A 57,671-nucleotide genomic window follows, 5' to 3' on the forward strand; every position below is an offset into this window, starting at 1 on the left:
TGGAACAACTAGACGGGGATATTTTGTAGAAATAGTTGTCCAGAAAAAGAACCGGAACAACTAAAAAGCATATTAGGACAGAAATAGTTGTCCCCAAAAAGGAACAGAACAACTAAACAGCATATAAGTGCAGAAATAGTTGTCCGGAAAAAAGAGCGGAACAACTAAGCAGCATATTAGTACAGAAATAGTTGTCCAGAAAAAAGAGCGGAACAACTAAACAGCATATAAGTGCAGAAATAGTTGTCCGGAAAAAGAACAGAACAACTAAACAGCATATAAGTACAGAAATAGTTGTCCGGGAAAAGAACAGAACAACTAAACAGCATATAAGTACAGAAATAGTTGTCCAAAAAAAGGAACAGAACAACTAAATGGCATATAAATGCAGAAACAGTTGTCCTGAAAAAGAAATCGGAACAACTAGAAGCTGATACTTATTAGAATTATTTCCACCACCCCAAGCTCCCCTCCAAATTTCCACCACTCCAAGCTCACCTCCAAATTCCCACCCCTCAAGCCCCATTTTCTCCCCGAATTTCTGCATTTAAGCGCGTTTTTATAATTGCGAAGACATAGACGTTGTAATAAAATATCAATATGAAACTAAGCGACGTGATGAAAGATTCAAAAATAAAAATTCATGCATCCATCAATGGGCACGGAATTCTCCTTATTACTAAGGCGGATATAGGTGTTCGTGATGGTCTTCTTGTGGACTCCCTTACTTACTTTGATGAGGACCTTACGTTTACGGAACCCTCCAAGGTTGTGGCTGTCAATAAGCGTGACGGCAGATCCTATGAGTTCAAGGCTACGAGGATCGGACCTGTGGAGACCAAGTATGGTAAGTTCCATCTGATAAGATGCACGGACGATGGCAAGATCGTCAATCGCAGACAGGCTGAGAGATATGATATCGACAGACTCGGCGTTATCAGGATTGGCGACAGCAAGGATATCAGGAATGCTCTCGTCTATGATATTTCAATGAAGGGCATAGCCTTTATTCTTGACACGGAAGCCTCCGTGAAGGTTGGGGATCACATTATCGCGTCATTTAGATACGATCCGACTTATTTCCATTTTTATGCATGCGAAGCAACTGTGGTTCGCGTATTTACGATGAATGGTCAGCCGGCAGTCGGCTGTACTCTTGATGCTATGGGAGCTGATCTTGTAACGCTCATAACCAGCAGGAAGAAGGAGAAGCTCGGCCTTAAGGTTGACGATATCCTTGATGTTGCGGGATCACCCGATGAAAAGATTGCATCAGGAGATAAGATTCCTGTGAATTACGTTCCGCAGCTGGCTGTTTCTAAGGAATACGAGAGCCAGAAGCATCAGGGCAAGTGGGAGCTTCACACACCTGAGAAAAAGCAAAAGAGTACACCTGCTCCCAAGTATGAAAAGCCGCAGCCAAGGCGTGAGCAGATTCCTGTGGAAGAAGAGGATCCTGAGCTTCAGCTCATGTCTCCCGACGAGGCAGCAGATCTTATTCCCGAGAGATCGGAGGAGGAGATCATGCGTAAAAGGGCAGAGCGCGTAGCCGATATGGACGATATGCCCGAGCTTCCAAACAGCATGCCGCTGGTGGATGCCGATGACCTTGAGGAGCTTGCTTCAATAGAGGATAGAACTCCTGCCAAGGCTAAGAAGCTTTTGCCGCAAAAGCCTGAGAATCCGCTTGATGATCTTAAGAAGACTAGGGGCGGTGCTACCAAGAAGTCCAAGCAGATGGTAGCTGACCTTGCTTCACTTGAAGGCGCTTCATTTAAGCCTTCAGAGAAGACTAAGAGGAAGCTGGATTTCATATCAAAAATAGTTGGGGATAAGAACGAGCTTAAGAAGATGATTGATACTTCCGATGAACCTGATTACAGGGCAGCGGAGGGAATGTCAGCCGCAAGGACAGGTCATCAGGTTAGATTTGTCGATGCGTATAATACTTCTATGAATACAAAGCCTGCACCCAGTTCGGAGAAAGCGGTAAATGCGGGGAGGACTCCGGCGGATGACAGGTATATGGCAGATGAGCCTGTAAGAACAAGGAAGCAGACCTCTGCACTTCCCGGTGGATTCCATGATGAATTCGACGGATACTTTAATCAGAATGGCAACGCTGTAGACGAAGGTCTCTTTGCTCCCAAGAGGGATGACGGATTCCTTACTCCTGAACAGATTGCAGATATTATAGAACTTGAGAGGATAAGTAAGAACGAGTAAAGACTAAAACTAATTACAAACGGGGGAGTTTGACTTATGGGGACAAATCACAGAATCCATTTCGGATTTCTTTTTCATGTAAATTTTTATCATGCTGATCTTGGGGATACCAACGACAACAAGGGCTTTGGAAGAGACCTTGCACGTATCCGCGAGATCCTTGATATCATGGCCAAGGCTAATAAGGAGGGGCAGCCTGTTCAGGCAGCGTGGGATTTTGAGAATGATTACACACTTGGAAGAATCCTCCCTTCATTGGGGCCCGATGTTGTTGACGGCGTCAAGGCACGGCTTCGTGAGAGAGGCGACGAGCTTTTATTCTCGGGAAGACATGCCAATCTTTTTGCCGGCATGACAGGAAAAGAGCTCAATTTTGCACTTCATTTTAAATCCAATGATCTTGGTGAAACTTCAGATGCACTTCGCGCAGAGGGTGATATTTTCACTCCGTCTATGATCGCCAGACTGAGAAAGTCAGGTATTAATACTGTGCTTTTGGGAAACAGTAATGTTGGTCCAAATGCGCTGTCCACGGTAAGTAAGGAGCTCAGGAAATCTCCTTATGAGACCTACAATCCATCAACCTACAGACATGGTAACAATTCAATAGTGGTGGTTCCTTACTACACTCCGGCTGACTGGATTGAAGAGGGTTCAATGACAAAGTTCCTGACAGGTCTTCATGAAAAGCAGCTGTCCGGTGAGATTGAGGGTGACCTTTTTGTGCTGGCAGGCGCTGATGTGAGAAGTCCCTGGTGGGAGCCTATGGAGATCAGAAGTCTTTTCAGAAAGGCAGCAGGTACCGAGGGTCTTGCAGGCTTCCTTAGAGCTCTGAGAAAACTGGACTTTGTTGCGTATAACACACCAAGCGGATATTTGAGAGATCATGCTCCTGTATCGGAGATCACCTTCGCAGGGGATGTGGCTGAGGGCAGAGGAAGTGACCTTTCATCCTACAGTGAGCTTCCCTATGACAGACTTATCTGGACCCGTATCGAGAGAGCGAGAATCGGCAGCAGGATTTACAACGCTGAGAGAGCATCCGATTCCCTGGCTGAGAGAATAAGACTTTTGTCAGCATCCGAGTTTGGACCGTTTTCACCGGCGCCGGAAAAGGACAGGTTCAGCGAGATTGAAAGGCTGTCTCTTGATATTCAGAATATCGAGAGAAAGGCTATTAATACAAAAGAGATGTCCATGAGAACCAGCGGACGTCAGAGACTTAACAACAGTGCGATCGGTAAGCATCTCTACTCAAGGAGAAAGGACGAGGAGGAGAGGAATTCCTTCATTATAATGAATGCCTCCGGTCAGAGAACTGTCTCCTTCCAGCTTGCTATCGACGGAGGTCAGTGTCCAAAAATCAGTACACTGGTTTTGGAGTGTGATGAGTGTCAGATCGACTCCTACACCGCAGTTGAGATGGGTAAGGAGAACGGATATGTAAACACCGCCTTTGTGGTTATGAAGTTCGCAGAGGCTCAGAATACTTACAAGATTTATTATCATTTTGACAGGTCGGATATTCCGAAGGAGCCCCATAAGCCGCTTATTGAGCTAAGACCCGAGGATCACCCTGTTTTCCATGCTGAGGGTGCCATGAAAAGGCTCCTTGAGGCACAGGGTAAGCTTAAGACAAAGCCGGAGCCTCCCAAGGAAGAACAGAATCCTGCAGTTGCAGAGCGCATAGCAGCCATGAACAATGCCAAGGGTGCAGGCAAGGCAGCCCGCATAGCAGGTGTGGAGAGAGAAAGCTATGTTATCACAAGCCCCGGACATAAGCTTAAGATTGTTGTGGGCGGAACAGGAGCTTCAAAGGGTAAGATCCGCGAGGTGTACTTCGGAGATGAGAGAATCGGAGATGAGCAGTTCCTTTCATCCTTTGTAAAAAGCGGTGATACCGTAAATGAGTTTACCTGTGAGGAGGTTGCTTCTGCTGAGCTTGCGGGAAGAGGAGACGGTGTGAAGATTACCGGAACGGTTCACGCAAAGGGCGAGGTAACTCCGGGTAAATTTACAATGCAGCTCATTAAGACATCTGCTCTTAAGGGAATAGACGGCGTTCTGGTTCATATGGATGTGACTTACCCCGATATGGAAAACGATGCGGGAGCACTTCAGGAGGTGGCACCGTTCCAGATATCACCTCAGTACCGCGCAGGTGTGGCTGTAATAAGGAAGAGCTTCACCGGGGATGTGAGCGATTTCCCTGTTTCTGTTTTCGGAAAAGCGGTGAGAGGAAACGAGAATATCTCTTCATTTAACCATCAGCTTACAGCAGGTATCGTAGGTGCCAAGGGCGCTCTGTCAGGCTTACTTCTTGGTATTCCGAGAACTGTTCTTGGAGGCCTTGCGGTTTGTCCCGGAAGACTTACAACGGACGGCGAGGGTCAGCACCTTTGCCTCAATCCCTACGGAACCTACGGCACCGGCAAGAGGGAGTATCCTTCCAAGAGCGCGGGACTTATGCAGAAATACGCAGACGCGGCTGTCAATGAAAAGCCTGCAAATATAGCTGCCGGCTACAGCGGAGTTCGTGAGAGATTCTGCATGTGCATGGCTGGCTTTGGCGGTGCAAGTCCCAGCGAGAATCTTATTGCCGAGCTTACAGCTTTTTGTGACGGAGCAATTATCTGCGGAGATGAGACCGGTGTTATCCATCCCTTCGAGGGCGATAATGTGAGACTTCCAAGGACCTACAAGGATGTTTCCATAAGACCTGTAAAGAGCGCAGATCCTGCTGAACTCAAGGCGATAAAGGCAGAGCTCTCCAAGTTTTTAAATCACCGTCGCAAATGATTTTCGGTGAAAAATCTGTTGACGCAGACATGCGTTTTTTGATATTGTAGACGCAAGGCAAAGGCGCCATTCCATAGGGAAAAGTGTCTTTGCCTTTTCTTTTTTTAGAGAAAAAATTCCGCGAGCGCGCAAGGGCTTTAGTGGTTTTAGAAATATTGCGGCAGCGCCTCCGCATAAGATGGCGCAGAAAGAGGATGAAATGGGCAAGCTAACCAAAAAGGACATTTTCAGAATTGTGAAGGAAGAAGACGTAGCTTTTATCAGGCTTCAGTTTTGCGATATTTTCGGCACACCGAAGAATATTGCCATAACTGCAGGTCAGCTTGAAACTGCACTTAACAATGACTGCATGTTTGACGGCTCAGCTATAGAGGGATTTACAGGACTTTCAGGTGATAAGTTTGAGGAGCTTGAGAGCGACATGTATCTGTACCCCGATCTTGACAGTTTTCAGATATATCCCTGGAGACCCCAGAGTGGTAAGGTTGCAAGAATGTTCTGCGACGTTTACACCGCTGACAGAAAGCCTTTTACATGTGATTCCAGACATATTCTTAAGAAGGTTCTTGAGGAGGCAAAGGAGATGGGCCTTATTTTCAAGGCAGATCCCCAGCTTGAGTTTTTCCTCTTTGATCTTGATGATGAGGGACAGCCTACGACACAGACTCATGAGAATGCCGGCTATTTTGACCTTGCTCCTGCAGATCAGGGTGAGAACGTGCGCCGTGATATCATCATGAACCTTGAGGAGCTGGATTTTAATATCACTTCCTCTCACCATGAGATTTCTCCTGCTCAGCACGAGATTGAGTTTACAGAAGATGACGCAGCCAGAATGGCTGATATGATAATGACCTTCAAGATGGCAGTTAAGACTATTGCTAAGCGCCACGGTCTCTATGCGACCTTCATGCCCAAGCCCAAGGAAGGCGTGAACGGTTCAGGTATGCACATCAATATCCTCTGTGAGGACGAGGAGGGAAGAGATGTTTTTGCAGGACAGGATGGCAAGCTCTCTGAGATCGCAAATCATTTCATCGCAGGTGTCCTTGAGCATATCTGTGGCATGACTCTTGTGACCAATCCTCTTGTTAATTCCTATAAGAGACTTGTTCCCGGCTATGATGCTCCTGTTAATGTGTCATGGTCTTCATCATCAACCAACAGAAGTGCGCTTATCAGAATTCCTACAATGGCAGGCAGAAATGCCAGAATCGAGCTTCGTAATCCTGATGCTGCATGCAACCCTTATCTTGCGCTGGCACTTATTCTTGCGGCAGGTATGGATGGAATCAAGAGAGAGCTTATGCCTCCGGCTGAGCTCAAGGTCAATCTTAAGAACAAGACCGATGAGGAGCTTAGAAAGACTAGATTCTCAACTCTTCCCGAGACTTTGGGAGAGGCCATCGACAGCTACAAGAAGGACAAGTTTGTAAAGGGCGTTCTTGGAGATGCTGTATTTAACAGATATCTTGATGCAAAGCGCAGCGAGTGGAAGAATTTCCGCACCTGTGTGACCCAGTGGGAGATCAACGAATATCTGAACAAGCAGTAATAGATTATTAAGTAAGGGAATGTGCCAGCTTGCAAAACATTATAGTTGCATTCGCTAAGCAGTCGGATGCGCAGAACTTCAAAAGCATATTGATGCGTGGCGGTTTTGAGATCGCCAACGTGTGCACAACCGGTGCCCAGGTTCTTTCAGCTATGGAGAACCTTGGTAGCGGCGTGGTCATTTGCGGCTCCAGGCTCGGTGATATGCAATGCATCGAGCTTGCAGGGGATATGCCGGACTATTTCACCATGCTTTTGGTTGCAAGCCCCGCAAAGGCAGATGAGTTACCGCTCCACGATCACAGCAATATCGTGTATCTGCCCACACCCCTTAAAAAGGACGACCTCTTTTCAACGGTGACCATGCTTGTGGAGGGCGTTCAGCTCCGCCGCAAGAAGCTCAAGGAAAAGAGGAGATTCAGAAGTATCGAGGATCAGAAGATCATCGACAGCGCCAAGGCGATCCTTATGGAGCGCCACAATATGACTGAGCCCGAGGCCCACAAATATCTGCAGAAATGTTCCATGGATTCCGGAACATCTCTTCTTGAAACCGCGGAGATGGTTCTGTCTATCAAGTGATTTTTGGAAACTCTCTATATTAAAATGTAGGGAGTTTTTTTATTAAGAAATTCTCAGGTGAAAATCTTTTTCTGTTGCCCCTTTGAACATCATATATATGGTATAATTTACTTATATTTTTTAGGAAAACGGAGGCTTGTTATGAACAACAGAGTTTTTCATGTAGATCACCAGATAGCAAGTAAAAATGTGGAGGATTCCGTCACAGAGTGGACCAGAGTCGTTAAGTTTGATGAGATCAACGGTTATGAGCGACTTTTCGGTGGAGAGCTGATGAGCTGGATAGATCAGGTAGCGGGCACAACTGCTCTAAGGCATGCCGGCACGCCGGTTACGACTGCTGCGATTGATAACATGCAGTTCAAGCAGGCGATCAAGCTCAATGATATCGTTGTTTTAATAGGAAGAATTACTCACGTTGGAAGGACTTCCATGGAGGTTCGCGTGGACACCTACGTTGAGGATCTTCGCACAGGCATGAGACATGTGGTTAACAGAGCTTACCTCACCGAGGTCTGCGTCGATGAAGACGGCAACCCGACTACGGTTCCTTATGGCCTGAATGTCCGCACTGAGACTGAGAGAGCTGAGTGGCAGGGCGCTGAAAAGAGAATAGAGCTGCGTGCGCAGAGGAGAAGAGAAGGATTTTAATTTAGGGCTTTTCCTTTGGTACTAAAGAGTGTAAAATAGTTTCCTACATACCTTTATTAAGTTATGTAGGAATTCTTGTTTGTATGAGAAATTTCTGTTTTGTCTGGGGGGGATAAGAAACGAGCATTAGTAGTAAAGAGGGAACAGAGACAAAGATGGATGATTTTGAAGTAAAATACCACCAGCAAAAAAGGCTTATAGATCAGCTTATGCACGCTCTTGCCAGAGTGGCTGATGAGAACGGAAGATATACCAAGGAGCACTCCGAGAGAGTTGCGCTCTATTCCATGGAGATCGCAAGACGCATGGGTAAGAGCCGCGGGGAGCAGTATGAGATCTATCAGATGGGTCTGCTTCACGATATTGGTAAGATCGGAATTCCGGACTACATCACAGCCAAGGCGGAAGGGCTTAAGGATAATGAGTACAATCTCATGAAGAAGCATCCCATGATAGGTGCCAAGATTCTTCAGGATATCACTGAGATTCCGGGACTTGCGGTTGGTGCCAGATGGCATCATGAGAGGTTCGACGGAAGCGGTTATCCAGACGGACTTGTGGGTATCGCCATTCCCGAGGAGGCCCGCATAATCGGTGTTGCAGATGCCTATGATGCCATGAGCTCCGAGAGAATTTATTCAGGAGTCATGAAGCAAAAGAAGGTAAGGGAAGAGATAGAGCGAGGCAAGGGAACCCAGTTCGATCCTGAGATTGCGGACATTCTTCTTCAGATGATAGATGATGACAAAAACTATGTCATGAATTCCGAAGTGCCTACTTATATTATAGAAGAGTATTTCACAAGATTAGAATAATAATGAAAATTTACGCCGGTAATGCGCTTTTAGGCATGCCGGTTCATTGAAAAGCGAGGCGCATCGTGGTAAAATTCTAACGGTGTGCCTCGTATTTTTTGCATATCTTTTGAAAAGTCATAAGACATATGAAAAATTCGAAGTACATATTATGTTGAATTATATTTTTTTGATAACCAGGAGGAACACAAATGAGTAAGAGTTTCGACGATATTCTCGCGAAGTTAAAGACAGCAAGCACTAAGAAGCTTGCAGTTGCATGCGCACAGGACGAGCCCGTTCTTGAGGCAGTTAAGCTTGCTAAGGAGCGCGGCATTGCTGATGCTATCCTTGTCGGCGATAAGGATGAGATCGAGAAGATCGCAGCAGGCATGGGAATGGATCTTTCCCAGTTTGAGATCATTGATGAGAAGGATACAGTTGAGGCAGCTACAAAGGCAGTTTCACTTGTTCACGATGGCAAGGCTGATATCTATATGAAGGGTCAGCTTGATTCCAAGACTTTCCTTAAGTCAGTTCTTAATAAGGAAGTTGGACTTCGTACAGGTCGTCCTCTTTCTCACGTATGTGTATTTGAGATTCCCGGCATTGATCGTCTTCTTTTCCTTACAGACGTTGCTTTCATGCCCTATCCCACTCTTGAAGACAAAAAGGTTATTATTGAGTATACAGTAAATGTTGCAAGAGCTTGCGGCGTTGAGTGCCCTAAGGTAGCTCCCCTTGCTGCAGTAGAAGTTGTTAACGACAAGATGCCTGTTACTGTAGAGGCAGCTGAGCTCACACGTCTCAACGAGGCTGGCGAGATCAAAAACTGCATCGTTGACGGACCTCTTTCAATGGATCTTGCTATCGATCCTTCAGCAGCTGAGCACAAGGCTGGCGCTAAGGACCGTAAGATCGTAGGTGACGCTGATATCCTTCTTTTCCCTGATATCCACGCTGGTAACCTTACTTACAAGACAATCGTTCGTCTTGCAACAGTTAAGAATGGTAACATCTTAACAGGAACCAAGGCTCCCGTTATTCTTACATCACGTTCAGATTCAGTTGAGGTTAAGCTCAACTCTATAGCACTTGCAGCAGTAGTAGCAGAAGAGAAAAACTTATAATCCGTAAAAATAAAGGAGAAAACCATGATCAAAAGTTTAATCATCAATCCCGGTTCCACATCAACAAAGCTTGGTATTTTCGAGGATGAGACACTTACAATGGAGGAGACTCTCCGTCATCCCACAGAGGAGATCGTTAAGTATGATCACATCATTGATCAGCTTGCTTGGAGAAAAGAACTCATTCTTAACTTCCTCAAGGAATCTAATCAGGATGTTAAGTCTTTCAATGTTATCGTAGGCCGTGGTGGTCTTGTAAAGCCTATCCCGGGCGGTACCTACGCAGTTAACGACGCACTCCTTAAGGATCTTAAGGCAGGCGTTCAGGGTGAGCACGCTTCTAACCTCGGCGGACTTCTTGCAAAAGAGATCGCTGATGAGATCGGTGTTCCTTCCTATATTGTAGATCCCGTTGTTGTTGATGAGCTTTGTGATGAGGCTAGAGTTTCAGGTCTTCCTCAGTGTCCCAGAGTTTCAATTTTCCACGCACTTAACCAGAAGGCAGTAGCAAGAAGATATGCTAAGGAGATCGGTAAGAAGTACGAGGATATCAACCTTGTAGTTGTTCACCTTGGTGGCGGTGTTTCTGTTGGTGCTCACAAGAACGGTCAGATCATCGATGTATTCAATGCTCTTGACGGTGACGGAGCTATGTCTCCCGAGCGTGCAGGCAGCCTTCCTACAGGCGGTCTTATCAAGCTTTGCTTCTCAGGTAAGTACTCTGAGGCAGAGGTTCGCAAGATGGCAGTTGGTAAGGGTGGTTTCAATGCTTGGCTTGGAACTAACGATATGAGAAACGTAATCAAGATGAGAGATGAGGGTAACGACACAGCTAAGCTCGTTATCGATGCATTCATCTTCCAGCTTGCTAAGAACATCGGCTCTATGGCAGCTGTACTTGATGGTAAGGTTGATCAGATCATCATCACAGGTGGTATCGCTTACAACGCTCCTCTTATGGACAGACTTACTGAGAAGGTTAAGTTCATCGCTCCTGTAACAGTTTATCCCGGTGAGGATGAGCTCCTTGCTCTTGCTCAGGGTGCACTTCGTGTTATGAACGGCGAAGAGGAAGCTAAGATTTACGAATAATTTTTTTGAAATAGGGTGGCCCTTCCAAGCGTTGGCTCGGGAGGGCTATTTTTAGAGGGTATGATGAAGGTATTTTTGGTTGAGGACGAATTTGTCGTCCGGGAAGGCATAAAGAACAATGTGGATTGGGAGTCGCACGGCTACGAGTTTTGTGGGGAAGCCGGTGATGGGGAAGTTGCGCTTCCAATGATACAGAAGCTTCAGCCTGATATTGTTATTACTGATATTAAGATGCCCTTTATGGACGGGCTCACACTTAGCCGCATGGTCAAGGAGAAGTTTCCCTGGATAGAGATTATACTTCTCACGGGCTATGAGGATTTTCAGTTTGCCCAGGAGGCCATAAGGATAGGCGTATCCTGCTATCTTTCAAAGCCGATAAGCGGCGATAATTTATTGAAGGAAGTGGATGCTCTCGCGGAGAAGACCAAAGAAAAAAGGCGCGAGCGAGAGATTAAAAAGCGCTATGAAGAGGAAATGAAGGAACGCACTGAATATGAGAAGCATGAGCTTTTCAGCGATATAGTCGCAGGGACCAAGGGGCTCTCTGAGATTATTGAGAGTGCCAAGAAGCTGTCTCTGGATCTTACAGCGATCAGGTACAACGTGATCCTGCTTAAGGTATGGTCCACGAGGCATGATGCTAACGAGTATTCACAGAGCGTTGTTGAGATAGAGAAAGGGATAAGGGAGATCGCCGAGAAAACCGGTGCGATTTTCTTTGACCTTGGCGTGGAAGGTATCGCGCTTTTATATGAAGGTGACGACGATAACACCATAGAAAAAAATATCGAAGAAGGCATTACTGAGATGAAGGCACTTTTCGATAACTATCACCACATCAGATATTTCGGCGGTGTGGGACAGAGTGTCGGAAGAATAAGCGATATAGGGGCTTCCTTTGGATGGGCAAGCAGAGCCTTCGCTCACATGTATCTTACTGAGGACAACGGCTTCCTTGTGGGATCGGAGGAGGGCCTCCATCCCGGGAAGGATGACGTGGTCTTATCTGAGATTGATCCCAAGCACATAGACAGAAGGCTTATAAAAGAGTTCCTTAGAAGAGGAGATGTGTCCGAGGCGGAATTTTTCATAGAGGAGTTCCTGAACGGTATGGGCAAGGGCGCCATCCGCTCAACGCTCCTTAGGCAGTACATCGCCATGGATATCTATTTCTGCGTGGCTGACTTTTTGGAGAACGAGCTTCACAAGGAGGAAAAACCGGAGATACCTACGCCGGAGGTTCTGGCGGATGAGGGTCGCACGATTCAGTACATGGCCAGGATTGTGGGTCAGGCTGCGGTTCTTAGAGAAGATGATTCCAAGGGTCATTACCGGGATGCGGTTAATGAGGTCATATCCTATATCGAGGAGCATTACACCGAGGAGGATCTGTCCCTTAATACTCTGGCAGCCCATGTGAACTTTTCACCTAATCATCTGAGTGCGGTTTTCAGACAGCAGACAGGTCAGCCCTTCATCAAGTATCTTACTGATTACAGGATGAATGCGGCAAAAGAGCTCCTTATCAGTACCTCCAAGAAGAGCAACGAGATCGGCCTTTTGGTGGGATATAAGGACCCGCACTATTTTTCATATTTGTTTAAGAAGACACAGGGGGTTACTCCTACGCAGTACAGAAGCGGCTCGCGCACGGAGGAAGGCTGATGGGAGATGAACAGGTAAAGAGCAAGAAGGTCAGGGAAGGTCAGAGTAAGCTCGCCAACCAGATTCGAATATCCTATCTGCTTCTGCTTTTGCCCAGTATTATTTTCATGGTGTATGCCTTCTATAATCTGTGGAAGGTGAACGAGAGATACGATGAGATGCTGGGGTCCGTTGTGGCAGCCAGTGAGTTCAGTCTGGATTTCAAGGAGGATTTCGACTACGAGACTTATCTTGTAATAGTAGGTAATGTCACCCTTGAGAATTCCAAGATTCCTACATATCTGTCTGCGGCAAGGAAGATCGTAACAAGGCTTGAGGACTACACTGACGACGGTGACAACAAGAAGCGTCTTGAGAGTGTTGCGAAGTACCTGGATAATCTGGAGGTCTATATCCAGAGAATCCAGAGCAATATGGAATATGACGACAGGTACGAGGATAACATCACAATATGGGAAAATGACGTTCAGATAGTTACGTCCCTTATTCAGGAGACCATAAACGAGTACGTCTATTATGAAAATAAGCAGATTCAGACTGCTCAGATCGAGGCGAAGAAATTCTACCTTGATATCGTGAAGATCATGGGTGTTATTTTTGTGTTCATGATTCTCTTTGTGGCTCTGCTTTCCTTCTGGGGTCCCTTGTGGATAACAAGGCCTATCGAGAAGCAGGTAAAGAGTGAGCAGAAGCAGCTGCGAAAGGCTGAGTTTGAGCTTTTGCAGGCACAGATAAATCCGCACTTTTTATACAATACTCTTGATGCTATCGTGTGGTCTGCTGAGGCGGGCAATCAGAAGCAGGTCGTGAGCATGGTTGGAAGTCTTTCGGACTTTTTCAGAAGCTCTCTTAATAAAGGTAAGGAAATCGTCACTATCAGGGAGGATCTTCAGCATGTGAGAAGTTATCTGGAGATCCAGCAGATAAGGTATCAGGATATTTTATCCTATGAGATCGATGTTCCCGAGGAGATTTTTGATTATACGATTCCGAAGATCACGGTGCAGCCTGTAGTTGAGAACGCGCTCTATCATGGCATTAAGAATAAGAGGGGCGGCGGTAAGATTATCGTAACAGGCGGTGATCTGGGCGAGTACATTCAGCTGACGGTGAAGGACGACGGAATAGGTATGTCCCAGGAGAGGCTTCAGAAGATAAGGGAGAGCCTTGCCATGGAGAAGCCGGAGGATAATACTATCTACGGTCTGTATAATATAAATGAGAGAATAAAGCTTTCCTTTGGTGAGGAATACGGTATCGGAATCGATTCAACGGAGGGTGTCGGAACGATAGTTAATATCAGACTTCCGAAAATCTTAACCGAAATCGTAAAAAAATGAACTTAAATAAAAAGAGTGTAAAAAAATTAACTTTATTGCATTTATTATTCAATGGCTTTTTTATCTGTAAAAATTAGAATAGTAATTGTTAAGGGAATGGTCCCTTAGCAATTACTTTTTTCAATTAGGAGGAAAAAAAGTTATGAAGAAGAAGGTATTGTCAATATTGATGGCATCTACAATGGCACTTGGCCTCGTAGCTTGTGGCGGTGGCGCTAAGCAGGAAGCTCCTGCAGAGCCTGCAGCAACTGAGGCACCTGCAGCTGAAGAGAAGGCTGAGGAGCCCGCAGCTGAGGAAAAGACCGAAGAGACAACTGAAGAGACCGCTACAGAGGATACATCCGCTGCATCAGGCGATCTTATCAAGGTTGGTATCATTAACAACGATCCTAACGAGTCCGGTTATCGTACAGCAAACGATGCTGACTTGAAGGCAATGTTTACAGAAGCTAACGGCTATGATGCAAAGTTTGCATACAGCTTAAAGAATGATGAGCAGATCACAGCAGCTCAGGGCTTTATCCAGGATGAAGTTGATTATCTTCTTCTTTCAGCAGCTGATACAGCAGGCTGGGATTCAGTTCTTAAGGATGCTCAGGACGCAGGCGTAAAGGTTATCCTTTTCGACCGTACAATCGATGCAGATCCTAGTCTCTATGAGGCTTCAATCGTATCTGATATGGCTAAGGAAGGTGAGATGGCAGTTGAGTGGCTCGCAGGTCAGGGACTTGATGAGTACAACATCATCCACATCCAGGGTGTTATGGGTAGTGCAGCTCAGCAGGGACGTAGTGGTGCCCTTTCCGATAAGGTAGCAGCTGAGTCAACATGGAACCTTGTTACACAGCAGACAGCTGAGTGGAACGCAGAGAAGGCTCAGCAGATCGTTCAGTCAGTTATCGATGCAGGTACACCTTTCAACGTAATCTATGCAGAGAACGACGATATGGCTAAGGGTGCTGTTGCAGCTCTTGATGCAGCTGGTATCAGCCACGGCGTAGGCAAAGACGTTATCGTTATGGGTTATGACTGCAACAAGTGGGCACTTGAAGAGCTCCTTGCTCAGAACTGGAACTATGATGGACAGTGCAATCCTTTCCAGGCTAGCTACATCGACGAGATCATCAAGACTCTTGAGAGTGGCGGCACACTTTCAGAGAAGACCATCATCATGGACGAGAAGGGCTTCGATGCTGAGACAATTACTCAGGACGACGTTGATAAATATGGTATCTAATTATTGATTTTCTGAGCGGTGCGGAATGTCCGCACCGCTCTTTTATGTAATATGAAAGAAAAGAGGTATAGCCGGTGGAAGAAAACAGAGTGCTCGAGATGCGAGGCATTAACAAAACCTTTCCGGGTGTAAAGGCGCTTCAAAATGTGGATTTTTCACTGAACAAGGGTGAGATCCATGCACTTATGGGGGAAAACGGAGCCGGAAAGTCAACTCTTATAAAGGTTCTCACAGGTGTTTACACCAAGGATACAGGTACTATCACTCTTGAAGGTCGTGGAGAGGTGGCAATAGGTTCACCTCAGGATGCGCAGAACTTCGGAATCAGTACTGTGTATCAGGAGATAACCCTCTGCCCCAACCTTACTGTGGCTGAGAACATGTTTATAGGACGTGGGGCAGGTAAGATAACAAATTGGAAAAAGATGAATGCGGACGCAGATAAGATTCTGCAGTCCTTAGAGATTCCTGCAAAGGCTAATCAGCAGCTTTCAAGCTGCTCACTGGCTGTTCAGCAGATGGTTGCCATTGCCAGAGCGGTGGACATGGAGTGTAAGGTTCTGATCCTTGACGAGCCTACATCATCTCTGGATGAGCAGGAGGTTGAAAAGCTTTTCGGTCTTATGAGAGATCTTAAAGCGAGAGGAGTTGGTATTATTTTCGTAACCCATTTCCTTGATCAGGTTTACGAGGTCTGCGACAAGATAACGGTTCTCAGAAACGGTACCCTTGTCGGAGAGTATGAGATCAAGGATCTTCCCAGAGTTCAGCTTGTTGCCAAGATGCTTGGTAAGCAGATGGATGATCTCTCTGATATCAAGGGAGAGGGAGGAACATACGAAGGCGCGGATGCGGATGAGAAGATTTTTGAAGCATCAGGTCTTCAGAGTAATGCAGGAATTAAGCCCTTCGATTTTTATATTAAGAAGGGAGAGGTCAACGGTTTCACCGGACTTCTGGGTTCCGGAAGAAGTGAATGTGTAAGAGCGATTTTCGGTGCGGACAGAGTTATAAACGGTTCTGTCAAGATGCACGGCAAAGAGGTTAAGATCAGTAAGCCTCTTGATGCTATGAAAAACGGTATCGCATATCTTCCTGAGAACAGAAGAGGAGACGGTATCATTGGAGATCTGTCTGTAAAGGAAAACATTATCCTGGCACTTCAGGTACTGACAGGATTTTTCAAGCCCTTCAGCAAGGCCCAGGTAAATGCATTTGCTGATGAGTACATAAAGAAGCTGAATATCAAAACCGCTTCAGCTGAAACACCGATCAAACAGCTTTCAGGTGGTAATCAGCAGAAGGTTATTCTGGCAAGATGGCTTCTTATGCATCCTGAATATCTAATTCTTGACGAGCCCACAAGAGGTATCGATATCGGAACAAAGGTAGATATTCAGAAGCTGGTGCTTGAGCTTGCAAAGGACGGTATGAGTGTTACCTTCATTTCTTCGGAAACTGATGAGATGCTCAGAACCTGCTCAAGACTGGTTGTTATGAGAGACAGAAAGGTTGTAGGAGAGCTCTCCGGAGATGACCTTACACAGAACAAGATAATGAGTACGATCGCGGGGGATAAGTAAGATATGAGTAAAACGACAAATAAAGATGAGAGCTTTTTCAAGAAGCTCGTAGGAAATCAGTTGTTTATACCGATTCTGGCACTTCTTCTCCTGGCGGTAATAAACCTGATAAATGATCCCGGATTTTTCAAGATAAGTCTCGGATTAAACAATGCAGGTAATCCTGTTCTCTCAGGTTACCTTATAACGATTCTGGATTACGGCTCAGAGCTTGGAATCCTGGCAATCGGTATGACACTTGTAACTGCTGCTTCAGGCGGACAGGATATTTCAGTCGGAGCAACAATAGCTATTGCTGGTTCAGCTATGCTGAGAGTTCTCTGCGGCGGAACATCAAGACCCACAGAGCTTGCAGCTCCTATCATAGTTGCTTTTCTTGTGGCTTGTGTAGTAGGAATGCTCTGCGGCGCCTTTAACGGTATGCTGGTTGCGGTATTCAAGATTCAGCCCATGATCGCAACGCTGATCCTTTTCACGGCGGGACGTTCAATCGCAGCATGGATCAACAACAATGAGTTGCCTATCGTTCCCGATCCGAAGTTTGCTTACTTTGGAAGCTTTATTCCCGGAATCCCGGTTCCGACCACAGTTTTCATAGTAATCGCATGTATCGTTGTGATAGCTCTTGTGCTTAAGTTCACTAACCTCGGTCTCTATACACAGGCTGTTGGTATCAATGAGGGAGCATCAAGACTTAACGGTATCAATCCTACATTTATTAAGTTCCTCAGCTTTGTAATTTTGGGACTGTGTGTTGCAGTAGCTGCACTTATCAAGGTTAGCCGTCTTTCCACAATTAACTATTCCGTTATTGCAAAGGATATCGAGATGGATGCGATCCTTGCGGTAGCGCTTGGCGGAAACGCTCTTTCAGGTGGTAAGTTCAATATGTGGGCTTCAATACTTGGCGCATATGTTATCCAGTTCCTTACAACTACTCTTTACAAATTCAATGTGCAGTCAGATGCACTTGCAGCTTATAAGGCTGTAGTTGTTATTGTTCTTGTTGTATTTTCTGCTCCTTCAGTGAGAGATTATATGAAGCAGCTTACAAGGAAGTTCGCGTCGTCGGATAAGGCTGCGCTTTCCAAGAAGGGGGTGGCCTAAATGAAAAACGAGAAAAAGACAGGTGTTTTCGGTAAGATGAACGATACAATGCTTCTTCTTACTATTACAGTCGTAATCTTCTTTGCGATGTATATCGGTGCGATCGTATTTCAGGGTGGTGCTTTTAAAAAGCCCCAGATGTTCTTCAATATCCTGAACGCCAACGCTGCGCTGATCATCACAGCCTGCGGAATGAGCGTTGTTATGATCTCCGGCGGAATCGATATTTCCGTTGGTGGTGTTGTGGCTCTGGTATCAATGTGCTGCGCGGTTTATCTGGATTATCACGATGGAAGCATTTTTGGATCAATTCTTATTGCTCTTGGAATTGGTGTGGCATACGGTCTGGTTCAGGGCTTCCTTGTGGCTTATCTTGATATTCAGCCATTCATCGTCTCGCTGGCGGGTATGTTCTTTGCCAGAGGTATGACGACAATTGTTAATACTGCTCCCTTCAACGTTGCAGACGAGGAGTTCACAGCTCTTAAGCTTGCGAGAATCGTGATCCCGGGTATGGGAACTACCAATAAAAAGGGTATTTATGTTCCTGCTTATGTTGAGATCGGAGTTATAGTTGCACTTTTAGTTGTTGCTGTTTTATTTGTTGTTCTTCGTTGGACCAAGCTCGGACGTAGCTTTTATGCGGTTGGCGGTAACAAGCAGAGCGCACTTATGCTCGGTGTAAACGTAAAGAGAACCAAGTTTTTATCACATATGATATGCAGCGTGCTTGCAGGTATCGGTGGTTATGTTTATTTCCTCCATGTTGGTTCAGGTTCAGCCAGCCATGCAATGGGTATGGAAATGAATGCTATCGCATCATCCATCATCGGCGGAACAATGCTTACAGGTGGTGTTGGTAATATCATCGGAACACTTTTCGGAGTGCTTTCACTTAGTACTATCCAGAATATTGTTTCATCTGCCGGTCTTGACCAGGCATGGTGGACAGGAATTACAATTGCTGCTATGCTTTGCATATTCTTACTTATTCAGAGCGTTGTTATGGCTCAGAAGAAAAAGGCACTTAAGGCATGAAAAAAACCATTACACTACTTACCTTACTGCTCCTGCTCCCGGCTATTTTGGCCGGCTGCGGGAGCAGAACCATTGAAGAAGAAAACAAGGAAGAAGCCACAGCGGGAGAGATTATAACTGTTGGTTTTTCACAGCTCGGAGCAGAATCCGACTGGAGGAATACCAATACTGCTTCCATGCAGGAAGCACTGACTCCCGAGAATGGCTTCAATTTAGTATATAAAAACGGTCAGCAGAAGCAGGCCAATCAGATAACGGCAGTCAGGACTTTTATACAGCAGGGTGTGGATTATATTGTGCTGGCACCTGCCACAGAGACAGGCTGGGAGTCGGTTCTTACGGAAGCAAGGGATGCGGAGATCCCTGTAATTCTTGTGGACAGGAGAGTTGATGTGGCGGATAAGAGCCTGTATTCCTGCTGGGTGGGCTCTGATTTCGAGCTCGAGAGCAAGAAGATGACGGCATGGCTCAAGGCTTTTACAGACAGAAGAAATATCTCTCCCGAGAATCTGCACATAGTTAATATTCAGGGTACTCCCGGTTCCACGGCGCAGATCGGAAGAACCAGGGGCCTTGCAAATGCTGCCAGGGAGTACGGCTGGGATCTCATGACTGAGGTCAGCGGCGATTTTACGGAGAACAAGGGAAGAGAGGTTATGGCCGCTCTTCTTAAGGGTTATGACAATATAAATGTGGTTTACTGCGAAAATGACAATATGGCTATAGGAGCAATTGACGCCTTAGAGAGCGCAGGAAAACGTGTGGGACAGAACATTATGAACGGAGAGGTCATGGTGGTCTCTTTTGATGGAGTAAATGAGCAGTCCCTTCAGTACTGCAGAGAGGGCAAGATATCCTGCATAGCAGAGTGCAATCCGCTGCACGGACCCAGAGTACAGGCGCTTATTGAGTCCCTGGAAAACGGCGAAACACCTGAGAAATTCAACTATGTGGACGAGGGGCTTTTCAGCTGCGTTAGTTCGGTAAAAAATGTGGTTGTTGACGGTACGGAGTACACTATTCAGGAACCCTAGCAGGGTTGATAATATGCGCGTTATTTGCTAGAATGTCATTTGTGATTTTGTCTTTATAAAATAGGAGGCGGATCTGCTTCCTGTTTTTTTATGGCATACGCAAAATTTTAATGGAGCGATAAAGAATGAGTATTATTGATAAGATCATCGGCACACATAGTGAGAGAGAGCTTAAGAGAATCCAGAGTACTGTAGATAAGATTGAGAGTCTGCAGCCTGAGATGAAAAAACTCACAGATGAGCAGCTTAAGGCTAAGACCGATGAGTTCAAGAAAAGACTTGAGAATGGGGAGACACTTGATGATGTTTTGCCTGAGGCTTATGCCACAGTTCGTGAGGCAGCTTGCAGAGTACTTGGCATGGAGCACTTCCGTGTTCAGCTCATAGGTGGTGTGATTCTGCATCAGGGACGTATTGCAGAGATGCGTACCGGTGAAGGTAAGACACTGGTTGCTACACTTCCTTCATACCTCGATGCACTTGAAGGTAAGGGTGTTCACGTTGTTACAGTTAACGACTACCTTGCTAAGCGTGATGCTGAGTGGATGGGTAAGGTTCATGAGTTTTTGGGACTTACTGTTGGTGTAGTTCTTAACAGCATGACAAGCGAAGAGAGACAGGCAGCATATAATTGCGATATTACCTATGTTACTAACAACGAACTTGGTTTCGACTATCTTCGTGACAACATGGCAATTTACAAAGAGCAGTGCGTTCTCCGTGGACTCAACTATGCGATCATCGATGAGATCGACTCAATCCTTATCGACGAAGCTCGTACACCTCTTATCATTTCTGGTCAGAGCGACAAGTCAACAAAGCTTTACGAGGCTTGCGATATCCTCGCTAAGCAGATGACACGTGGTGCTGATATGGAAGAGTTCTCCAAGATGGATGCCATCATGGGTATCGAGCAGGAGGAGTCAGGAGACTTCATAGTTAATGAGAAGGATAAGCTCGTTAACCTTACAGCACAGGGTGTTGCAAAGGTTGAGAACTTCTTCAGAATAGATAACCTTGCTGATCCGGAAAATCTTGAGATCCAGCACAACATTATCCTTGCCCTCAGAGCTAACAACCTTATGGCAAAGGATCACGACTACATCGTTAAGGATGATGAGGTTCTTATCGTCGACGAGTTCACAGGTCGTGTAATGCCCGGTCGCCGTTATTCAGATGGTCTTCACCAGGCTATCGAGGCTAAGGAGCATGTAAAGGTTAAGAGAGAGTCCAAGACACTGGCTACCATCACCTTCCAGAACTTCTTTAATAAGTTCGAGAAGAAGTGCGGTATGACAGGTACAGCTCTTACAGAGGAGCGAGAGTTCCGTGATATCTACGGAATGGACGTTATCGAGATTCCTACCAATAAGCCTGTAATCCGTAAGGATCTTCAGGATGCGGTTTACAAGACCAAGAAGGAGAAGCTGAACGCTGTAGCTGATGCTGTTCAGGCAGCTCATGAAAAGGGACAGCCCGTTCTTGTTGGTACTATTACAATTGAGTCCTCTGAGGAAGTAAGTAAGCTTCTTAAGAAGAGAGGAATTCCTCACAACGTACTTAACGCCAAGTTCCACGAGATGGAAGCTCAGATAGTTGCTGAGGCAGGTAAGCACGGCGCAGTTACAATCGCAACTAACATGGCTGGTCGTGGTACCGATATCAAGCTTGATGATGAGGCACTTGCTGCCGGCGGTCTTAAGATCGTAGGTACAGAGCGTCACGAAAGCAGACGTATTGATAACCAGCTCCGTGGACGTTCAGGACGTCAGGGAGATCCCGGTGAATCCAAGTTCTATCTTTCACTTGAGGATAACCTTCTCAGACTGTTCGGTTCTGAGAGACTTATCTCAATGTTTAACTCACTTGGTATTCCTGAGGGTCAGGAGATCGAGCACAAGGCTCTTTCAAAGGCTATCGAGTCAGCTCAGAAGAAGATCGAGGATAACAACTATGGTATCCGTAAGAACCTTCTTGAGTACGACCAGGTTAACAACGAGCAGAGAGAGATTATCTATGACGAGCGTAAACGCGTTCTTAACGGCGACAGCATGCGCGATACTGTTTATAAAATGATTACAGATATAGTAGAGGAGTCAGTTCAGACAGTAGTCGGAGAGGTTACTGATTCAGATGAGTGGAATCTTACAGAGCTCAACGAGCTTCTGCTTCCTATCATTCCTCTTAAGAAGATCAACCGCGGACGTATCACAAAGCTTACCAAGAACGGACTTATGCAGCAGCTTAAGGAAGAGGCTGTTAAGCTCTATGAGGAGAAGGAAGCTGAGTTCCCGGAACCCGAGACAATCCGTGAGATCGAGCGTGTAATTCTTCTTAAGGTTATCGACAGAAAGTGGATGGACCACATCGATGATATGGATCAGCTCCGTCAGGGTATCGGCCTTCAGGCATTTGCCCAAAGAGATCCTAAGATCGAGTACAAGCTTGCCGGCTTCGAGATGTTCGATGATATGACTCGTAACATTAAGGAAGATACAGTAAGACTTCTTTTCCACGTTCACATCGAAGAGAAGGTTGAGCGTGAGCAGGTTGCAAAGGTTACAGGAACAAATAAGGATGACAGTGCTGCCAAGGAGCCTGTAAAGCGTATGGAAGCCAAGGTTTATCCCAATGATCCCTGCCCTTGCGGAAGTGGTAAAAAGTATAAGAACTGCCACGGCAGAGCACAGGGTTGACCAATTTTAATTTAATTGGTAATATAAGTTGCTTTACTGATGACATTAAAACAAATGCAGAGTGATGAGCTCTGCATTTCCCTTGAGAACTGGAAGGAATAGATATGGTAATACTTGATCAGATGAAGGTCGAGCTTTCTAATCTCAGAGGTACTCTTGATGAGGTGACAGCTTCTCTTGACCTTGATTCAAAGAAAAAAATGATTGAAGAGTTGTCCCGTGAGATGGAAGAGCCTACTTTCTGGGATGACGCTGACAAAGCCAATAAGAAGACAAGAAATCTTAAGAACATGCAGGATCTTGTTGCTGAGGTAGAGGGTCTTCATAAACAGTATGATGACATGATGGATCTCATCGACCTTCAGAATGAAGAGGGTGTTGATGATGACGATATGGCAGCTGAGATCAGATCTGAGCTTGATCAGTTTGAAGATACTCTTGAGAAGATCCGTATCAGCAATCTTTTGAACGGACCTTACGATAAATATGATGTAATCCTCAGACTTAATGCAGGTGCAGGCGGAACAGAGGCTTGCGACTGGGCATCAATGCTTTACAGAATGTATACCAGATGGGCAGAGAGAAAGGGCTTCTCAACAGAGGTTCTTGACTACCTCGATGGTGATGAAGCAGGAATCAAGTCAGTTACATTCCAGATTTCAGGAACTAACGCTTACGGACTTCTTAAGTCAGAGCACGGTGTTCACAGACTTGTTCGTATCAGTCCTTTCAATGCACAGGCTAAGAGACAGACTTCATTCGTTTCCTGCGATATCATGCCTGATATTGAGGAAGATGTAGATGTCGACATCAATCCTGATGATCTCAGAATTGATACATACCGTTCAAGTGGTGCCGGTGGACAGCACATCAATAAGACATCATCTGCCGTACGTATCACACATATTCCTACAGGCGTCGTAGTTGCCTGCCAGAATGAGCGTTCTCAGTTCCAGAACAAGGACAAGGCTATGCAGATGCTCAAGGCAAAGCTCTTCATTATGAAACAGGAAGAGCAGGCAGCAAAGCTTGCAGGTATCAGAGGTGAGGTAATGGATAACGCCTGGGGAAGCCAGATCCGATCCTACGTTCTTCAGCCTTACACAATGGTTAATGATACACGTACAGGATTCAAGGCTTCCAACGCTGACGCAGTTCTTGATGGAGAACTTGATCCGTTTATCAATGCTTATCTTAAGTGGCTCGCTACAGGCGGTAAGCCGGTTGGCGACACTGAGGAAGAATAAATTTAAAAAAGTTGTTGACATAATATTTATGTTGTGTTAATGTATTCAAGGTCGTTATGACCAGCCGAAGACAGTAGGTGTCATTTGATGACGTAAGCTTAGCGCCTACCGAGGAAAAGTTTGATAAGACTTTTATGCCTCTCGTCTTCGAGAGGCTTTTTCTTTGGCGGTAAATTCTATAAGGAGGTAAAAAGATGGCAAAGGTTGAATTAAAACAGCCCGTAGTAAAAGAGATTTCTGAGAAAATTCAGAACGCTCAGGCACTTGTACTTGTAGATCACCGTGGTTTAACTGTTGCTGAGGACACAGAGCTTCGTAAAAAGCTTCGTGCCGAGAATGTCAGCTACAAGGTTTACAAAAATACGATGATGAACTTCGCATTCAAGGGTACAGACTTCGAGCAGCTTTCAGATCTTCTTAACGGACCTAGCGCACTCGCTATTTCTGAGACAGATCCTGCAGCTCCTGCACGTGTACTTGTTGAGTTCGCAAAGAAGGCAAAGGCACTTGAGGTCAAAGGTGGTGTGATCGAGGGTAAGCTGTATGACGCAGAGGCACTCAAGGAGATCGCAGCAATCCTTCCTAAGGATCAGTTGCTTTCCAAGTTGCTTGGTTCTATGCAGTCACCTATCGCAAACTTCGCTCGTGTGGTTAAGCAGATTGCAGAGAAGAAGGCAGAGGGCGGCGAGGCAGCTCCCGCAGAGGAAGCTCCTGCAGCAGAGACAGCTGAGGCTCCTGCTGAAGAGGCAGCAGCTACAACAGCTGAGTAATATTTAATTTTTAAAACGAAAACTAACTATTTTTAATGGAGGTAAATAATAATGGCAAAGTTATCCACAGCAGAGATTATCGATGCAATCAAAGAGTTATCAGTACTTGAACTCAACGACCTTGTAAAGGCTTGCGAGGAGGAGTTCGGTGTATCAGCAGCAGCAGGTGTTGTTGTAGCAGCAGCAGGCGGCGCAGCAGCAGGTGCTGAGGAAGAGAAGAGTGAGTTCAACGTAGAGCTTACAGAAGTTGGCCCTAACAAGGTTAAGGTTATCAAGGTTGTTCGTGAGATCACAGGTCTTGGACTTAAGGAAGCAAAGGATCTCGTAGACAACGCTCCTAAGATGATCAAGGAAGGCGCTTCTAAGGAAGAGGCTGATGACATCAAGGCTAAGGTTGAGGCTGAGGGTGCAAAGGTTACTCTTAAGTAATAACCGTCTTTATAGAGATTTACTGAGGGAGAGATGCGAAAGCATCTCTTCTTTTTTATTTTGTTTTTTTGAGCAAAAATAATACTTGACTTAAAAAAAAGCTTGTTGTAGAATGGATGATGCACTATTGTGGAGTGGTGGGCTTTTGCGCGCTTTTTTAGGTAGCGGTTGGCTTTACTACTAAATAAAAAATAAGAACGGGGTGAATGTCAATGGAAAAAAACAGATTGCATCCTAGTGGTACTGGTAAAAATGTACGTATGAGTTTCCAGCGCCAGAAGGAAGTCCTGGAGATGCCGAACCTGATTGAAGTTCAGAAGAACTCCTATCAATGGTTTCTTGACGAGGGTCTTAAAGAGGTCTTTAACGATATCTCTCCTATTGAGGATTACAGCGGTAAGCTGAGTCTTGAGTTTGTTGATTTTAAGCTTTGCGAAGATGAGATCGACAAGAACAAGAATACAATCGAGAAATGTAAAGAGAGAGATGCGACCTTCGCAGCACCTCTTAAGGTTATGGTTCGCCTTAATAATAAAGAGAGCGGAGAGATTGCTGAGCATGAGATTTTCATGGGTGATCTTCCTCTTATGACTGCAACCGGAACATTTGTTATCAACGGCGCGGAGCGAGTTATCGTCAGCCAGTTGGTTCGTTCCCCCGGTATCTATTATGATATAACTCGTGATAAGATCGGTAAGAAGCTGATCGCATGCACTGTTATTCCTAACCGTGGTGCATGGCTCGAGTATGAGACAGATTCATATGACGTATTCTATGTACGTGTTGACAGAACCAGAAAGGTACCTGTAACTGTACTTATTCGTGCACTTGGAATCGGTTCTAATGAAGAAATCGTTGACCTGTTTGGTGATGAGCCCAAGATCCAGGCTAGTTTTACTAAGGATCCCTCAACTGATTACCAGAGTGGTCTTCTTGAATTATACAAAAAGATTCGTCCCGGCGAACCTCTCAGCGTAGAGAGCGCAGAGAGCCTTATTACTGCTATGTTCTTCGATGCAAGAAGATATGATCTTGCTAAGGTTGGACGTTATAAGTTCAATAAGAAGCTTCACTTTAAGAACAGAATTAATAAGCAGATCCTTGCAGAGGACGTTATCGATGAGAACACAGGCGAGATGATCGCAGCAGCAGGCACTAAGGTTGACCGTGCACTTGCTACTGAGATTCAGAACGCTGGTATTCCTTATGTTCTTATTCAGGGTGAGGAGCGTAATATCAAGGTTCTTTCTAATATGATGGTTGATATTACAAGCTTCATCGATTGCAATCCTGAGGAACTTGGAATTACTGAGGATGTTTACTATCCTGCACTCAGAGATATCCTTACAGAGTGTGCTGATAAGGATCCTGAGAGCCTTGCTGATGTTATCAGAAAGAATGTAAACGAGCTTATTCCCAAGCACATTACTAAGGAAGATATTCTTGCTTCCATTAACTATAATATGCATCTTGAGTATGGTATCGGACATGATGACGATATCGATCACCTTGGAAACCGTCGTATCCGCTGCGTTGGTGAGCTTTTACAGAACCAGTACAGAATCGGTCTTTCAAGACTTGAGAGAGTTGTTCGTGAGAGAATGACAACACATGATGCTGATGAGATCTCTGCTCAGAGCCTTATCAACATTAAGCCTGTACAGGCTGCTGTTAAGGAGTTCTTCGGATCTTCACAGCTGTCACAGTTCATGGATCAGAATAACCCTCTTGGTGAGCTTACTCATAAGCGTCGTCTTTCAGCACTTGGTCCTGGTGGTCTTTCACGAGACAGAGCCGGATTCGAGGTTCGAGACGTACATTATACTCACTATGGACGCATGTGCCCTATCGAGACTCCTGAAGGTCCTAACATCGGACTTATCAACTCACTTGCAAGCTATGCAAGAGTTAACCAGTATGGTTTCGTAGAGGCTCCTTATCGTAAGGTAGATCGCACAGATCCTCAGAACCCTCGCGTAACTGATGAGGTTGAGTATCTTACAGCGGATGAAGAAGATAATTACCATGTAGCTCAGGCTAATACACCTCTTGATGAGCAGGGATATTTCAAGAAGAACAATGCTTCCGGTCGTTACAGAGAAGAGACTTCCGAGTATCCTAAGACCATGTTCGAGTACATGGACGTATCACCGAGAATGGTATTCTCAGTTGCTACAGCACTTATTCCTTTCCTTGAGAACGACGATGCTAACCGTGCTCTTATGGGATCAAACATGCAGCGTCAGGCAGTGCCGCTTCTTACAACAGAGGCTCCTGCAGTAGGAACAGGTATGGAGCACAAGGCAGCTGTTGACTCAGGTGTTTGTGTTGTTGCCAAGAAGGATGGTGTTATCGATTTCGTAGATAGCAAACTTATCCAGATGACATACGATGATGGTGAGAAGGAAGAGTATCACCTCATTAAGTTCCAGAGAAGTAACCAGAGTAACTGCTATAACCAGAGACCTATCGTCTTCAAGGGCGATCATGTTAAGGCTGGCGATGTTATCGCTGATGGTCCTTCAACATACATGGGTGAGCTTGGTCTTGGCAAGAACCCTCTTATCGGATTCATGACCTGGGAAGGTTATAACTACGAGGATGCTGTACTTCTCAGCGAGAGACTTGTTCGTGACGATGTCTTCACTTCTATTCATATTGAAGAGTACGAGGCAGAGGCACGTGAGACAAAGCTCGGACCTGAAGAGATCACAAGAGACGTTCCCGGTGTTGGTGACGAAGCTCTTAAGGACCTTGACGATCGCGGAATCATCCGTATCGGTGCAGAGGTTCGTGCAGGTGATATTCTTGTTGGTAAGGTTACTCCTAAGGGAGAGACAGAGCTTACAGCTGAAGAGAGACTCCTTCGTGCTATTTTCGGTGAAAAGGCACGTGAGGTTCGTGATACATCACTTAAGGTTCCTCACGGTGAGTATGGTATCGTTGTTGATGCCAAGGTATTCACAAGAGAGAACGGCGATGAGCTTAGCCCCGGTGTAAACCAGGCAGTTCGTATTTACATTGCACAGAAGAGAAAGATTTCAGTCGGCGATAAGATGGCTGGTCGTCACGGTAACAAGGGTGTCGTTTCCCGTGTACTTCCTATAGAAGATATGCCGTACCTGCCTAACGGTCGTCCTCTTGATATCGTACTTAATCCTCTGGGCGTGCCTTCTCGTATGAATATCGGACAGGTCCTTGAGATTCACCTTTCACTTGCTGCTAAGGCTCTTGGATTTAACATCGCTACACCTATTTTCGACGGTGCTAACGAGAAAGATATTCAGGCAACTCTTACTATGGCTAACGACTATGTAAACAGTACATGGGAAGAGTTTGAAGAGAAATATAAAGACAGCGTAGATCCCGATATCATGAAGTACCTTTATGATAACAGAGATCACAGAGAGCTTTGGAAGGGTGTTCCGATCCACACTGATGGTAAGGTTCAGCTTAGAGATGGTCGTACAGGTATTCCTTTCGATTCACCGACCACTATCGGACACATGCATTACCTGAAGCTCCATCACCTTGTTGATGATAAGATCCATGCACGTTCAACCGGCCCTTACTCATTGGTTACACAGCAGCCTCTTGGTGGTAAGGCACAGTTCGGTGGACAGCGTTTCGGAGAGATGGAAGTTTGGGCTCTTGAGGCTTATGGTGCAGCTTACACACTGCAGGAGATTCTGACAGTTAAGTCTGATGATGTTGTAGGACGTGTTAAGACATACGAAGCAATCATCAAGGGCGATAATATTCCTGAACCCGGAGTACCTGAATCCTTCAAGGTTCTTCTGAAGGAGCTCCAGTCACTTGGTCTGGATGTACGTGTACTTCGTGAGGATAATACCGAAGTTGAGATCATGGAGTCGGTTGATTACAGTGATTCTGACTACCGCTATGAAATTGAAGGTGAGGTAAACCGCGATATCGATCGTGAGAACCTTGCAGAGAATGGTTATCAGACACAGGCTTTCGATGAAGATGGCGAGCTTGTGACTGAGGATGACGAAGCAGCATACGAGGAAGAAGAGTTTGATGCTGCAGATGGTCTTGATGACAACTTTTAATTTGCGGTAATTAGTAACTGCAACCATGTAAACAACAGAAAAGAGGTTACGAATGTCTGATTCTACAATGAATAAAGCAATAAACGAAGCTTCCAGCGGAAGAACTTCATCAGCACCGACATATCAGCCGATGACATTTGATGCTATAAAGATTGGTCTCGCTTCTCCTGAGAAGATCAGAGAGTGGTCACATGGCGAAGTTTTAAAGCCTGAGACAATCAACTATCGTACACTTAAACCCGAGAGAGACGGTCTGTTCTGTGAGAAGATTTTTGGACCCACAAAGGACTGGGAATGTCACTGTGGTAAGTACAAGAAGATTCGTTACAGAGGCGTAATCTGCGACCGTTGCGGCGTTGAGGTAACAAAGAGCAGTGTTCGTCGTGAGCGTATGGGTCACATCGAGCTTGCAGCACCTGTATCACACATCTGGTATTTCAAGGGTATTCCCAGCCGTATGGGACTTATCCTTGACCTTTCACCCAGAGTACTTGAGAAGGTTCTGTACTTTGCTTCATATATAGTGCTTGATCCCGGTGAAACAAACCTGGAGTATAAGCAGGTACTTTCTGAGAAGGAGTACCAGGATGCACGCGAGGAGTGGGGCGGAAAGTTCCGTGCCGGAATCGGTGCTGAGGCTGTAAAAGAGCTCCTTATGAGCATTGATCTTGAAGCTGAATATCAGGAACTCAAGGAAGGTCTTGATACTTCAAGCGGACAGAAGAAGCAGCGTATCATCAAGAGACTCGAGGTTGTTGAGTCTTTCCGTGAGTCAGGAAATGATCCTTCATGGATGGTACTTGATTGCATTCCGGTAATTCCTCCGGATCTTCGTCCTATGGTACAGCTTGACGGTGGACGTTTTGCTACATCAGATCTTAACGATCTTTACCGTCGTATAATTAACAGAAATAATCGTCTTAAGAGACTTCTTGATCTTGGAGCTCCGGACATCATCGTTCGAAACGAGAAGCGTATGCTCCAGGAAGCAGTAGATGCTCTTATTGATAACGGAAGACGTGGAAGACCTGTTACAGGCCCCGGAAACCGTGCACTTAAATCACTTTCAGACATGCTTAAAGGTAAGGGCGGTCGTTTCCGTCAGAACCTTCTTGGTAAGCGTGTTGACTATTCAGGACGTTCAGTTATCGTCGTAGGTCCTGAGCTTAAGATTTACCAGTGTGGACTTCCTAAGGAAATGGCTATCGAGCTTTTCAAGCCCTTCGTTATGAAGGAACTTGTTTCCAGAGGAATCTCACAGAATATTAAGAATGCTAAGAAGCTTGTTGAGAGACTTGATGAGCAGGTATGGGACGTTCTCGAGGACGTTATCAAAGAGCATCCCGTTATGCTTAACCGTGCTCCCACGCTTCACAGACTTGGTATCCAGGCATTTGAGCCCATCCTTGTAGAAGGTAAGGCTATTAAGCTTCATCCGCTTGTATGTACACCTTTCAACGCGGACTTCGATGGAGACCAGATGGCTGTACACCTTCCTCTGTCAGTAGAGGCACAGGCAGAGAGCAGATTCCTTATGCTTGCTCCTAACAACCTGCTTAAGCCTTCAGACGGTGGCCCTGTTAACGTTCCTACACAGGATATGGTACTTGGTATCTACTATCTTACTCAGGAGCGCGAGGGTGCTAAGGGAGAAGGTAAGTTCTTCAAGAGCATTGACGAAGCAATCCTTGCTTATGAGAATGATTACATCACTCTTCAGTCAAAGATTAAGATCCGTGTAGAGCGTAAGGATGAGAACGGTGAGGATATTTCAGGTGTCGTTGAGTCAACACTCGGAAGATTCCTGTTCAACGAGTTCATTCCTCAGGATCTTGGATTTGTAGATCGCTCTGTACCGGAGAACAAGTTCAATCTTGAGATCGACTTCATGGTTGGTAAGAAGCAGCTGAAGAAGATCGTTACAAACATGATCAATACTCATGGTACATTTGCAACAGCAGAGGTACTTGATAAGATTAAGTCAACAGGTTATCACTACTCAACAAGAGCTGCTATGACAGTTTCAATCGCTGATATGACAGTTCCTCCGCAGAAGCAGGAGATGCTTGAAAAAGCTCAGGCAGTTGTTGATGAGATCGCAGTTAACTACCGCCGTGGTCTTATGACAGACGAAGAGCGTTATCGTCTTGTTGTTGAGACATGGATGGAGACAGATAAACAGCTTACAGAAGTTCTTCTTAAGGGACTTGATAAGTACAACAACATCCACATGATGGCAGATTCCGGTGCCCGTGGTAGTGATCAGCAGATCAAGCAGCTGGCCGGTATGCGTGGACTTATGGCTGATACAACAGGTCGTACAATCGAACTTCCTATCAAGTCAAACTTCCGTGAAGGTCTTGACGTTCTGGAGTATTTCATGTCAGCGCATGGTGCTCGTAAGGGTCTGTCCGATACAGCTCTTCGTACAGCCGATTCCGGATACCTGACACGTCGAATGGTTGACGTATCTCAGGAGCTTATCATCCGTGAGCTTGACTGTAGCGAAGGAAAGGCTACTATCCCCGGAATTACCGTTAAGGAATTCAAGGATGGTAAGGCAATGATCGAGCCTTTAGAGGATCGTATCACTGGAAGATATACATGTGAGGATATCAAGGACAAGGACGGCAACGTTATTGTTAAGAAGAATCACATCATCACACCCAGCCGTGCTAAGAGAGTTCTCAGCGAGGGTGTTAACAGTAAGGGTGAGCCGGTAACAGCAGTTAAGATCCGTACAATCCTTACATGCCGTTCACACATCGGTATCTGTGCTAAGTGCTATGGTGCTAACATGGCAACAGGTGAGCCCGTACAGGTTGGTGAGACAGTTGGTATCATCGCTGCTCAGTCAATCGGTGAGCCTGGTACACAGCTTACCATGAGAACATTCCATACCGGTGGTGTTGCCGGTGGAGATATCACACAGGGTCTTCCCCGTGTCGAGGAGCTTTTTGAGGCAAGAAAGCCTAAGGGACTTGCCATTATTTCAGAGCTTGATGGTACAGCTACCATTAAGGATACAAAGAAGAAGCGCGAGGTTATCATTACTAATGATGAGACCGGAGAGTCAAAGGCATATCTCATTCCTTACGGATCCAGAATCAAGGTTTTGGATAACGAACAGGTTGAGGCCGGTGATGAGCTTACAGAAGGTTCCGTAAATCCTCATGATCTTCTTAAGATCAAGGGTATCCGTGCAGTTCAGGATTATCTGCTCCGCGAGGTTCAGAGAGTTTATCGTCTGCAGGGTGTTGATATCTGCGATAAGCATATCGAGGTTATCGTTCGTCAGATGCTTAAGAAGGTTCGTATCGAGGAGAGTGGAGATACAAACTTCCTTCCCGGAACACTTGTTGATGTTCTTGATTTCGAGGACGACAACGAGAGACTTATAAGCGAAGGCAAAAAGCCCGCTGAAGGAAAGCAGGTAATTCTTGGTATTACCAAGGCAGCTCTTGCTACTAACTCATTCCTTTCAGCTGCATCCTTCCAGGAGACAACAAAGGTTCTTACCGATGCTGCCATCAAGGGTAAGGTTGATCCGCTTATCGGACTTAAGGAAAATGTTATTATCGGTAAGCTGATTCCTGCAGGTACAGGTATGAAGCGTTATCGTAACACAGCTCTTAACACAGACGCTAACTTCAAGGATCTCGACAAGCTGATCCTCAAGAAGAATCTTGATGACGATGATTTCATCGATGAGCTTGATTCAGATTTAGACGAAGTAGTCGTTACTGATGATGAGGAGTAAGACTTTTCGTAATTATGAAAAGTTCATAAAATAGTACGATTTTAAAACGATTGTGCTTGACAAGAAAATATTTAATACTTATACTTAAAAACTGTGCGACAAGCGAGAGGGGATAGTGTGCCCCTTTCGCTTGATGTATGTGTTGATTTTCAGATAGTTTCTATGTCAGAGAGCTGTCTGTTTATCATATATTGTTTTATCACTAAAATAGGAGGTAAAAGGAATGCCAACATTTAACCAGTTAGTTCGTAAAGGCCGTCAGACTTCTGAGAAGAAGTCAACAGCTCCTGCGCTTCAGAAAGGATTCAATTCCCTTCATAAGAAGGCAATTGATACTGCTTCACCGCAGAAGAGAGGCGTATGCACAGCTGTTAAGACTGCTACACCTAAGAAGCCTAACTCAGCTCTTAGAAAGATCGCCAGAGTACGTCTTTCTAACGGTATCGAGGTAACAAGCTATATCCCCGGCGAAGGTCACAACCTTCAGGAGCATAGCGTTGTTCTCATCCGTGGTGGAAGAGTTAAGGACCTGCCTGGTACAAGATATCACATTATCCGTGGAACTCTTGACACAGCAGGTGTTGCAGACCGTAAGCAGGCTCGCTCCAAGTACGGCGCAAAGAGACCTAAGGCTGCAAAGTAATTTAAGTAACTATCATAACAAGATCTAATTTTTTTAAGAGTGTTGGTGTTTCTTTTTCGTAATAAAAAGACCCGCACGTACACTAAAAATTAGTGAGTACCTATGATCTATAGTAAACAGATGAAGACTGACACTCATCTGCGATTCTAAAGGAGGGAAGAACCGTGCCGCGTAAAGGACATATTGTAAAACGTGACGTATTAGCGGATCCTTTATACGATAACAAGGTTGTAACAAAGCTTATCAACACAGTTATGCTTGATGGTAAGAAGGGTGTTGCACAGAAGATCGTATATGGTGCATTCGCACAGGTAGAGGAGAAGGCTGGAAAGCCTGCTCTTGAAGTATTCGAGGGTGCTATGAACAACATCATGCCCGCTCTCGAGGTAAAGGCTAGACGTATCGGTGGTGCTACATATCAGGTACCGATAGAGGTTCGTCCGGATAGACGTCAGGCCCTTGCACTTCGCTGGCTTGTAACATTTTCTCGTAACAGAGGCGAGAAGACCATGGTTGACAGACTTGCATCTGAGATTCTTGATGCATTCAACAACACTGGTGCATCTGTAAAGAGAAAAGAAGATATGCACAAGATGGCAGAAGCAAACAAGGCATTCTCACACTACAGATTCTAATTTATTTAGTTTTTGGTGTAAGAAACGTCGATTATTATTAGGAGGATAAACCTTTGGCTGAAAGACAATACCCATTGGAGAGAACCAGAAACATTGGTATTATGGCTCATATCGATGCCGGTAAGACTACACTTACAGAGCGTATTCTTTACTATACTGGTGTTAACTATAAGATTGGTGAGACCTATGAAGGTACTGCTACCATGGACTGGATGGAACAGGAGCAGGAGAGAGGTATCACAATCACATCTGCAGCTACAACATGCCATTGGACACTTCAGGAAAACGGAAAGGTTAAGCCCGGTGCACAGGAGCATCGTATCAACATTATCGACACTCCCGGCCACGTTGACTTTACCGTTGAGGTTGAGCGTTCACTTCGTGTACTTGATGGCGCTGTAGGCGTATTCAGTGCAAAAGAAGGCGTTGAGCCTCAGTCTGAGAACGTATGGCGTCAGGCTGATGGATTTAATGTTCCTCGTATGGCATTCATCAACAAGATGGATATCATTGGAGCAAACTATTTCGGAGCTGTTGAGCAGATCAGAAATAGACTTAAGAAAAATGCTATTATGATCGAAATCCCGATCGGAGCTGAGGATCAGTTCCAGGGTATTATCGACCTTTTTGAGATGCAGGCTTACATCTACAATGATGATAAGGGCGAAGATGTAACAATCGGCGAGATTCCTGCTGATCTAAAGGACGATGCAGAGCTTTATCGTAGTGAGCTCGTAGAGAAGATCTGCGACCTCGATGAAGATCTTATGATGAAGTACCTTGAGGGCGAGGAGCCTACAATGGAGGAGCTTAAGGCTGCTCTTCGTAAGGCTACTTGCGAGTGTAAGGCTTTCCCTGTATGCTGTGGTTCTGCACACAGAAACCGTGGTATCCAGAAGCTTATCGATGCTGTTATCGAGTTCATGCCTTCACCTATTGACATCCCTGCATGTAGCGGTACAGACATGGATGGCAACGAGGTTACAGTTGAGTCAACTGATGATGGCCCGTTCGCAGCTCTTGCATTCAAGATTGTCAGCGATCCTTTCGTAGGAAAGCTTGCATTCTTCCGCGTATATCGTGGTACAGCAAATTCTGGTTCTTATGTACTTAACAGTACTAAGGATACAAAGGAGCGTCTTGGACGTATCCTTCAGATGCACGCTAACAAGCGTTCAGATCTTGATAAGGTTTACTCAGGTGATATCGCTGCAGCTGTTGGTCTTAAGAACACAACTACAGGTGATACACTCTGTGATGAGAAGAACCCCGTAATCCTTGAGTCTATGGAGTTCCCGGATCCCGTTATCGAGCTTGCTATCGAGCCTAAGACTAAGGCTGGTCAGCAGAAGCTTGATGAAGCACTTCAGAAGCTTGCTGAAGAGGATCCTACATTCAGAGCACATACAAACTCTGAGACAGGTCAGACAATCATCGCTGGTATGGGTGAGCTTCACCTTGATATCATCGTTGACAGACTTCTTCGTGAGTACAAAGTAGAAGCTAACGTTGGTGCACCTCAGGTTGCATACAGAGAGGCTCTTCTTAACGCTTGCGATATCGAGAGTAAGTATGCTAAGCAGTCCGGTGGACGTGGTCAGTATGGTCACTGTAAGGTTCGTTTCGAGCCCATGGATGCCAACGGCGAGAATCTTTACCAGTTCGATAGCGAAGTTGTCGGCGGTTCTATTCCTAAGGAATACATCCAGCCTATCAGCGAAGGTATCGAGGAGGCTATGAAGGCCGGATCTCTTGGTGGATTCCCTGTTGTAGGTGTACATGCTACAGTTTATGACGGATCTTATCATGAAGTCGACTCTTCAGAAATGGCATTCCACATTGCTGGTTCAATGGCATTTAAGGATGCTATGGCTAAGGGAGGAATGGTTCTCCTTGAGCCCATCATGAAGGTTGAGGTTACTATGCCTGAGGAGTACATGGGTGATGTTATCGGTGACGTTAACTCACGTCGTGGACAGGTTGAAGGTATGGATGACCTTGGCGGCGGTAAGATCGTAAGAGCACATGTTCCGCTTGCTGAGATGTTCGGATATGCTACAGACCTTCGTTCAAGAACACAGGGTCGTGGTAACTACTCAATGTTCTTTGAGAAGTATGCTCCTGTTCCGAAGAACATTCAGGAAAAAGTACTTTCTAACAAAAATGCATAAATAAATTAAGGGCTGGCATCGATTTCTAACGAAATCATGCCATAAAGCCCTTGTTTATACTATTTAAGGCTTGATTTCAAGCCAAAATTCTAATATAATCGGTATAGTCGGTTATTATGAAAAAAAATGTTGATGTAACATTTTATTTAAGGAGGATATTTAAAAATGGCAAAAGCTAAGTTTGACAGAAGTAAGCCGCACGTAAACATTGGTACAATCGGACACGTTGACCATGGTAAGACAACTCTTACAGCAGCTATCACAACTGTTCTTGCAGACAGAGGATTCAGCCCTGCTGTTGCTTTCGATCAGATCGATAAGGCACCCGAAGAGAAAGAGCGTGGTATCACAATCAACTCTGCTCACATCGAGTATGAGACAGCTAACAGACACTACGCACACGTTGACTGCCCTGGCCACGCTGACTATGTAAAGAACATGATCACTGGTGCAGCTCAGATGGATGGTTCTATCCTCGTTGTTGCTGCTACTGATGGTGTTATGGCTCAGACAAAGGAGCACGTTCTTCTTGCTCGTCAGGTAGGCGTTCCTTACATCATCGTATTCATGAACAAGTGTGACATGGTTGACGATCCTGAGCTTCTTGACCTCGTTGAGATGGAGATCAGAGACCTTCTTACAGAGTATGAGTTCCCTGGCGATGATACACCTATCATCCGTGGTTCTGCTCTTAAGGCTCTTGAGGATCCTAAGTCTGAGTGGGGTGACAAGATTATGGAGCTTATGGATACAGTTGATTCTTACATCCCTGAACCTACTCGTGAGACAGATAAGCCTTTCCTTATGCCTGTTGAGGACGTATTCACAATCACAGGTCGTGGAACAGTTGCTACAGGTCGTGTAGAGAGAGGTCACCTCAACCTTAACGACGAAATCGAGATCGTTGGTATCAAGGAAGAGACATCTAAGTCAGTATGTACTGGTATCGAGATGTTCCGTAAGACAATGGATTACTGTGAAGCTGGTGATAACGTAGGTCTTCTTCTTCGTGGTGTAGACCGTGACGGTATCCAGAGAGGTCAGTGTATCACAAAGCCCGGTTCTGTAACTTGCCACAAGAAGTTCACAGCCGAGGTTTACGTTCTTACAAAGGACGAGGGTGGACGTCATACACCTTTCTTCAACAACTACAGACCTCAGTTCTACTTCAGAACAACTGACGTTACAGGTGTTTGCAACCTTCCCGAGGGAACAGAGATGTGCATGCCTGGTGACCACGTAACAATGTCTATCGAGCTTATCCACCCCATCGCTATGGAGCAGGGTCTTAAGTTCGCTATCCGTGAGGGTGGACGTACAGTTGGATCAGGTAAGGTTGCTACAATCGTAGAATAATTCTTACCCTAGCCTAGAGCTAAGCGCATATAATGCGATAAGAACAGCCACTGCAAGGTTTTCTTGCAGGTGGCTGTTTTTTATTGCGTTTTTAACTGCGTTTATTTTTTTATAATATTGAGAAAATATTGTAACGAATCTACGAAAAAGCGGACTAATATTATAAAATCAAATAAATGAGCCGGAAAGGAGGTATCCGTGGATTGAATATAAAAAGAATATGCGAAGAGTACTATCCACTTGTAATGGGATATCTTCTGACACTCACTAATGGAAACAGGGATCTGGCTGAAGACCTAACGCAGGAGACATTCTTGAGGGCTATCAAAAACATAAATACATTTAAAGGTGAATCCAAAGTTACAACCTGGCTTTGTCAGATTGCGAAATATACATTTTGGCAGCATCTTGATAAGAACAACAAGTTCAAGAATATACCTCTGGATGAGGTGGTAGAGGGTGCTTCAATTGAGTTAGTTGATGAATTATATATAAGAAAAGAAGAGAATGAGGCTCTATACAAGAGCATAGACAGCTTAGATAAGACAACGAAAGAAGTTGTGCTATATAGGATAAAGGGTGAACTATCCTTTAGAGAAATAGGAGAGTTATTCGGCAAAACCGAGAACTGGGCCAGGGTAACTTTTTATAGAGGTAAGGTGAAAATCGGAAAGGAGATGAATGGTTATGAGTAAGTTTGAATGTGAATTAGTAGCAGATCTCCTTCCGAGGTATATAGATAAAAAATGCACTCAGGAAACGACAGAATTTATCGAAGACCATATTAAGAGCTGTGAGGATTGCAGAGAATTATTTGAGGTGATGAATACAGAGATAATTGGTGCGACTGAAGACAAACCAGCTAAGCGGAGAAGACTGAGCGGTGGGATTAAGGTGCTGCTTGTAGTTTTGGGATATCTTGGAATAGTAATCGTTGCGCTGATGATTTTTTCATATAGTTTGATGAACGGGGTATTGTGATGGATGAGAAGATAACCCAGTGCGGAATTATAGAGGATCTGATACCTTCATACGTGGATGAGGTATTAAGTGATAGTGTGAATGATGCAGTAGAAAGCCATTTGAATGAATGCCCTAAGTGCCAGGAGGCGCTCCGGCAATATAAACTTAAGCTTCAAAATTCTCAGATGGAATCAGCAAAAACAGAGGCCGCTTTTGTAAAGAAGATGAAAAGTGCAAAGCATTATCTGATTGGAATGGCGATCGGGGCAGCGATTCCGATCGTGGCGTTCATAGGTTTTATAGTATATATTGTGATACTTACAGTGATAAACGGATAAGGGAGACAAGGCATGAAAAAAGGTTCAAAGATAGCAGTTGGGATTATAGCGGGCATAGTAATAGGCCTTATTACAGTTGTAGCGTTTATATTTGTTTTCATAATGCTGTTCTTTTTTGGTGGTCCGCCCAAGGTAACAAAGGGGGTGGATAAGTACGAGGAGACGATAAAAAAATATACTACTCTTCCAAATGGCAGAGTACGCACCGGTTTCTTCGTATTTCCGGAGACGATTCCTGCAAGTGCATTTGAACAGGAGGAGCAGCCGGAGTTCTATTTTTCATATCAGGATACTTGGGATGATCCTACCTGTGAAGTATACTTAAAGTGTGTATACTCTGATGCAGATTATGAGGCAGAGATAAATAGAATTAAAAACGAGCATAAGGCTTTTGGCGGGAATAACAAGGATGTGCTTTATGAGAATTCTGAGAGATTTAATCATCCTGTATATCTGGCTATAGATCATCACGATTTTTCCTATGAATATGCCATGGATTTGGGCGATAATAGTATTGCCTATATTTATACCGCTTATAAAAGCGATTTGAAGAGTATTAAGAAGATTCCGAAGGAATATCTCCCTACGGATTTTGAGGAGAGTCTGGACTTTGAGAACGGCTCCTATTGGGCCGAAGGTAACTATGATATATACGAATTACCTAATTCAACGCCTGAGCTTCATAATGGTGGGAGAGACTTTGGCAGGAATTAAACGGTAATATTTTTCTATAGATGATAGGGGGAATGTTAGGAATTGAAGGCTTTTTTACAGGGAAAAGAAGTAATTCAATATCTAGCGGAAATATACTATCAGCTTTATGTTGCACCGGGCATGGAAGGTGCTGAGGAGATGTATAAAGCGATAGTAAAGCGCGGTGAGAGTGCGTATGCAAAGGAGCTGACTCACTTTACTTTATCTGATCAGGACAAGATAGAAGTTGCCAATACCCCGGCAGGAGAGGTGAAGGTCGTGACGCTTCATGAGAGGCACGATTTTGAGATCTTTTTACAGATCATGGCTAACAGATGCGCGGTGCAGGAGATTCCTGCGACTCAGGGAGCGTCTATCATCGATGGCATTATAAACTGGCGAAGAATAGAGGCTCATAGGGATGAGTTCATAAAAAAGGAGCTTGAAAAGGGCGTAGATGAACCCGACTGGAGCGCAGAATTTAGCAGGTTTACGGCGGATAAGAGTAATTATCTCGATGCTATAATCGTGCTGTCTGTGGGCCCTTATAGTGGTATCATCGCAGCAAAAGTGGATATGTCTGATGATGAGTGGCTTGGTTATTCGGACACTATCCGTAAGTACCATGAGTGCACTCACTTTATTTGTCGTAGATTGTATCGTGAAAAGATTGATCCTATCTGGGATGAGATTGTGGCGGATGCTGTTGGAATCTTTGCTGCCTTTGGAAGATATGATGCGAAGATGGCGGAGCTGTTTTTAGGGATAGATGAGAATGACTACCGCGGCGGCAGGCTTGAAAACTATGTGGACGTTGATAAATCGGACACCGCTCTCTGGGAAAATGAGATGGAGAAGGTATCAAAGCAGGTGCACGGCACCATTATGCAATTTTCAGAGATGATAGAGAAGAGTAAGCTGTCTGATCCATTCGAGATAGCGATTATGCTAGAGGAAAGCAAATAAAAAGTCATTGACACGCTGGTCTATTGTGTGTAGACTATAATTACAAAGTCGATAGTGAATAGACCAAAAAGGAGGCTGTCATGGCGGTAGAATTAGGGGAAGTCCAGATGCAGTTTGCCAAGCTTATATGGGAGAAGGAGCCGGTTGGTTCCGGAGAGCTTGTGAAAATGTGCGCGGATGAATTCGGGTGGAAGAAATCAACCACCTATACGGTTCTTAAGAAGCTCTGTGAGAAGGGCTTGTTTCAAAATGTGGATGGCGTGGTCACGTCCATGATTTCCGAGGGAGAATTTTATACCAGGAAAAGTGAGGAGTTTGTGGAGGAGACCTTTGGAGGCTCTCTTCCCGCTTTTCTTGCAGCGTTTACATCAAGGCAGAAGCTCTCTAAAAAGGAGCTCGCTGAGATTAAGAAGATAATCGATAACGCGAAGGAATGAGACAGGCATAGTAAGGCGGAGGAAAATGTATGGGGACTATTTTTATAAAGGTTATTGAAATGAGCATAGCAGCCGCATTTCTGATGGCTGCGGTTATTCTTCTTAGATTTCCGCTTAAGAAGGCGCCCAAGTGGTTTATGGGCGTTCTGTGGGCTATAGTTGCGCTGAGGTTGGCGCTCCCTTTTCAGATCGAGACGAAGCTTGGCGTTATGCCGAATATCGCCGGAGTGATCGAAGGCTACTTTAATGAGAGCGGAATCACAAACGCAGCTACTTCTGTTACGAATCACATTTATACACCTGACTCAAATGTGGGCTATGTGGCTGAATTTGAGCCGAATACTTCTGTTGATGCTGATGAAGAGATAATAGATTATCTTCCAAATGAGGAGATCATCACGACCACTATAGCAGACGGAAGCATGAGCAACCTGGCCGACAGGAAGGATCTGTTTATCAGATTTCAGATGATATGGCTGTTTGGTCTTATGGTGGTTATCGCATACGCTGTTTTCAGCTACATCTCTATATGGAAAAAGACCAGAGCTTCAATAAAAATGGGTGGTAATGATAGGGTTTTCATCTGCGATGAGATTGATACACCTTTCATATTGGGAATAGTAAGGCCGTCAATCTATCTGCCCTCGGGTCTTGATGATGAGACTAGAAGAAATGTCCTTGCCCATGAAAAGGCTCACATCAGAAGGGGAGACCATCTTCGCAAGCAGTTTGGATTCGTTCTTCTGGCAGTGCACTGGTTCAATCCGCTTGTGTGGGTTTCATATATGCTGTTTTGCAAGGATATCGAGCTTGCCTGCGATGAGCGCGTAATAAGTCACATGTCTCTGGATGAAAAGAAGTCCTATGCCAATTCGCTCCTTCTTTGCAGTACGCATCAGAAGCTTATTCTGGCGTATCCGCTGGCTTTTGGTGAGGTCGGAGTAGGAACGAGAGTAAAGCAGATTTTCAATTATAAAAAGCCTACCTTCTGGCTTTTGGTGCTTCTTGTGATGATAAGTGGTGCGCTGTCAGCGTGCTTCCTTACAAGCTCAGCAGATACTGATGGGGCTGCGCAGGATTCGGTTACAGCAGAGGGGCAGGATAAGAATGGAATAGATGAAAATACAACAGACGAGAGTCAAACAGATGCGGATATTCACGTTACCATGCCGGATGCTGAGAGTGATGGTTCCGAGCAGACTTCAGAGGATGCCGAAAGTAACAGCTCCAGTCATGTATTCAAATCAACTCCTCAGGATGCGCTTCTTGGACAGTGGGGTACCTGTTTCATCGACAGAAACGTTGATGGTATAATCGAGAATTCCACAGAGTTTGTCCAGAAAAAGCTTATCAGTGAGGGTGTTCTTTCCATGGACGAGGATGGCACATACTTTGGATGGTCAAGTCCCTGGCCGGATTCACTCTCTGATAATAAAGGTCAGCCAATCTCGGTTTCGTATTTTCTTAATGATGAGGAAAAGACTGAGGCGGTCATACATTACTACGCGACAGATTCAGAGCCTCATGTGTATGTATGGATCGAGAAGATCAAGGTGGACCAGGATGAAAACGGTGACTACAAGGTTACTGAGGAGCACCTTGATATGTACGACAGTATTGATACCTTTAAAGACTTGGAGGACGCGTACTTTAGCCACAGCATGGATAATGAGGCGATTGACTACACCAAAAACGGCTTTGGCGAATATTTAAATGACCATGCAAAGACAGATCCGGACGGCCTTTACAGCATGTATTTTGACCCGGTAGAATCCGCAAAGTATCTGCTTAATCTTTCTGATGATGAGTCAAAGGTTGTCGTGGCAAAATCAGAGGATAAGGATAACGGCACAGTTGTATCCATCAAATTTGTTAAAGAGAGCAAGTTCATGGATATTCTGATGGTTAAGCCATGGGGCGAGGATGGTATATTTGTTCCTCAGATGAAGATGCCTGCAGGCTCCTATGGCGAAAGAAATTATGAGCTACTGGATGATACAACAGGAAGTCTGCCTGATGATGAAACCAGCTATCAGATAGCAGATGATTCCGAGAACGATTATCTTGCAGGTAATGAAGGCCCCGGGAATTTGTTGTATACTGAAGAGACCGAGGCAAAAATCGGTACCTTACCTTTTTCAGATGATACCTCATACTTCGAGGATATCCATAAGGATAAATCCACGGTAGATGGCTACTATAAGGAAGTCGATCCTGATGGAGATAAAAAGAAAGATAAGGAAAAGGTTATCGATCTTGAAGATTAGGGAGATGCAACAACCGACATCGTAATAAAAAAGAATCTAGGAGTAAGTTAAGTGAGAGCAGTTGTAACAAGAGTTTTATCAGCATCAGTAACGATTGACGGCAACAAGGTTGCAGATATAGGAAAAGGATTCCTGGTTCTTCTGGGAGTCCACACCAGTGACACTGAGGCTGAAGCAAAAAAGATCGCAGACAGAATCTGCGGTCTTAGAGTTTTCGAAGATGAAAATGGAAAGATGAATATTGGTCCAAAGGACGCGGGAGCTAAGCTCCTTATAGTGAGTCAGTTCACACTTTATGCTGACTGCAAGTCCAGAAGACCAGGATTTACGGAAGCAGCAAGGCCTGAGATTTCAGAGCCTCTCTACGAGCTTGTGGTAGCTGAGTGCAGAGAGCGCGGCTTCGAGGTACAGACAGGAGAGTTCGGCGCCGACATGAAGGTGGAGTCAGTGAATGATGGCCCTGTTACGTTACTCCTTGACACAGCGGAACTGGGATCTAAATAAAACAGCTTTCTAAAAGAATGGCCCATATAATTTTTATGCTGATTATACGCTAAGCGTAACAGAAGCAGAAAAATTATATGGGCTATTTAAATGGAAAGCGTCGGTTTACTTATAATCCCTGGCCGCCTTTACGAAGCCTGCGAAAAGCGGGTGCGGATTGTTAGGACGGGACTTGAATTCGGGATGAGCCTGAGTTGCAATGTAGAATGTGTTCTCAGGATACTCGATCATCTCAACGATACGGTTATCGGGAGACAGGCCGCAAAGCTTAAGGCCGTGCTCTTTTAATGCATCCCTGTAATCGTTGTTAACTTCATAGCGATGACGATGACGCTCTGTTATATGCTCGTTCTGATAGAGAGAATATGCCAGGGTGTCTTTTTCTAATGTGCAGGGATATGAGCCAAGTCTCAGTGTACCGCCGAGGTCCTCGCCTGTTGTGTGATCAGGTAAAAGAGCGATGAGCGGGTGAGTGGTTCCTGCATCGAACTCAATTGAATGAGCATCATCATATCCTAAAACGTTTCTTGCAAATTCGATTATTGCGAGCTGCATTCCAAGGCAGATGCCGAGGAAAGGAATCTTGTTTTCTCTTGCGTATTTGATGCAGGTGATCATTCCTTCGATTCCGCGATCGCCGAAGCCGCCGGGAACGATGACACCGTTAACATCTGCTAACGCTTCTTCTACATTCTCATCAGTAATAGTTTCTGAATCAATCCACTTTATCTTAACTTCTCTTTTAGCAGCGATTCCGCCGTGCTTTAATGCTTCCACAACGCTAAGGTATGCATCGTGAAGCTGAGTGTATTTTCCGACAAGAGCGATGTTGACAGTCTCCTCAAGAGAGTAGAGAGTGTCTACCATGTGTTGCCAGTCGTCCAGATCAGGCTCTTTGCATTCGAGGTTCAGGCACTCGAGAGCAACCTCTGCCAGGTGCTCCTTCTCCATTGCAAGGGGAGCCTCATATAAGTATTTAAGGTCAAGGTTGTTAAGTACGTTTTTGCTGGGAACGTTACAGAAAAGAGAGATCTTTTCCTTGGTCTCCTTATCAAGCTCGACTTCGCTTCTGCAGACGATTACGTCAGGCTGAAGACCCATTCCCTGGAGAGTCTTAACTGCCATCTGTGTGGGCTTGGTCTTGATCTCCTGAGAGCAGCGAAGATATGGAATAAGGGATACGAGGATGATCATTGCATTTTCATGTCCTACCTCGTGCTGGAACTGCCTGATTGACTCAAGGAAGGGCTGAGACTCGATGTCACCTACGGTTCCGCCGACCTCGATGATTGCGATATGTGTGTCGTCGTTCTCGTAGTTTCGATAAAAACGACCTTTTATCTCATCTGTTATGTGGGGTATAACTTGGACAGTATGTCCGCCGTAATCTCCACGTCTTTCTTTGTGAAGTACTGACCAGTAGATTTTACCTGTGGTCACGTTAGAATTCTTATCGAGGCTCTCATCGATGAAGCGCTCGTAGTGTCCAAGATCCAGGTCGGTTTCTGTTCCGTCCTCGGTAACGAAAACCTCACCATGCTGAATGGGATTCATGGTGCCGGGATCCATGTTGATATATGGATCAAATTTTTGCATGGTAACTTTGTAGCCTCTGGCCTTTAAAAGTCTTCCCAGTGAAGCAGCAGTGATTCCTTTTCCTAATCCTGATACAACTCCGCCCATAACAAAAACATATTTTACAGACATATAACCTCCTAAAAATAAAAAAGGCGCAAAACAGTGAGAGGTAGCCCTACTGTTTTGGCGCCATTGCCTTTACTAACCTATGTTAGTTTTTTTTAGAAATGATGTCAATACTTTTGGGGGCATAAATAAGGTAATATTAATTCTGTTATCTTGACACGGGAAAATACATAGTTTAAATTAATTGAGTTAAGGCAAAGGCGTCTTGGACATTGGTTCAAGGCGCCCTTTTTTACGACTTTTTGGATTTTGTGAAAGGAGCATTATGGCAAAGGTTAATGATAATTATTTGAAGCTTCCAGGAAGCTATCTGTTTTCTACAATAGGAAAAAAGGTTAAGGAATTTTCAGAGAAGAATCCTGATAAAGAGATAATAAGACTTGGTATCGGTGACGTTACACAGCCCCTTGCGCCTGCGGTTATCGACGCTCTTCATAAGGCTGTAGATGAGATGGGAAATGCTGATTCCTTCATGGGTTATGCTCCTGATCTTGGTTATTCATTTTTAAGAGAGGTTATCTCTGAAAAGGACTTCAAGGCACGTGGATGTGATATTGAAGCTGATGAGATTTTCGTATCAGACGGTGCTAAAAGTGACTGCGGAAATATCCAGGAGATCTTCGGACTTGATAACAGGATTGCGGTTTGCGACCCCGTGTATCCTGTGTATGTTGATTCCAACGTTATGGCAGGAAGAACCGGTGAGTATGATCCCCAGCTTGAGCGCTTCAAGGATGTTATCTATATGAAGTGCACCAAGGAGAACGGCTTTACACCTGATATTCCGAGCGAGGTTCCGGATCTTATTTATCTGTGCTTCCCGAACAACCCCACAGGTGCGGTTATGAAAAAGGAACAGCTCCAGGAGTGGGTAGACTATGCTAACAAGCATGACTCAGTTATCCTCTATGATGCTGCTTATGAGTCATACATTTCAGAGGCTGATGTTCCACACAGCATCTACGAGTGCGAGGGTGCAAGGGACTGCGCAATCGAGTTCAGATCATTTTCAAAAACAGCAGGCTTCACAGGACTCAGACTTGGATACACTGTTATCCCTAAGAGCTTGAAAACCGGCGGCGTTGACCTCTGGCCTTTGTGGGCAAGAAGACATGGAACCAAGTATAATGGTGCCCCATATATTGTACAGCGAGCTGGAGAGGCAGTTTATTCTGCAGAGGGAAGAAAGCAGGTTGAGGAGCAGATCGCATACTACATGCAGAATGCGAAGATCATCAGCGAGGGTCTTAAGGACGCAGGCTTTGAAGCATACGGCGGAGTGAACGCACCTTACATCTGGATGAAGACACCTGACAATATGACAAGCTGGGAGTTCTTTGATTATCTCCTTGAAAAGGGCAATGTGGTTGGTACACCCGGATCAGGCTTTGGACCTTCAGGTGAGCACTACTTCAGACTCACAGCCTTTGGCAGCAGAGAGAACACTGAAAGAGCTATCGAACGCATAAAGACTTTATGATAAAATGGATTTAAATCATTTTTATGTAAAGTTGATGGTGTTATGAATAACGATAAGATATTGCTTGGCAGAATAAGAGATCTGGCAAGAAGAGCATATGAAAATAATTATGTTACGCACACGGAGTTTTTATCAGGCTCAGAGCTGTATGATGTGAAATCCATGTGCGTGGCAAATAGTATGATCACCGGAGATAATCAGATCGAGGGTGTGGATTACTGCGTATACGGAGGCACATCAGAGGCGGAGAGGTCTGTGATGTGCTTTCTTCCGTCTTATCTTGATGCGGAAGGATTCCTTCTTCAGGAGGAGGTGGACCCGGAGGTTATCAGCTGCATTCTGATAGAGCCTGTAAACAGAAAGTTTGCGGATGAGCTTACCCACAGAGACTTTTTGGGAGCGCTTATGAACATGGGCATCGAGCGCAACAGGATAGGCGATATCATGACTGACCAGACCAGGGCCTACGTCTTTGTCATGAAGGAGGTGGCGCAGCTTATTTGCGATGAGCTGTGCAGGATAAAGCACACTACCGTGAAGTGCAAAGAGGTGCCTGCTAAGGAATGCGATATCGTTCCTGAATACAAGGAGCTTGAGGGTACGGTTTCTTCCGAGAGACTTGACGTTATCCTGGCCCTTGTATATAAGCTCAGTCGCAGCAAGGCTCAGGAGCTTGTTGAATCGGAGGCTGTTTTCATAGATGGGAAAACTGCGTATTCTGCAGGTTATGACTTAAAAGAAGGTGCCAGGGTATCCGTTCGTGGGTATGGGAAGTTCGTTTATGACGGTGTCCAGAAATCCACCCGTAAGGGCAGGCTATCTGTGAAAATAAAGAAATATTGAGAATGTATTAAATCATTTTTTGAGGGTATTTTTACATTTTGTTGCAAATATGTCATATTTTATTATCATACACAGTGAAGGCATGGTATAATTATTGTCAATTGGAATAATATATTCTAACTTTTAAACGGATTTACACAGAAAGGGAGAAGGCATTGTTGTTATAAGAGCTTTGGGGGAAGCTACATCAATGTTATGTGTGGGAAATGAAGAAAACGAAGCTTTATATCAAAACATTAGGCGGGTTTGGCATTGAGTGCAATGGCAAAGAGATTACTCTTGGAAGAAATCGTGCATCCAAGTACATTCAGCTGGTTGCAAGAGTGTTTACTGCAGGCGCGGCCGGAGTGAAGAAGGAAGACCTTCAGGATGACATCTATTCAGAGGATCTCAGCGTTAAGAGCAATCTCAATAACAGTATGAACAACCTGATTTATCAGTTCAGAAAGGTTGCTGAGAAAGCAGGCATTCCCGGAGGCAATGTGATTGCCTTCATAGATGGCATGTACAAGACTGACCCCAACATTGACGCTAACGCTGATACCGTTGAGTTTCTTGGTTATATAAGCAGTGCCAAGAAAGCGACCAAGGACGCAGATAAGGCGATCAATTACAGAAAAGCCTTCGATATATATAAGGGAGATTTTCTTCCGGAGCTCAATGAGCTTTACTGGATTTCCAAAAAGAGTGAGGATCTCAGAACCGTATATGAAGAGTGCGTGGATTTCCTTGCAGAGTACTACATGACAAATGGCGACTATGAGAATATGGCTCATATTTTCCATAATGCATCTGAGATCGATCCTGACTGTGAGTGGCAGGTGGGCGAGATCAATGCGTACAGACTCATGAAGGATTACCGCAAGGCTTACTCTCTCTATGAGGAGATGATCAGATACTACGCTGAGGAGCTTGGAATCACTCCCACAGAGAATATGCAGAACTGCTACCAGGAGCTTCAGGATGCAGCGTTCTCAGGCCAACAGGGCGACGAGGATGACGCGGCTGGAGAGAACTCTCTGAAAAGTGGTCTTATTGACGATGAAGAGGAAGAAGGCGGACCGTATGAATGCCTTTACCCTGAAATGAGTGCTTCCTACCATATTTTAAGCAGAAATATGGAGAGACACGGTCTCACAGTTTTCCTTCTGCTTCTTACTATCGCTGACTATGAAGGAAAAGAGATCAGGCAGGAAGAGAAGGCAGAGAGAAGAATGGAGTCCCTCAGGGATGCCATAAATGATACGCTTCGTCACGGCGATGCTTTCTGCAGATTTTCAAGGACTCAGTATCTTGTGCTTCTTACGGGAACAGGTGTTGAGGAATGCATGCTCGTTCACAGAAGACTTCAGGATAAACTGAAGGTACTTGCAGGTCCCAGAGCAACCTTAAATTACAGAATTATCTCCTACGCAGACATGACCGCAGAGGGCCAGTACGTATAAAGTAACTTTTTTTCAAATTATTTAGAAATTTGTGGGCTTTTTGCAGTAACATAATAAAAGCTTTACAGATAGTTTATAATTTGTTGAATGTTAGTGATATAATTGTAATTGAGGGGGCATAATGGTTATTTGGAGGAATGCCCATGGCTATTGGAAATCTTGACTTGACGTCGCTTGACAGGACGCTGATGACCAATGAGCAGAAGTCATTGTTGAATGTTAGCAACGTATCGCAGAAGGAAATCGAGCAGTTGCTCATTATGAGAGGGCAGGTGCAAGAATTCCAGATCATGATGATGAAGTATGATTGTGCTTTATCAGAAGTGAGAACCAAATTGGAGGTTTTGAATAAGGAACTCTCACTTAAAAACAATCGTAACCCGTTTGAGAGTATTAAGAGTAGGATTAAAACTCCCGTAAGCATATATGAAAAATTGAATCGCAAGGGCGTACCCTTTTCTATTGAGAATATTGAGAGCAATATATCGGATATTGCCGGTTGCAGGGCTATTTGCTCCTTTGTTGATGATATTTATATGGTTGCCGACTGTCTTAAGAAACAGGACGATGTAAACGTGCTTGTTGAAAAGGACTATATCGCTACACCTAAGGATAGCGGATATCGAAGCCTGCATCTAATTATTGAGACACCGATTTTCTTAACGGATGTCAAAGAGATGATGAAGGTTGAGGTTCAGTTTAGAACCATCGCTATGGATTTCTGGGCGAGTCTTGAGCACAAGATGAAATATAAAAAGGACATCGAGAATGCTGACCTCATATCTGAGGATCTTAAGTTCAGTGCAGATCTTATCAATCAGCTCGACAGACGTATGCAGCAGATTCGTGAGAAGATCGATGCCGGTGACGGAAGAACTTACAGAATGACACCTACCGAGGAAGAAGAGAGAGCTGACTCCGAGACCATGGAGATCATCCGCAGAGAGATTCAGGCGGAGCAGAAGGCCATGGCTGCAAGGAGAAAAAAGTAGAGTTCCTTCTATTATTAATTGAATATGAAAAAATGAATGCCATTACAGAATCTTCTATAGATAACTGTAATGGCATTTTTGTTTGTTGCACAAGACCGGCAAGCGAATGGATGCTTGCATACAAATTCATTTGCCGGTTGTAAGAACATGGAGCACGAAGTGCGGAATGTTCGTGTGCGAAATCGAGTAGGAGTCAGCCTGCTCGATTTGTTTATATTAGGTGATTCGATTTCTTCCTATATAAATGCTTTTTGTAATGCTTTAGTTTTTGGCAGTCCATCTTCCGCTTGCACCGCAGGGAAGAACGAGTCCGTTTGATGAAACGGGAAGGCCAACCTCATCAGCTTCAACTGAGCCTTCGTGAAGAGGATCGATAGCTGTATGTAACATATAGGAAAGAACTGCTGGCTGCAGACCTGTGGTATATGAATTGATAAGGAAAAACAGAGGCTTATCTGAAAGGAGCTGAACGCTTCTTAATATAAGGTCATATACACAGTCCTCGATTTTCCAGATCTCACCCTTGGGGCCTCTGCCGTAGGACGGAGGATCCATGATGATTCCGTCATAGTGATTGCCACGTCTGATCTCGCGGTCAACGAATTTACCGCAGTCGTCTACGAGCCATCTGATAGGAGCATCAGCAAGACCGGATGAAGCAGCGTTCTCCTTTGCCCACTGAACCATACCCTTTGCTGCATCTACGTGTGTTACACAAGCACCTGCCTTTGCAGCTGAAACTGTAGCGCCGCCTGTATATGCGAAAAGGTTCAGGACCTTGATAGGTCTATCAGCATTTTTAATAAGCTCCGAAAACCAGTCCCAGTTAGCTGCCTGCTCGGGGAACAGACCTGTATGCTTAAAGCTGAAGGGCTTTAAATGAAAAGTAAGTTCCTTATAATTAATGGTCCATTCTTCAGGAAGTGAACGGAAGTCCCATTCGCCGCCGCCTTTATTGCTTCTTTGGTAGCGGGCGTTCCACTTCTTCCAGCCCATGTGCTTTTTCTTGGTGTTCCAAATAACCTGGGGATCGGGACGAACCAACATGTAGTCGCCCCAGCGCTCTAGCTTCTCACCGCCGGATGTATCAATGACTTCGTAATCTTTCCAATTCTCTGCAATAAACATAGAGATAACTCCTTGCTAAATGATTTGACAGGATATCTTCTTTATTATATAGAAAAGAATTTGCATTAACTGTTCTGAATAGTGAAATGAAAAATGAGAATCTACATAATATTTAAAGAAGACTAATTGTCACAACTGTTTAAAGTGGTATAATGCTCTGAGTGTTACTAAATCAAGTTTACCACGTTTGTTCTATTAATATATAGAAGAAACATTTACCTATTCTATCTGAAAATGCATAAAATGGTAGAGTATGCATCAAAAAGATTAAAAAACATCAAGTTTAAACCGCTAAAATTGCCTATTTTCAATAAAAAGAGATTAATTTTGAAAATAACACTTGCATAGAATGGGAAAATGATATATAGTAATCCATGCTGTGACATGATAGCTGTGAAGCGAGAGGTTGCTGTCTTATCCAGTGAGACAGGTTTTCCGTGGAGCGAATGTCAAGAGACCTTTAAGGTCAGACAATCTGACGACAAGTCACTGTACAAACAATATGTCTGCGAGCTTTTGCGAGCAGAAACGACGTGTGAGAAAACATTGGATGAATTTGAGCCCATGACACACACGGGAGAGTGTACAGTCACCGCTTGTCGTACTTATCTAATTAAAGTGCGAAAAGGAGGCGACTTTTTTTATGGCAAATCAGGTAATGAGAATTACACTTAAGGCGTATGATCATCAGCTCGTAGATGCTTCTGCAAAGAAGATCATCGAGACAGTTAAGAAGAACGGATCTCAGGTCAGCGGACCTGTACCGCTTCCTACTAAAAAGGAAGTAGTAACAATCCTTCGTGCTGTACATAAGTACAAGGATTCCAGAGAGCAGTTCGAGCAGAGAACTCACAAGAGACTGATTGATATCATCACACCTACACCTAAGACAGTTGAGGCTCTTCAGAGATTAGAGATGCCCGCAGGTGTAAACATCAACATCAAGATGAAATAATTCATCGGTAACTAATGTAAACCTCTACTAGTATGATGCGAGACGCATGATGCCGTAATACTGGAGAATTGCAATAAGCAATTGAAGCGACATTGCGAACGATTTAAGCATCCGCTGTAGATGTAATAAGGAGGTAAATACAATGAAGAAGGCTATCTTAGCTACGAAGATCGGTATGACACAGATCTTCAACGAAGACGGTTCACTTGTACCTGTAACAGTTCTTCAGGCAGGCCCCTGTGTAGTAACACAGATTAAGACTGTTGAGAACGATGGTTACAGCGCAGTTCAGGTTGGCTATGTTGATAAGAAAGAAAAGATCATCAACAGAGACAAGAACGGCAAGAAGACAATCGTACATGCACATGGTGTAAACAAGGCTCAGCAGGGTCACTTCAAGAAGGCTGGCGTATCATGCAAGAGATTCGTTCGCGAGTTCAAGTTTGAGAACGCAGCTGAGTATGAGCTTGGAAGCGAGATTAAGGCAGACATCTTCGCCGCTGGTGATAAGATCGACGCTACAGCAACTTCCAAGGGTAAGGGATTCCAGGGCGCTATCAAGAAGAATGGTCAGCACAGAGGACCTATGGCCCATGGTTCTAAGTTCCACCGTCATCAGGGTTCTAACGGATCCAGTTCTGATCCGAGCCGTGTATTCAAGGGAAAAGGAATGCCTGGTCACATGGGAAGCGTTAAAGTAACAGTTCAGAATCTTGAAGTTGTTCGCGTAGATGCTGATAAGAATCTGATCCTTGTTAAGGGCGCAATACCCGGACCTAAGAAGGGACTTGTAACAATCAAGGAAACCACAAAGGTTGAGGCATAAACTTTTCGAAAGGAGGAACATACAGATGGCTAACGTATCTGTTTACAATATGGAAGGCAAAGAAGTTGGCAGCATCGATCTTAATGATGCCATTTTCGGAGTTGAAGTTAATGAACATCTTGTACATCTGGCAATCGTTCAGCAGCTTGCTAACAATCGTCAGGGTACACAGAAGGCAAAGACACGTTCCGAAGTTAGCGGAGGTGGTCGTAAGCCTTGGAGACAGAAGGGAACCGGTCATGCTAGACAGGGTTCAACAAGATCTCCTCAGTGGACAGGCGGCGGTGTAGTATTCGCTCCCGTTCCGAGAGATTACTCTTTCAAGATGAACCAGAAGGAGAAGAGAGCAGCACTTAAGTCTGCACTTACAGATAAGGTTCAGAACAATAAGCTTATCGTTCTTGACGAGCTTAAGATGGATGAGTTCAAGACAAAGAAGTTTGCAGAGGTTATGAACAACCTCAAGGCTACTCGCAAGGCACTCGTTGTTGTTGCTGAGAACGACGCTAAGGTTGTTAAGTCTGCAAAGAACCTCGCTGAGGTTAAGACAGCGCTTACAAACACAATCAATGTATATGATATCGTAAACGCTCATACACTCGTTCTTACAAAGGACGCAGTTGCAAAGATTGAGGAGGTGTATGCATAATGGCAGCATTACAGTACTATGACGTAATCCTTGAGCCTGTACTTACAGAGAAGAGCATGAATGCCATGGGCGAAAAGAAATACACTTTCTTCGTTCATCCTGAAGCTAACAAGACTCAGATAAAGGAAGCAGTTGAGAAGATGTTCGAAGGCGCTAAGGTTTCTAAGGTAAACACACTTAACGCAAACGGCAAGCTTAAGAGACGCGGAATGACTTACGGCAGAACTGCTAAGATCAAGAAGGCTATCGTACAGCTTACTGCAGACAGCAAGGACATCGAGATTTTCCAGGGACTTTGATAATAACTAATTAACTATACGCACAGGATCAAAACAAAGTCCGGATCCGGGTTAACAACCGTGCGTGATAACAAAAAAGGAGATTATCATGGGAATTAAGAAATACGGCCCATATACACCGTCCAGAAGAAATATGACAGGTTCTGATTTCTCAGAGATCACAAAGTCAACTCCTGAGAAGAGCCTTCTTGTTTCTAAGAATTCAAAGGCTGGACGTAACAACCAGGGTAAAATTACTGTAAGACATCGCGGTGGCGGTGGAAGAAGAAAATACAGAATCATCGACTTCAAGCGTTATAAAGATGAGTGCACAGCAAAGGTTATCGGTATCGAGTACGATCCTAACAGAACTGCAAACATCGCACTGCTTGAGTATGAGGATGGCACAAAGGCTTACATCCTTGCTCCTCAGGGACTTAAGGATGGCATGACAATCATGAATGGTCCTGCAGCCGAGGTTCGTATTGGTAACTGCCTCCCTCTTGCAAACATTCCTGTCGGTGAAAGCGTACACAACATCGAGCTTTATCCCGGTAGAGGTGGTCAGCTTGTTCGTTCAGCTGGTAACTCTGCTCAGCTCATGGCTAAAGAAGGTAAGTATGCAACACTTCGTCTTCCTTCAGGCGAGATGAGACTTGTTCCGATCGAGTGTCGTGCAACAATCGGTACAGTTGGTAACATTGATCATAACCTTATCAACATCGGTAAAGCTGGTCGTAAGCGTCACATGGGCATCCGTCCTACAGTTCGTGGATCAGTTATGAACCCGAATGATCACCCGCACGGTGGTGGTGAAGGTAGAGCACCTATCGGTCGTTCTGGCCCTAGCACACCTTGGGGTAAGCCTGCTCTTGGTTACAAGACACGTAAGAAGAAAAAGGCTTCTAACAAGATGATCATTAGAAGAAGAGATGGTAAGGCAATCAAGTAATTGGTGCCTGATTGATAGAAAAGGAGAATGACAATGTCTAGATCACTTAAAAAGGGACCTTTCGCAGATGCTAGTCTGCTTAAGAAGATCGATGCAATGAATGCAGAGAATCAGAAGCAAATCGTTAAGACATGGTCCCGTCGTTCCACGATTTTCCCTTCCTTCGTTGGACACACAATCGCTGTTCATGACGGAAGAAAGCATATTCCGGTATATGTAACGGAAGATATGGTTGGTCACAAGCTTGGTGAGTTCGTTCCTACAAGAACCTACAGAGGTCACGCAGGTGCCGAGAAGAAGGGCGGAGTTCGCTAAGTCCGTGTGACTTGGTTCAACATTGAAAGGAGGCAAATCTATGGCAACAGCACATAGATCTCAAGTAAAGAGAGAGAGAAATGCTCAGAAGGATTCAAGACCTTCAGCAAAATTATCTTACGCAAGAATCCCTGTTCAGAAGGCATGCTTCGTAATGGATGCCATCAGGGGTAAAGACGTTGAGACAGCACTTGCTATCCTGGAGTACAATCCGAGATACGCTTCCAGCGTTATTTATAAGTTACTTAATTCTGCAATCGCAAATGCTGAGAACAACAACGGCATGAACAGAGCAAATCTGTACATTGCAGAGTGCAATGCAAGCAATGGCCCGATTATGAAGAGAATTCAGCCTAGAGCTCAGGGTAGAGCTTACAGAATTCAGAAGAGATTAAGCCATTTGACTGTAATTCTGGATGAGAGATAAGAAAGGAGAAAGTAAGTTCAATGGGACAGAAAGTTAATCCTCATGGCCTCAGAGTCGGCATCATTGCAGATTGGGATTCCAAATGGTACGCAGAGAACAATGAGTTCGCAGACAACCTTGTTGAAGATTACAAGATCAGAAAGTTTCTGAAGAAGAAGCTTTACGCAGCTGGTATCTCCAAGATCGAGATCGAGAGAGCATCCGATCGCGTTAAGGTTATCGTTTACACAGCTAAGCCCGGTTTCGTTATCGGTAAGGGTGGTGCTGAGATCGAAGTTACAAAGAAAGAGCTTTCAAAGCTTACAGACAAGAAGGTTCTTGTTGATATTAAAGAAATCAAGAAGCCCGATAAGGACGCTCAGCTCGTTGCAGAGAATATCGCACAGCAGCTTGAGAACCGTGTATCCTTCCGTCGTGCTATGAAGTCTTGCATGAGCAGAACAATGAAGACAGATGCACAGGGTATCAAGGCATGCTGCAGCGGACGTCTTGGTGGTGCTGATATCGCTCGTAGCGAGTTCTACAGCGAGGGCACAATCCCGCTTCAGACACTTAGAGCAGATATTGATTATGGATTTGCTGAGGCAGATACAACCTATGGTAAGGTTGGTGTTAAGGTATGGATCTATAAGGGTGAAGTACTTCCCACCAAAGCATCCGAGAATTCAGATAAGGAAGGGAGCGATAAATAATGTTAATGCCGAAGAGAGTAAAGCATCGTAAGCAGTTCCGCGGTTCTATGGCTGGTAAGGCTACACGCGGCAACACAATCGCATACGGTGAGTATGGAATAGTAGCGCTTGAGCCCTGCTGGATTCGTTCAAATCAGATCGAGGCAGCCCGTGTCGCTATGACTCGTTTCATCAAGCGTGGTGGTCAGGTTTGGATCAAGATTTTCCCTGACAAGCCTGTTACAGCAAAGCCTGCTGAAACTCGTATGGGTTCCGGTAAGGGTTCTGTAGATTACTGGGTAGCAGTTGTTAAGCCTGGACGTGTAATGTTTGAAATCGGCGGAGTCGATGAAGAAGTTGCAAGAGAAGCACTTCGTCTTGCAACACACAAACTTCCTTGCAAGTGCAAGATCGTTTCAAAGGCTGATTTGGAAGGCGGTGCATCCAATGAAAACTAATAAGTATGTAGAAGAGCTGAAAGCTAAGTCTGCTGAGGAACTCAGCCAGGAGCTTGTATCAGCTAAAAAGGAACTTTTTAATCTGAGATTCCAGAATGCAACTAACCAGCTGGATAACACAGCAAGAATTAAAGAGGTTAGAAAGAATATTGCTAGAATTCAGACTGTGATCACTCAGAACGCAGCACAGTAATGGAATCCTGAAAGGAGTATATCGTGGAAAGAAATTTAAGAAAAACGCGTGTTGGTAAAGTAACAAGCGATAAGATGGATAAGACCATCGTTGTTTCCATCGAAGATCATGTAAAGCATCCTCTTTACAAGAAGATCGTAAAAAGAACCTATAAGCTGAAGGCTCATGATGAGAACAATGAGTGCCGTATAGGTGATACAGTCAAGGTTATGGAAACAAGACCGATCTCTAAAGATAAGAGATGGAGACTGGTTCAGATTATTGAGCGTGCTAAGTAATTAGCTGATAGTTGATTATAAAGGAGAAATAACATGATTCAGCAGGAAAGCAGACTTAGAGTTGCTGATAACACTGGTGCAAAAGAGCTTTTGACAATTCGTGTTATGGGCGGTTCTACAAGAAGATATGCGAGAATCGGCGATGTAGTTGTTGCTTCGGTCAAAGAAGCAACACCAGGCGGCGTTGTAAAGAAGGGTGATGTTGTTAAGGCAGTTGTAGTACGTACTGTTAAAGAGACTCGCCGTAAGGATGGTTCTTACATCCGTTTCGATGAGAACGCTGCAGTTATCATC

51 protein-coding genes and 1 other annotated feature (1 of these 52 running past the window's edge) are annotated in these 57,671 nt (G+C 44.8%); of the genes, 49 read left to right on the plus strand and 2 right to left on the minus strand.

Annotated features, from left to right (window positions below):
• Positions 1-618: 618 nt before the first annotated feature.
• The 33 genes from G587_RS0119240 to dtd all read left to right on the plus strand — a co-directional run bounded on the left by G587_RS0119240 (position 619) and on the right by dtd (position 43,783).
• Positions 619-2,226 (plus strand): PilZ domain-containing protein, encoded by a 1,608-nt coding sequence (locus G587_RS0119240; protein WP_026493572.1) that lies wholly within the window; start codon positions 619-621, stop codon positions 2,224-2,226.
• Between the two features lie 36 nt (positions 2,227-2,262).
• Positions 2,263-5,025 (plus strand): hypothetical protein, encoded by a 2,763-nt coding sequence (locus G587_RS0119245; RefSeq protein WP_026493573.1) that lies wholly within the window; start codon positions 2,263-2,265, stop codon positions 5,023-5,025.
• A gap of 199 nt (positions 5,026-5,224) precedes the next feature.
• Positions 5,225-6,580 carry a type I glutamate--ammonia ligase gene (gene glnA / locus G587_RS0119250; RefSeq protein WP_026493574.1) on the plus strand — a complete coding sequence of 452 codons (1,356 nt, stop codon included), beginning with the start codon at positions 5,225-5,227 and terminating at the stop codon, positions 6,578-6,580.
• Between the two features lie 29 nt (positions 6,581-6,609).
• Positions 6,610-7,161: an ANTAR domain-containing response regulator gene (locus G587_RS0119255; protein WP_026493575.1), complete on the plus strand. Its 552-nt coding sequence runs from the start codon at positions 6,610-6,612 to the stop codon at positions 7,159-7,161.
• Between the two features lie 141 nt (positions 7,162-7,302).
• Positions 7,303-7,812, plus strand: a complete 510-nt coding sequence (locus G587_RS0119260; RefSeq protein WP_035787350.1) for an acyl-CoA thioesterase — start codon at positions 7,303-7,305, stop codon at positions 7,810-7,812.
• A 155-nt stretch (positions 7,813-7,967) separates the two neighbouring features.
• The gene (locus tag G587_RS23685) at positions 7,968-8,627 is read left to right on the plus strand and encodes an HD-GYP domain-containing protein (RefSeq protein ID WP_051201167.1); all 660 of its coding nucleotides are present in this window, start codon (positions 7,968-7,970) and stop codon (positions 8,625-8,627) included.
• A 191-nt stretch (positions 8,628-8,818) separates the two neighbouring features.
• Positions 8,819-9,736, plus strand: coding sequence for a phosphate butyryltransferase (ptb, locus tag G587_RS0119270; protein WP_026493577.1), 918 nt, complete (start codon positions 8,819-8,821; stop codon positions 9,734-9,736).
• A gap of 24 nt (positions 9,737-9,760) precedes the next feature.
• Entirely contained in the window at positions 9,761-10,828 is a 1,068-nt protein-coding gene (buk, locus tag G587_RS0119275; RefSeq protein WP_026493578.1) for a butyrate kinase, read from the plus strand.
• A 63-nt stretch (positions 10,829-10,891) separates the two neighbouring features.
• Positions 10,892-12,496 (plus strand): response regulator transcription factor, encoded by a 1,605-nt coding sequence (locus G587_RS0119280; RefSeq protein ID WP_242830115.1) that lies wholly within the window; start codon positions 10,892-10,894, stop codon positions 12,494-12,496.
• Complete coding sequence (locus G587_RS0119285) at positions 12,496-13,836, plus strand: sensor histidine kinase (protein WP_035787351.1); 1,341 nt, start codon at positions 12,496-12,498, stop codon at positions 13,834-13,836. Before G587_RS0119280 ends, G587_RS0119285 begins: the two co-directional genes overlap by 1 nt.
• Before the next feature lie 142 nt (positions 13,837-13,978).
• Positions 13,979-15,073 (plus strand): ABC transporter substrate-binding protein, encoded by a 1,095-nt coding sequence (locus G587_RS0119290; RefSeq protein WP_026493581.1) that lies wholly within the window; start codon positions 13,979-13,981, stop codon positions 15,071-15,073.
• A 74-nt stretch (positions 15,074-15,147) separates the two neighbouring features.
• Positions 15,148-16,656: a sugar ABC transporter ATP-binding protein gene (locus G587_RS0119295; RefSeq protein WP_026493582.1), complete on the plus strand. Its 1,509-nt coding sequence runs from the start codon at positions 15,148-15,150 to the stop codon at positions 16,654-16,656.
• 3 nt (positions 16,657-16,659) lie between these two features.
• The gene (locus G587_RS23690; RefSeq protein ID WP_035787352.1) at positions 16,660-17,763 is read left to right on the plus strand and encodes an ABC transporter permease; all 1,104 of its coding nucleotides are present in this window, start codon (positions 16,660-16,662) and stop codon (positions 17,761-17,763) included.
• Complete coding sequence (locus G587_RS0119305) at positions 17,764-18,801, plus strand: ABC transporter permease subunit (RefSeq protein ID WP_026493583.1); 1,038 nt, start codon at positions 17,764-17,766, stop codon at positions 18,799-18,801. It abuts the gene before it with no gap.
• Entirely contained in the window at positions 18,798-19,835 is a 1,038-nt protein-coding gene (locus G587_RS0119310) for an ABC transporter substrate-binding protein (RefSeq protein ID WP_026493584.1), read from the plus strand. Before G587_RS0119305 ends, G587_RS0119310 begins: the two co-directional genes overlap by 4 nt.
• A 125-nt stretch (positions 19,836-19,960) precedes the next feature.
• Positions 19,961-22,531: a preprotein translocase subunit SecA gene (gene secA / locus G587_RS0119315; RefSeq protein WP_026493585.1), complete on the plus strand. Its 2,571-nt coding sequence runs from the start codon at positions 19,961-19,963 to the stop codon at positions 22,529-22,531.
• Positions 22,532-22,635: 104 nt separating this feature from the next.
• Entirely contained in the window at positions 22,636-23,778 is a 1,143-nt protein-coding gene (gene prfB, locus G587_RS0119320; protein ID WP_026493586.1) for a peptide chain release factor 2, read from the plus strand.
• A gap of 46 nt (positions 23,779-23,824) precedes the next feature.
• Positions 23,825-23,949 (plus strand) — a sequence feature (ribosomal protein L10 leader region).
• 23 nt (positions 23,950-23,972) lie between these two features.
• Positions 23,973-24,548: a 50S ribosomal protein L10 gene (gene rplJ, locus G587_RS0119325; RefSeq protein WP_026493587.1), complete on the plus strand. Its 576-nt coding sequence runs from the start codon at positions 23,973-23,975 to the stop codon at positions 24,546-24,548.
• A 51-nt stretch (positions 24,549-24,599) separates the two neighbouring features.
• Positions 24,600-24,977: a 50S ribosomal protein L7/L12 gene (rplL, locus tag G587_RS0119330; RefSeq protein WP_022760814.1), complete on the plus strand. Its 378-nt coding sequence runs from the start codon at positions 24,600-24,602 to the stop codon at positions 24,975-24,977.
• A 212-nt stretch (positions 24,978-25,189) separates the two neighbouring features.
• Positions 25,190-29,050 carry a DNA-directed RNA polymerase subunit beta gene (gene rpoB / locus G587_RS0119335; RefSeq protein ID WP_026493588.1) on the plus strand — a complete coding sequence of 1,287 codons (3,861 nt, stop codon included), beginning with the start codon at positions 25,190-25,192 and terminating at the stop codon, positions 29,048-29,050.
• A gap of 67 nt (positions 29,051-29,117) precedes the next feature.
• On the plus strand, positions 29,118-32,810 hold the full coding sequence (gene rpoC, locus G587_RS0119340) for a DNA-directed RNA polymerase subunit beta' (RefSeq protein WP_051201176.1): 3,693 nt from the start codon (positions 29,118-29,120) through the stop codon (positions 32,808-32,810).
• A 223-nt stretch (positions 32,811-33,033) separates the two neighbouring features.
• Positions 33,034-33,453 (plus strand): 30S ribosomal protein S12, encoded by a 420-nt coding sequence (gene rpsL, locus G587_RS0119345; RefSeq protein WP_026493590.1) that lies wholly within the window; start codon positions 33,034-33,036, stop codon positions 33,451-33,453.
• A 164-nt stretch (positions 33,454-33,617) separates the two neighbouring features.
• Entirely contained in the window at positions 33,618-34,088 is a 471-nt protein-coding gene (gene rpsG / locus G587_RS0119350; RefSeq protein ID WP_022760818.1) for a 30S ribosomal protein S7, read from the plus strand.
• Between the two features lie 53 nt (positions 34,089-34,141).
• The gene (gene fusA / locus G587_RS0119355; RefSeq protein WP_026493591.1) at positions 34,142-36,259 is read left to right on the plus strand and encodes an elongation factor G; all 2,118 of its coding nucleotides are present in this window, start codon (positions 34,142-34,144) and stop codon (positions 36,257-36,259) included.
• Between the two features lie 165 nt (positions 36,260-36,424).
• A complete protein-coding gene (gene tuf / locus G587_RS0119360) occupies positions 36,425-37,615 on the plus strand; it encodes an elongation factor Tu (protein WP_026493592.1) in 1,191 nt (396 codons plus the stop codon).
• Positions 37,616-37,818: 203 nt separating this feature from the next.
• The gene (locus G587_RS0119365; protein ID WP_051201168.1) at positions 37,819-38,310 is read left to right on the plus strand and encodes an RNA polymerase sigma factor; all 492 of its coding nucleotides are present in this window, start codon (positions 37,819-37,821) and stop codon (positions 38,308-38,310) included.
• Entirely contained in the window at positions 38,303-38,596 is a 294-nt protein-coding gene (locus G587_RS24790) for a zf-HC2 domain-containing protein (protein WP_051201169.1), read from the plus strand. The genes G587_RS0119365 and G587_RS24790 overlap by 8 nt, the downstream gene beginning before the upstream one ends.
• A complete protein-coding gene (locus G587_RS0119375) occupies positions 38,596-38,916 on the plus strand; it encodes a zf-HC2 domain-containing protein (protein WP_026493594.1) in 321 nt (106 codons plus the stop codon). The genes G587_RS24790 and G587_RS0119375 overlap by 1 nt, the downstream gene beginning before the upstream one ends.
• Before the next feature lie 12 nt (positions 38,917-38,928).
• A complete protein-coding gene (locus G587_RS0119380; protein ID WP_026493595.1) occupies positions 38,929-39,630 on the plus strand; it encodes a hypothetical protein in 702 nt (233 codons plus the stop codon).
• 42 nt (positions 39,631-39,672) lie between these two features.
• Positions 39,673-40,575, plus strand: a complete 903-nt coding sequence (locus G587_RS0119385) for a DUF7005 family protein (RefSeq protein ID WP_026493596.1) — start codon at positions 39,673-39,675, stop codon at positions 40,573-40,575.
• A gap of 80 nt (positions 40,576-40,655) precedes the next feature.
• A complete protein-coding gene (locus tag G587_RS0119390) occupies positions 40,656-41,012 on the plus strand; it encodes a BlaI/MecI/CopY family transcriptional regulator (RefSeq protein ID WP_026493597.1) in 357 nt (118 codons plus the stop codon).
• A gap of 29 nt (positions 41,013-41,041) precedes the next feature.
• Positions 41,042-43,279, plus strand: a complete 2,238-nt coding sequence (locus G587_RS24795) for a M56 family metallopeptidase (protein ID WP_051201170.1) — start codon at positions 41,042-41,044, stop codon at positions 43,277-43,279.
• Positions 43,280-43,330: 51 nt separating this feature from the next.
• Positions 43,331-43,783, plus strand: a complete 453-nt coding sequence (dtd, locus tag G587_RS0119400) for a D-aminoacyl-tRNA deacylase (RefSeq protein WP_026493598.1) — start codon at positions 43,331-43,333, stop codon at positions 43,781-43,783.
• Positions 43,784-43,888: 105 nt separating this feature from the next.
• On the opposite strand, the gene G587_RS0119405 is transcribed toward dtd, so the two are convergent.
• Positions 43,889-45,490, minus strand: coding sequence for a CTP synthase (locus tag G587_RS0119405; RefSeq protein ID WP_026493599.1), 1,602 nt, complete (start codon positions 45,488-45,490; stop codon positions 43,889-43,891).
• Positions 45,491-45,752: 262 nt separating this feature from the next.
• Here G587_RS0119405 and G587_RS0119410 point away from each other — a divergent pair, with 262 nt between their 5' ends.
• From G587_RS0119410 to G587_RS23705, 4 genes are all read left to right on the plus strand, one after another.
• Positions 45,753-46,967 carry an LL-diaminopimelate aminotransferase gene (locus G587_RS0119410; RefSeq protein ID WP_026493600.1) on the plus strand — a complete coding sequence of 405 codons (1,215 nt, stop codon included), beginning with the start codon at positions 45,753-45,755 and terminating at the stop codon, positions 46,965-46,967.
• A 42-nt stretch (positions 46,968-47,009) separates the two neighbouring features.
• Complete coding sequence (locus G587_RS0119415; RefSeq protein ID WP_026493601.1) at positions 47,010-47,810, plus strand: YlmH family RNA-binding protein; 801 nt, start codon at positions 47,010-47,012, stop codon at positions 47,808-47,810.
• Between the two features lie 206 nt (positions 47,811-48,016).
• Positions 48,017-49,255, plus strand: a complete 1,239-nt coding sequence (locus G587_RS0119420) for a bacterial transcriptional activator domain-containing protein (protein WP_026493602.1) — start codon at positions 48,017-48,019, stop codon at positions 49,253-49,255.
• A 143-nt stretch (positions 49,256-49,398) separates the two neighbouring features.
• Positions 49,399-50,247, plus strand: a complete 849-nt coding sequence (locus G587_RS23705) for a GTP pyrophosphokinase (RefSeq protein WP_081673440.1) — start codon at positions 49,399-49,401, stop codon at positions 50,245-50,247.
• A gap of 261 nt (positions 50,248-50,508) precedes the next feature.
• Here the strand turns inward: G587_RS23705 and G587_RS0119430 are convergent, their stop codons facing one another.
• Positions 50,509-51,375, minus strand: coding sequence for a class I SAM-dependent methyltransferase (locus G587_RS0119430; protein ID WP_026493603.1), 867 nt, complete (start codon positions 51,373-51,375; stop codon positions 50,509-50,511).
• A gap of 643 nt (positions 51,376-52,018) precedes the next feature.
• Here G587_RS0119430 and rpsJ point away from each other — a divergent pair.
• The 12 genes from rpsJ to rplN form a co-directional block, all read left to right on the plus strand.
• Positions 52,019-52,330 carry a 30S ribosomal protein S10 gene (rpsJ, locus tag G587_RS0119435; RefSeq protein WP_022761340.1) on the plus strand — a complete coding sequence of 104 codons (312 nt, stop codon included), beginning with the start codon at positions 52,019-52,021 and terminating at the stop codon, positions 52,328-52,330.
• 142 nt (positions 52,331-52,472) lie between these two features.
• Positions 52,473-53,156, plus strand: coding sequence for a 50S ribosomal protein L3 (gene rplC, locus G587_RS0119440; protein WP_022761339.1), 684 nt, complete (start codon positions 52,473-52,475; stop codon positions 53,154-53,156).
• Between the two features lie 25 nt (positions 53,157-53,181).
• On the plus strand, positions 53,182-53,805 hold the full coding sequence (rplD, locus tag G587_RS0119445) for a 50S ribosomal protein L4 (RefSeq protein WP_026493604.1): 624 nt from the start codon (positions 53,182-53,184) through the stop codon (positions 53,803-53,805).
• The gene (rplW, locus tag G587_RS0119450) at positions 53,805-54,104 is read left to right on the plus strand and encodes a 50S ribosomal protein L23 (RefSeq protein ID WP_026493605.1); all 300 of its coding nucleotides are present in this window, start codon (positions 53,805-53,807) and stop codon (positions 54,102-54,104) included. The genes rplD and rplW overlap by 1 nt, the downstream gene beginning before the upstream one ends.
• Before the next feature lie 88 nt (positions 54,105-54,192).
• A complete protein-coding gene (gene rplB / locus G587_RS0119455; protein ID WP_026493606.1) occupies positions 54,193-55,035 on the plus strand; it encodes a 50S ribosomal protein L2 in 843 nt (280 codons plus the stop codon).
• Between the two features lie 33 nt (positions 55,036-55,068).
• Positions 55,069-55,350, plus strand: a complete 282-nt coding sequence (gene rpsS / locus G587_RS0119460) for a 30S ribosomal protein S19 (protein ID WP_022761335.1) — start codon at positions 55,069-55,071, stop codon at positions 55,348-55,350.
• A 40-nt stretch (positions 55,351-55,390) separates the two neighbouring features.
• Entirely contained in the window at positions 55,391-55,777 is a 387-nt protein-coding gene (gene rplV / locus G587_RS23710) for a 50S ribosomal protein L22 (protein WP_035772712.1), read from the plus strand.
• Between the two features lie 20 nt (positions 55,778-55,797).
• The gene (rpsC, locus tag G587_RS0119470) at positions 55,798-56,469 is read left to right on the plus strand and encodes a 30S ribosomal protein S3 (RefSeq protein ID WP_022761333.1); all 672 of its coding nucleotides are present in this window, start codon (positions 55,798-55,800) and stop codon (positions 56,467-56,469) included.
• Positions 56,469-56,906: a 50S ribosomal protein L16 gene (gene rplP / locus G587_RS0119475; RefSeq protein ID WP_022761332.1), complete on the plus strand. Its 438-nt coding sequence runs from the start codon at positions 56,469-56,471 to the stop codon at positions 56,904-56,906. Before rpsC ends, rplP begins: the two co-directional genes overlap by 1 nt.
• Positions 56,896-57,099, plus strand: coding sequence for a 50S ribosomal protein L29 (gene rpmC, locus G587_RS0119480; protein ID WP_026493608.1), 204 nt, complete (start codon positions 56,896-56,898; stop codon positions 57,097-57,099). The genes rplP and rpmC overlap by 11 nt, the downstream gene beginning before the upstream one ends.
• 23 nt (positions 57,100-57,122) lie before the next feature.
• Positions 57,123-57,377, plus strand: coding sequence for a 30S ribosomal protein S17 (gene rpsQ / locus G587_RS0119485; RefSeq protein WP_026493609.1), 255 nt, complete (start codon positions 57,123-57,125; stop codon positions 57,375-57,377).
• A 33-nt stretch (positions 57,378-57,410) separates the two neighbouring features.
• Positions 57,411-57,671: the 5' portion of a 50S ribosomal protein L14 gene (rplN, locus tag G587_RS0119490; RefSeq protein ID WP_026493610.1), read on the plus strand. 108 nt of this gene lie beyond the right edge of the window; 261 of the gene's 369 nt are visible here — the first part of the coding sequence; its start codon is at positions 57,411-57,413; its stop codon lies beyond the right edge, outside the window.

Source organism: Butyrivibrio sp. XPD2002, assembly GCF_000423945.1.
Taxonomy (GTDB): domain Bacteria; phylum Bacillota; class Clostridia; order Lachnospirales; family Lachnospiraceae; genus Butyrivibrio.

What these genes read in the sequence shown, in the direction of transcription:
- G587_RS0119240 (WP_026493572.1), top strand. Translation starts at nt 619, where the DNA reads ATGAAAGATTCAAAAATAAAAATTCATGCATCCATCAATGGGCACGGA.
- G587_RS0119245 (WP_026493573.1), top strand. Translation starts at nt 2,263, where the DNA reads ATGGGGACAAATCACAGAATCCATTTCGGATTTCTTTTTCATGTAAAT.
- glnA (WP_026493574.1), top strand. Translation starts at nt 5,225, where the DNA reads ATGGGCAAGCTAACCAAAAAGGACATTTTCAGAATTGTGAAGGAAGAA.
- G587_RS0119260 (WP_035787350.1), top strand. Translation starts at nt 7,303, where the DNA reads ATGAACAACAGAGTTTTTCATGTAGATCACCAGATAGCAAGTAAAAAT.
- G587_RS23685 (WP_051201167.1), top strand. Translation starts at nt 7,968, where the DNA reads ATGGATGATTTTGAAGTAAAATACCACCAGCAAAAAAGGCTTATAGAT.
- ptb (WP_026493577.1), top strand. Translation starts at nt 8,819, where the DNA reads ATGAGTAAGAGTTTCGACGATATTCTCGCGAAGTTAAAGACAGCAAGC.
- buk (WP_026493578.1), top strand. Translation starts at nt 9,761, where the DNA reads ATGATCAAAAGTTTAATCATCAATCCCGGTTCCACATCAACAAAGCTT.
- G587_RS0119280 (WP_242830115.1), top strand. Translation starts at nt 10,892, where the DNA reads ATGAAGGTATTTTTGGTTGAGGACGAATTTGTCGTCCGGGAAGGCATA.
- G587_RS0119285 (WP_035787351.1), top strand. Translation starts at nt 12,496, where the DNA reads ATGGGAGATGAACAGGTAAAGAGCAAGAAGGTCAGGGAAGGTCAGAGT.
- G587_RS0119290 (WP_026493581.1), top strand. Translation starts at nt 13,979, where the DNA reads ATGAAGAAGAAGGTATTGTCAATATTGATGGCATCTACAATGGCACTT.
- G587_RS23690 (WP_035787352.1), top strand. Translation starts at nt 16,660, where the DNA reads ATGAGTAAAACGACAAATAAAGATGAGAGCTTTTTCAAGAAGCTCGTA.
- G587_RS0119305 (WP_026493583.1), top strand. Translation starts at nt 17,764, where the DNA reads ATGAAAAACGAGAAAAAGACAGGTGTTTTCGGTAAGATGAACGATACA.
- G587_RS0119310 (WP_026493584.1), top strand. Translation starts at nt 18,798, where the DNA reads ATGAAAAAAACCATTACACTACTTACCTTACTGCTCCTGCTCCCGGCT.
- secA (WP_026493585.1), top strand. Translation starts at nt 19,961, where the DNA reads ATGAGTATTATTGATAAGATCATCGGCACACATAGTGAGAGAGAGCTT.
- prfB (WP_026493586.1), top strand. Translation starts at nt 22,636, where the DNA reads ATGGTAATACTTGATCAGATGAAGGTCGAGCTTTCTAATCTCAGAGGT.
- rplJ (WP_026493587.1), top strand. Translation starts at nt 23,973, where the DNA reads ATGGCAAAGGTTGAATTAAAACAGCCCGTAGTAAAAGAGATTTCTGAG.
- rplL (WP_022760814.1), top strand. Translation starts at nt 24,600, where the DNA reads ATGGCAAAGTTATCCACAGCAGAGATTATCGATGCAATCAAAGAGTTA.
- rpoB (WP_026493588.1), top strand. Translation starts at nt 25,190, where the DNA reads ATGGAAAAAAACAGATTGCATCCTAGTGGTACTGGTAAAAATGTACGT.
- rpoC (WP_051201176.1), top strand. Translation starts at nt 29,118, where the DNA reads ATGAATAAAGCAATAAACGAAGCTTCCAGCGGAAGAACTTCATCAGCA.
- rpsL (WP_026493590.1), top strand. Translation starts at nt 33,034, where the DNA reads ATGCCAACATTTAACCAGTTAGTTCGTAAAGGCCGTCAGACTTCTGAG.
- tuf (WP_026493592.1), top strand. Translation starts at nt 36,425, where the DNA reads ATGGCAAAAGCTAAGTTTGACAGAAGTAAGCCGCACGTAAACATTGGT.
- G587_RS24790 (WP_051201169.1), top strand. Translation starts at nt 38,303, where the DNA reads ATGAGTAAGTTTGAATGTGAATTAGTAGCAGATCTCCTTCCGAGGTAT.
- G587_RS0119375 (WP_026493594.1), top strand. Translation starts at nt 38,596, where the DNA reads ATGGATGAGAAGATAACCCAGTGCGGAATTATAGAGGATCTGATACCT.
- G587_RS0119380 (WP_026493595.1), top strand. Translation starts at nt 38,929, where the DNA reads ATGAAAAAAGGTTCAAAGATAGCAGTTGGGATTATAGCGGGCATAGTA.
- G587_RS0119390 (WP_026493597.1), top strand. Translation starts at nt 40,656, where the DNA reads ATGGCGGTAGAATTAGGGGAAGTCCAGATGCAGTTTGCCAAGCTTATA.
- G587_RS24795 (WP_051201170.1), top strand. Translation starts at nt 41,042, where the DNA reads ATGGGGACTATTTTTATAAAGGTTATTGAAATGAGCATAGCAGCCGCA.
- G587_RS0119405 (WP_026493599.1), bottom strand. Translation starts at nt 45,490, where the DNA reads ATGTCTGTAAAATATGTTTTTGTTATGGGCGGAGTTGTATCAGGATTA.
- G587_RS0119410 (WP_026493600.1), top strand. Translation starts at nt 45,753, where the DNA reads ATGGCAAAGGTTAATGATAATTATTTGAAGCTTCCAGGAAGCTATCTG.
- G587_RS0119415 (WP_026493601.1), top strand. Translation starts at nt 47,010, where the DNA reads ATGAATAACGATAAGATATTGCTTGGCAGAATAAGAGATCTGGCAAGA.
- G587_RS0119420 (WP_026493602.1), top strand. Translation starts at nt 48,017, where the DNA reads ATGAAGAAAACGAAGCTTTATATCAAAACATTAGGCGGGTTTGGCATT.
- G587_RS23705 (WP_081673440.1), top strand. Translation starts at nt 49,399, where the DNA reads ATGGCTATTGGAAATCTTGACTTGACGTCGCTTGACAGGACGCTGATG.
- G587_RS0119430 (WP_026493603.1), bottom strand. Translation starts at nt 51,375, where the DNA reads ATGTTTATTGCAGAGAATTGGAAAGATTACGAAGTCATTGATACATCC.
- rpsJ (WP_022761340.1), top strand. Translation starts at nt 52,019, where the DNA reads ATGGCAAATCAGGTAATGAGAATTACACTTAAGGCGTATGATCATCAG.
- rplC (WP_022761339.1), top strand. Translation starts at nt 52,473, where the DNA reads ATGAAGAAGGCTATCTTAGCTACGAAGATCGGTATGACACAGATCTTC.
- rplD (WP_026493604.1), top strand. Translation starts at nt 53,182, where the DNA reads ATGGCTAACGTATCTGTTTACAATATGGAAGGCAAAGAAGTTGGCAGC.
- rplW (WP_026493605.1), top strand. Translation starts at nt 53,805, where the DNA reads ATGGCAGCATTACAGTACTATGACGTAATCCTTGAGCCTGTACTTACA.
- rplB (WP_026493606.1), top strand. Translation starts at nt 54,193, where the DNA reads ATGGGAATTAAGAAATACGGCCCATATACACCGTCCAGAAGAAATATG.
- rpsS (WP_022761335.1), top strand. Translation starts at nt 55,069, where the DNA reads ATGTCTAGATCACTTAAAAAGGGACCTTTCGCAGATGCTAGTCTGCTT.
- rplV (WP_035772712.1), top strand. Translation starts at nt 55,391, where the DNA reads ATGGCAACAGCACATAGATCTCAAGTAAAGAGAGAGAGAAATGCTCAG.
- rpsC (WP_022761333.1), top strand. Translation starts at nt 55,798, where the DNA reads ATGGGACAGAAAGTTAATCCTCATGGCCTCAGAGTCGGCATCATTGCA.
- rplP (WP_022761332.1), top strand. Translation starts at nt 56,469, where the DNA reads ATGTTAATGCCGAAGAGAGTAAAGCATCGTAAGCAGTTCCGCGGTTCT.
- rpmC (WP_026493608.1), top strand. Translation starts at nt 56,896, where the DNA reads ATGAAAACTAATAAGTATGTAGAAGAGCTGAAAGCTAAGTCTGCTGAG.